General features: G+C 70.9%; 51 protein-coding genes and 3 rRNA genes (1 of these 54 cut by a window edge). 31 read left to right on the forward strand and 23 right to left on the reverse strand.

Features of this window, described 5'->3' with window-relative positions; all coding sequences use genetic code 11:
• Positions 1-25: 25 nt before the first annotated feature.
• The 5 genes from AB4Z14_RS20100 (at position 26) to AB4Z14_RS20120 (ending at position 6,830) form a co-directional block, all read left to right on the forward strand.
• Positions 26-1,550: ribosomal RNA gene (locus AB4Z14_RS20100) — 16S ribosomal RNA — on the forward strand.
• 423 nt (positions 1,551-1,973) lie between these two features.
• A 23S ribosomal RNA gene (locus tag AB4Z14_RS20105) occupies positions 1,974-5,103 on the forward strand.
• Positions 5,104-5,183: 80 nt separating this feature from the next.
• Positions 5,184-5,300, forward strand: a 5S ribosomal RNA gene (gene rrf / locus AB4Z14_RS20110).
• The 16S, 23S and 5S rRNA genes sit together here, the layout of an rRNA operon.
• A 103-nt stretch (positions 5,301-5,403) precedes the next feature.
• The gene (locus AB4Z14_RS20115) at positions 5,404-5,676 is read left to right on the forward strand and encodes a cupin domain-containing protein (protein WP_442276765.1); all 273 of its coding nucleotides are present in this window, start codon (positions 5,404-5,406) and stop codon (positions 5,674-5,676) included.
• Complete coding sequence (locus tag AB4Z14_RS20120) at positions 5,673-6,830, forward strand: adenosine deaminase (RefSeq protein WP_442276766.1); 1,158 nt, start codon at positions 5,673-5,675, stop codon at positions 6,828-6,830. Before AB4Z14_RS20115 ends, AB4Z14_RS20120 begins: the two co-directional genes overlap by 4 nt.
• A gap of 95 nt (positions 6,831-6,925) precedes the next feature.
• Here AB4Z14_RS20120 and AB4Z14_RS20125 read toward each other — a convergent pair whose 3' ends face one another.
• From AB4Z14_RS20125 to deoC, 5 genes are read right to left on the reverse strand one after another with little or no spacing between them, the layout of a single operon-like run.
• On the reverse strand, positions 6,926-7,621 hold the full coding sequence (locus tag AB4Z14_RS20125; protein ID WP_442276767.1) for an aspartate/glutamate racemase family protein: 696 nt from the start codon (positions 7,619-7,621) through the stop codon (positions 6,926-6,928).
• Positions 7,618-8,334, reverse strand: a complete 717-nt coding sequence (locus AB4Z14_RS20130; RefSeq protein ID WP_442276768.1) for a uridine kinase family protein — start codon at positions 8,332-8,334, stop codon at positions 7,618-7,620. The genes AB4Z14_RS20125 and AB4Z14_RS20130 overlap by 4 nt, the downstream gene beginning before the upstream one ends.
• 32 nt (positions 8,335-8,366) lie before the next feature.
• The gene (locus AB4Z14_RS20135; protein WP_442276769.1) at positions 8,367-9,254 is read right to left on the reverse strand and encodes an aldehyde dehydrogenase family protein; all 888 of its coding nucleotides are present in this window, start codon (positions 9,252-9,254) and stop codon (positions 8,367-8,369) included.
• Positions 9,251-10,723: an aldehyde dehydrogenase family protein gene (locus AB4Z14_RS20140; protein ID WP_442276770.1), complete on the reverse strand. Its 1,473-nt coding sequence runs from the start codon at positions 10,721-10,723 to the stop codon at positions 9,251-9,253. Before AB4Z14_RS20140 ends, AB4Z14_RS20135 begins: the two co-directional genes overlap by 4 nt.
• Positions 10,724-10,783: 60 nt before the next feature.
• Positions 10,784-11,770 (reverse strand): deoxyribose-phosphate aldolase, encoded by a 987-nt coding sequence (deoC, locus tag AB4Z14_RS20145; RefSeq protein ID WP_442276771.1) that lies wholly within the window; start codon positions 11,768-11,770, stop codon positions 10,784-10,786.
• Between the two features lie 55 nt (positions 11,771-11,825).
• On the opposite strand from deoC, the gene AB4Z14_RS20150 reads away from it, so the two are divergent.
• Complete coding sequence (locus tag AB4Z14_RS20150; protein ID WP_442276772.1) at positions 11,826-12,479, forward strand: PH domain-containing protein; 654 nt, start codon at positions 11,826-11,828, stop codon at positions 12,477-12,479.
• A 74-nt stretch (positions 12,480-12,553) separates the two neighbouring features.
• Here AB4Z14_RS20150 and AB4Z14_RS20155 read toward each other — a convergent pair whose 3' ends face one another.
• Complete coding sequence (locus tag AB4Z14_RS20155; protein WP_442276773.1) at positions 12,554-14,239, reverse strand: phospho-sugar mutase; 1,686 nt, start codon at positions 14,237-14,239, stop codon at positions 12,554-12,556.
• Complete coding sequence (locus AB4Z14_RS20160; RefSeq protein ID WP_442276774.1) at positions 14,239-15,072, reverse strand: purine-nucleoside phosphorylase; 834 nt, start codon at positions 15,070-15,072, stop codon at positions 14,239-14,241. Before AB4Z14_RS20160 ends, AB4Z14_RS20155 begins: the two co-directional genes overlap by 1 nt.
• Positions 15,073-15,173: 101 nt before the next feature.
• Here AB4Z14_RS20160 and AB4Z14_RS20165 point away from each other — a divergent pair, with 101 nt between their 5' ends.
• Positions 15,174-16,577 (forward strand): NAD(P)H-quinone dehydrogenase, encoded by a 1,404-nt coding sequence (locus AB4Z14_RS20165; protein WP_442276775.1) that lies wholly within the window; start codon positions 15,174-15,176, stop codon positions 16,575-16,577.
• A 92-nt stretch (positions 16,578-16,669) separates the two neighbouring features.
• Here AB4Z14_RS20165 and AB4Z14_RS20170 read toward each other — a convergent pair whose 3' ends face one another.
• On the reverse strand, positions 16,670-16,891 hold the full coding sequence (locus AB4Z14_RS20170) for a hypothetical protein (protein ID WP_442276776.1): 222 nt from the start codon (positions 16,889-16,891) through the stop codon (positions 16,670-16,672).
• A 120-nt stretch (positions 16,892-17,011) separates the two neighbouring features.
• Between AB4Z14_RS20170 and AB4Z14_RS20175 the strand changes: the two genes are divergently transcribed.
• A complete protein-coding gene (locus tag AB4Z14_RS20175) occupies positions 17,012-17,548 on the forward strand; it encodes an antitoxin (RefSeq protein ID WP_442276777.1) in 537 nt (178 codons plus the stop codon).
• Positions 17,549-17,598: 50 nt separating this feature from the next.
• Here AB4Z14_RS20175 and AB4Z14_RS20180 read toward each other — a convergent pair whose 3' ends face one another.
• The gene (locus AB4Z14_RS20180; RefSeq protein ID WP_056773106.1) at positions 17,599-19,383 is read right to left on the reverse strand and encodes an acetyl/propionyl/methylcrotonyl-CoA carboxylase subunit alpha; all 1,785 of its coding nucleotides are present in this window, start codon (positions 19,381-19,383) and stop codon (positions 17,599-17,601) included.
• Positions 19,384-19,501: 118 nt separating this feature from the next.
• Between AB4Z14_RS20180 and AB4Z14_RS20185 the strand changes: the two genes are divergently transcribed.
• From AB4Z14_RS20185 to kynA, 3 genes are read left to right on the forward strand one after another with little or no spacing between them, the layout of a single operon-like run.
• On the forward strand, positions 19,502-20,344 hold the full coding sequence (locus tag AB4Z14_RS20185; protein WP_442276778.1) for an aldo/keto reductase: 843 nt from the start codon (positions 19,502-19,504) through the stop codon (positions 20,342-20,344).
• Between the two features lie 39 nt (positions 20,345-20,383).
• A complete protein-coding gene (locus tag AB4Z14_RS20190) occupies positions 20,384-20,896 on the forward strand; it encodes a DUF3806 domain-containing protein (RefSeq protein ID WP_442276779.1) in 513 nt (170 codons plus the stop codon).
• Positions 20,897-20,918: 22 nt separating this feature from the next.
• Positions 20,919-21,794 carry a tryptophan 2,3-dioxygenase gene (kynA, locus tag AB4Z14_RS20195; protein ID WP_056773122.1) on the forward strand — a complete coding sequence of 292 codons (876 nt, stop codon included), beginning with the start codon at positions 20,919-20,921 and terminating at the stop codon, positions 21,792-21,794.
• A 97-nt stretch (positions 21,795-21,891) separates the two neighbouring features.
• On the opposite strand, the gene AB4Z14_RS20200 is transcribed toward kynA, so the two are convergent.
• The 4 genes from AB4Z14_RS20200 to AB4Z14_RS20215 form a co-directional block, all read right to left on the reverse strand.
• A complete protein-coding gene (locus tag AB4Z14_RS20200; protein ID WP_442276780.1) occupies positions 21,892-22,590 on the reverse strand; it encodes a helix-turn-helix domain-containing protein in 699 nt (232 codons plus the stop codon).
• A 307-nt stretch (positions 22,591-22,897) separates the two neighbouring features.
• Complete coding sequence (locus tag AB4Z14_RS20205; RefSeq protein ID WP_442276781.1) at positions 22,898-23,353, reverse strand: SufE family protein; 456 nt, start codon at positions 23,351-23,353, stop codon at positions 22,898-22,900.
• 25 nt (positions 23,354-23,378) lie between these two features.
• Positions 23,379-24,257: a sulfurtransferase gene (locus AB4Z14_RS20210; RefSeq protein WP_442276782.1), complete on the reverse strand. Its 879-nt coding sequence runs from the start codon at positions 24,255-24,257 to the stop codon at positions 23,379-23,381.
• 31 nt (positions 24,258-24,288) lie between these two features.
• Positions 24,289-24,711 (reverse strand): MerR family transcriptional regulator, encoded by a 423-nt coding sequence (locus tag AB4Z14_RS20215; protein ID WP_056773138.1) that lies wholly within the window; start codon positions 24,709-24,711, stop codon positions 24,289-24,291.
• Positions 24,712-24,796: 85 nt separating this feature from the next.
• On the opposite strand from AB4Z14_RS20215, the gene AB4Z14_RS20220 reads away from it, so the two are divergent.
• From AB4Z14_RS20220 to AB4Z14_RS20230, 3 genes are read left to right on the forward strand one after another with little or no spacing between them, the layout of a single operon-like run.
• Positions 24,797-25,975, forward strand: a complete 1,179-nt coding sequence (locus tag AB4Z14_RS20220) for an acyl-CoA dehydrogenase family protein (protein WP_056773141.1) — start codon at positions 24,797-24,799, stop codon at positions 25,973-25,975.
• On the forward strand, positions 25,972-27,567 hold the full coding sequence (locus AB4Z14_RS20225; RefSeq protein WP_442276783.1) for an acyl-CoA carboxylase subunit beta: 1,596 nt from the start codon (positions 25,972-25,974) through the stop codon (positions 27,565-27,567). Before AB4Z14_RS20220 ends, AB4Z14_RS20225 begins: the two co-directional genes overlap by 4 nt.
• Complete coding sequence (locus AB4Z14_RS20230) at positions 27,521-28,828, forward strand: hypothetical protein (RefSeq protein ID WP_442276784.1); 1,308 nt, start codon at positions 27,521-27,523, stop codon at positions 28,826-28,828. Before AB4Z14_RS20225 ends, AB4Z14_RS20230 begins: the two co-directional genes overlap by 47 nt.
• Here AB4Z14_RS20230 and AB4Z14_RS20235 read toward each other — a convergent pair.
• The 6 genes from AB4Z14_RS20235 to AB4Z14_RS20260 all read right to left on the reverse strand — a co-directional run bounded on the left by AB4Z14_RS20235 (position 28,819) and on the right by AB4Z14_RS20260 (position 37,594).
• Complete coding sequence (locus AB4Z14_RS20235; protein ID WP_056773222.1) at positions 28,819-29,496, reverse strand: Maf family protein; 678 nt, start codon at positions 29,494-29,496, stop codon at positions 28,819-28,821. The genes AB4Z14_RS20230 and AB4Z14_RS20235 overlap by 10 nt on opposite strands.
• A gap of 94 nt (positions 29,497-29,590) precedes the next feature.
• On the reverse strand, positions 29,591-32,047 hold the full coding sequence (locus AB4Z14_RS20240; RefSeq protein ID WP_442276785.1) for a hypothetical protein: 2,457 nt from the start codon (positions 32,045-32,047) through the stop codon (positions 29,591-29,593).
• A gap of 149 nt (positions 32,048-32,196) precedes the next feature.
• Positions 32,197-33,891 carry a DUF885 domain-containing protein gene (locus AB4Z14_RS20245; RefSeq protein ID WP_442276786.1) on the reverse strand — a complete coding sequence of 565 codons (1,695 nt, stop codon included), beginning with the start codon at positions 33,889-33,891 and terminating at the stop codon, positions 32,197-32,199.
• Between the two features lie 74 nt (positions 33,892-33,965).
• On the reverse strand, positions 33,966-35,651 hold the full coding sequence (gene pknB, locus AB4Z14_RS20250) for a Stk1 family PASTA domain-containing Ser/Thr kinase (RefSeq protein WP_442276787.1): 1,686 nt from the start codon (positions 35,649-35,651) through the stop codon (positions 33,966-33,968).
• A gap of 54 nt (positions 35,652-35,705) precedes the next feature.
• Positions 35,706-35,933, reverse strand: coding sequence for an acyl-CoA carboxylase subunit epsilon (locus tag AB4Z14_RS20255; protein WP_442276788.1), 228 nt, complete (start codon positions 35,931-35,933; stop codon positions 35,706-35,708).
• Positions 35,930-37,594: an acyl-CoA carboxylase subunit beta gene (locus AB4Z14_RS20260; protein ID WP_442276789.1), complete on the reverse strand. Its 1,665-nt coding sequence runs from the start codon at positions 37,592-37,594 to the stop codon at positions 35,930-35,932. Before AB4Z14_RS20260 ends, AB4Z14_RS20255 begins: the two co-directional genes overlap by 4 nt.
• Positions 37,595-37,618: 24 nt before the next feature.
• Between AB4Z14_RS20260 and AB4Z14_RS20265 the strand changes: the two genes are divergently transcribed.
• The 8 genes from AB4Z14_RS20265 (at position 37,619) to purE (ending at position 44,791) form a co-directional block, all read left to right on the forward strand.
• Positions 37,619-38,509, forward strand: coding sequence for a biotin--[acetyl-CoA-carboxylase] ligase (locus AB4Z14_RS20265; protein WP_442276790.1), 891 nt, complete (start codon positions 37,619-37,621; stop codon positions 38,507-38,509).
• Between the two features lie 7 nt (positions 38,510-38,516).
• The gene (locus tag AB4Z14_RS20270) at positions 38,517-39,665 is read left to right on the forward strand and encodes an adenylate/guanylate cyclase domain-containing protein (protein WP_442276791.1); all 1,149 of its coding nucleotides are present in this window, start codon (positions 38,517-38,519) and stop codon (positions 39,663-39,665) included.
• Positions 39,666-39,685: 20 nt separating this feature from the next.
• The gene (locus AB4Z14_RS20275; protein WP_442276792.1) at positions 39,686-40,531 is read left to right on the forward strand and encodes an enoyl-CoA hydratase/isomerase family protein; all 846 of its coding nucleotides are present in this window, start codon (positions 39,686-39,688) and stop codon (positions 40,529-40,531) included.
• 108 nt (positions 40,532-40,639) lie between these two features.
• Positions 40,640-41,317 carry a response regulator transcription factor gene (locus AB4Z14_RS20280; RefSeq protein WP_056773162.1) on the forward strand — a complete coding sequence of 226 codons (678 nt, stop codon included), beginning with the start codon at positions 40,640-40,642 and terminating at the stop codon, positions 41,315-41,317.
• 2 nt (positions 41,318-41,319) lie between these two features.
• Positions 41,320-42,348, forward strand: coding sequence for a sensor histidine kinase (locus AB4Z14_RS20285; protein ID WP_056827065.1), 1,029 nt, complete (start codon positions 41,320-41,322; stop codon positions 42,346-42,348).
• A gap of 41 nt (positions 42,349-42,389) precedes the next feature.
• Positions 42,390-43,043: a GtrA family protein gene (locus AB4Z14_RS20290; RefSeq protein ID WP_442276793.1), complete on the forward strand. Its 654-nt coding sequence runs from the start codon at positions 42,390-42,392 to the stop codon at positions 43,041-43,043.
• 21 nt (positions 43,044-43,064) lie between these two features.
• A complete protein-coding gene (locus tag AB4Z14_RS20295; protein ID WP_442276794.1) occupies positions 43,065-44,261 on the forward strand; it encodes a 5-(carboxyamino)imidazole ribonucleotide synthase in 1,197 nt (398 codons plus the stop codon).
• Complete coding sequence (gene purE / locus AB4Z14_RS20300) at positions 44,258-44,791, forward strand: 5-(carboxyamino)imidazole ribonucleotide mutase (protein ID WP_442276795.1); 534 nt, start codon at positions 44,258-44,260, stop codon at positions 44,789-44,791. Before AB4Z14_RS20295 ends, purE begins: the two co-directional genes overlap by 4 nt.
• 101 nt (positions 44,792-44,892) lie before the next feature.
• On the opposite strand, the gene AB4Z14_RS20305 is transcribed toward purE, so the two are convergent.
• The gene (locus tag AB4Z14_RS20305; RefSeq protein WP_442276796.1) at positions 44,893-45,357 is read right to left on the reverse strand and encodes a CoA-binding protein; all 465 of its coding nucleotides are present in this window, start codon (positions 45,355-45,357) and stop codon (positions 44,893-44,895) included.
• 74 nt (positions 45,358-45,431) lie between these two features.
• Here AB4Z14_RS20305 and AB4Z14_RS20310 point away from each other — a divergent pair, with 74 nt between their 5' ends.
• A complete protein-coding gene (locus AB4Z14_RS20310) occupies positions 45,432-46,451 on the forward strand; it encodes an LLM class F420-dependent oxidoreductase (RefSeq protein WP_442276797.1) in 1,020 nt (339 codons plus the stop codon).
• Between the two features lie 86 nt (positions 46,452-46,537).
• Here AB4Z14_RS20310 and AB4Z14_RS20315 read toward each other — a convergent pair whose 3' ends face one another.
• From AB4Z14_RS20315 to AB4Z14_RS20325, 3 genes are read right to left on the reverse strand one after another with little or no spacing between them, the layout of a single operon-like run.
• Positions 46,538-47,326, reverse strand: a complete 789-nt coding sequence (locus AB4Z14_RS20315) for an SDR family oxidoreductase (RefSeq protein WP_442276798.1) — start codon at positions 47,324-47,326, stop codon at positions 46,538-46,540.
• Positions 47,323-48,108, reverse strand: a complete 786-nt coding sequence (locus tag AB4Z14_RS20320) for an acylneuraminate cytidylyltransferase family protein (RefSeq protein ID WP_442276799.1) — start codon at positions 48,106-48,108, stop codon at positions 47,323-47,325. The genes AB4Z14_RS20315 and AB4Z14_RS20320 overlap by 4 nt, the downstream gene beginning before the upstream one ends.
• Positions 48,105-49,145, reverse strand: coding sequence for a Gfo/Idh/MocA family protein (locus AB4Z14_RS20325; protein WP_442276800.1), 1,041 nt, complete (start codon positions 49,143-49,145; stop codon positions 48,105-48,107). Before AB4Z14_RS20325 ends, AB4Z14_RS20320 begins: the two co-directional genes overlap by 4 nt.
• Positions 49,146-49,245: 100 nt before the next feature.
• On the opposite strand from AB4Z14_RS20325, the gene AB4Z14_RS20330 reads away from it, so the two are divergent.
• The 8 genes from AB4Z14_RS20330 to AB4Z14_RS20365 all read left to right on the forward strand — a co-directional run.
• Positions 49,246-50,682 (forward strand): lipopolysaccharide biosynthesis protein, encoded by a 1,437-nt coding sequence (locus tag AB4Z14_RS20330; protein ID WP_442276801.1) that lies wholly within the window; start codon positions 49,246-49,248, stop codon positions 50,680-50,682.
• Between the two features lie 66 nt (positions 50,683-50,748).
• The gene (locus tag AB4Z14_RS20335; protein WP_442276802.1) at positions 50,749-52,167 is read left to right on the forward strand and encodes a hypothetical protein; all 1,419 of its coding nucleotides are present in this window, start codon (positions 50,749-50,751) and stop codon (positions 52,165-52,167) included.
• Positions 52,164-52,808, forward strand: coding sequence for a NeuD/PglB/VioB family sugar acetyltransferase (locus AB4Z14_RS20340; protein ID WP_442276803.1), 645 nt, complete (start codon positions 52,164-52,166; stop codon positions 52,806-52,808). The genes AB4Z14_RS20335 and AB4Z14_RS20340 overlap by 4 nt, the downstream gene beginning before the upstream one ends.
• Positions 52,805-53,863 (forward strand): N-acetylneuraminate synthase family protein, encoded by a 1,059-nt coding sequence (locus tag AB4Z14_RS20345; RefSeq protein ID WP_442276804.1) that lies wholly within the window; start codon positions 52,805-52,807, stop codon positions 53,861-53,863. Before AB4Z14_RS20340 ends, AB4Z14_RS20345 begins: the two co-directional genes overlap by 4 nt.
• 3 nt (positions 53,864-53,866) lie before the next feature.
• On the forward strand, positions 53,867-55,087 hold the full coding sequence (gene neuC, locus AB4Z14_RS20350; protein WP_442276805.1) for a UDP-N-acetylglucosamine 2-epimerase: 1,221 nt from the start codon (positions 53,867-53,869) through the stop codon (positions 55,085-55,087).
• The gene (locus AB4Z14_RS20355) at positions 55,084-56,139 is read left to right on the forward strand and encodes a sugar phosphate nucleotidyltransferase (protein ID WP_442276806.1); all 1,056 of its coding nucleotides are present in this window, start codon (positions 55,084-55,086) and stop codon (positions 56,137-56,139) included. Before neuC ends, AB4Z14_RS20355 begins: the two co-directional genes overlap by 4 nt.
• 89 nt (positions 56,140-56,228) lie before the next feature.
• On the forward strand, positions 56,229-57,305 hold the full coding sequence (locus tag AB4Z14_RS20360) for an SDR family NAD(P)-dependent oxidoreductase (RefSeq protein WP_442276807.1): 1,077 nt from the start codon (positions 56,229-56,231) through the stop codon (positions 57,303-57,305).
• Positions 57,302-57,328: the start of a DegT/DnrJ/EryC1/StrS family aminotransferase gene (locus AB4Z14_RS20365; protein ID WP_442276808.1), read on the forward strand. It continues 1,155 nt past the right edge of the window; only the first 27 of its 1,182 coding nucleotides appear in the window; its start codon is at positions 57,302-57,304; its stop codon lies off the right edge, out of view. The genes AB4Z14_RS20360 and AB4Z14_RS20365 overlap by 4 nt, the downstream gene beginning before the upstream one ends.

A 57,328-nucleotide genomic window follows, 5' to 3' on the forward strand; every position in this document is an offset into this window, starting at 1 on the left:
GGGTTGGGGGGTGGGTGTTTGAACATCAACGGAGAGTTTGATCCTGGCTCAGGACGAACGCTGGCGGCGTGCTTAACACATGCAAGTCGAACGGTGATGACGAGAGCTTGCTCTTGTTTGATCAGTGGCGAACGGGTGAGTAACACGTGAGTAACCTGCCCCAGACTCTGGGATAACCCCGGGAAACCGGAGCTAATACCGGATATGACATCAACCTGCATGGGTATGGTGTGGAAAGTTTTTCGGTCTGGGATGGACTCGCGGCCTATCAGCTTGTTGGTGAGGTAGTGGCTCACCAAGGCGACGACGGGTAGCCGGCCTGAGAGGGCGACCGGCCACACTGGGACTGAGACACGGCCCAGACTCCTACGGGAGGCAGCAGTGGGGAATATTGCACAATGGGCGCAAGCCTGATGCAGCGACGCCGCGTGAGGGATGACGGCCTTCGGGTTGTAAACCTCTTTCAGCAGGGAAGAAGCGCAAGTGACGGTACCTGCAGAAGAAGCACCGGCTAACTACGTGCCAGCAGCCGCGGTAATACGTAGGGTGCGAGCGTTGTCCGGAATTATTGGGCGTAAAGAGCTTGTAGGTGGTTTGTCGCGTCTGCTGTGAAAATCCGAGGCTCAACCTCGGACTTGCAGTGGGTACGGGCAGACTAGAGTGTGGTAGGGGAGACTGGAATTCCTGGTGTAGCGGTGGAATGCGCAGATATCAGGAGGAACACCGATGGCGAAGGCAGGTCTCTGGGCCATTACTGACACTGAGAAGCGAAAGCATGGGGAGCGAACAGGATTAGATACCCTGGTAGTCCATGCCGTAAACGTTGGGAACTAGGTGTGGGTCTCATTCCACGAGATCCGTGCCGCAGCTAACGCATTAAGTTCCCCGCCTGGGGAGTACGGCCGCAAGGCTAAAACTCAAAGGAATTGACGGGGGCCCGCACAAGCGGCGGAGCATGCGGATTAATTCGATGCAACGCGAAGAACCTTACCAAGGCTTGACATACACCGGAATCACTCAGAGATGGGTGCGTCTTCGGACTGGTGTACAGGTGGTGCATGGTTGTCGTCAGCTCGTGTCGTGAGATGTTGGGTTAAGTCCCGCAACGAGCGCAACCCTCGTTCTATGTTGCCAGCACGTCATGGTGGGGACTCATAGGAGACTGCCGGGGTCAACTCGGAGGAAGGTGGGGATGACGTCAAATCATCATGCCCCTTATGTCTTGGGCTTCACGCATGCTACAATGGCCGGTACAAAGGGCTGCGAAACCGCGAGGTGGAGCGAATCCCAAAAAACCGGTCTCAGTTCGGATTGGGGTCTGCAACTCGACCCCATGAAGTCGGAGTCGCTAGTAATCGCAGATCAGCAACGCTGCGGTGAATACGTTCCCGGGCCTTGTACACACCGCCCGTCAAGTCACGAAAGTCGGTAACACCCGAAGCCGGTGGCCCAACTGTTTACAGAGGGAGCCGTCGAAGGTGGGACTGGCGATTGGGACTAAGTCGTAACAAGGTAGCCGTACCGGAAGGTGCGGCTGGATCACCTCCTTTCTAAGGAGCAACTCGCCCAGGCCGTCATGGTCTGTGGCGCAGTGGCCTCGCCACCGACGCATGCTCGGTGGGGGGTGCTCAAGGGTGGAACATCGATTACTTGACACCGTCCTGGTGTCTCTCACAAGTACARGCCGGCAGCTCCCTTCGTGGGGGTTGCGTCCCCTTCCGGGGGGTRCGGCAGTGGAACGTGGGGGATGGTGGGTGCGGTGTCTGACACGTTGTTGGGTCCTGAAGGATCGGACGACACGTGCCGGCTCGAGCTGGCCTGGCCCTCTTTGGGGGTCTGGTTGGCTCGGGTGGTGTGTGTGGGCTGGTTTTTCTGGTTGTGGGCCCTGCCGAGATCGCGAGCTGTGCTTGTGGTGGGTGTGGGGTGCCGGTTGTATTTTGAGAACTTCACAGTGGACGCGAGCATCTTTGTAGTGTCAAGTTTTTAAGGGCACACGGTGGATGCCTTGGCACCAGGAACCGAAGAAGGACGTAGGAATCTGCGATAAGCCTCGGGTAGTCGATAACCAGACTGTGATCCGAGGATTTCCGAATGGGGAAACCCGGCTGGAGGCAAGTCCAGTCACCCGCACCTGAATATATAGGGTGTGTGGAGGGAACGTGGGGAAGTGAAACATCTCAGTACCCACAGGAAGAGAAAACAACATGTGATTCCGTGAGTAGTGGCGAGCGAAAGCGGATGAGGCTAAACCGGGCGTGTGTGATAGCTGTCAGGCGTTGCACGTTCGGGGTCGTGGGACCCACCAGCTGGCTCTGACAGGTCGGCGGGGAGTAAGAAATCTGCGTCATAGTCGAAGAGCATTGAATGGCTCGGCATAGAGGGTGCGACCCCCGTAGACGAAATGGTGTGGACTCCCGGTGGATTTCCCAAGTAGCACGGGGCCCGAGAAATCCCGTGTGAATCTGGCAGGACCACCTGCTAAGCCTAAATATTCCCTGGTGACCGATAGCGGACAAGTACCGTGAGGGAAAGGTGAAAAGTACCCCGGGAGGGGAGTGAAATAGATCCTGAAACCGTGTGCCTACAATCCGTTGGAGCCTCCCGCCGTTGGGCGTGTGGGGTGACAGCGTGCCTTTTGAAGAATGAGCCTGCGAGTTAGTGCTCAGTGGCGAGGTTAACCCGTGTGGGGAAGCCGTAGCGAAAGCGAGTCCGAAYAGGGCGTTTGAGTCGCTGGGTCTAGACCCGAAGCGGAGTGATCTACCCATGGCCAGGTTGAAGCGCAGGTAAGACTGCGTGGAGGACCGAACCCACTTAGGTTGAAAACTGAGGGGATGAGCTGTGGGTAGGGGTGAAAGGCCAATCAAACTCCGTGATAGCTGGTTCTCCCCGAAATGCATTTAGGTGCAGCGTCACGTGTTTCTTGCCGGAGGTAGAGCTACTGGATAGCTAATGGGCCTCACCAGGTTACTGACGTTAGCCAAACTCCGAATGCCGGTAAGTGAGAGCGTGGCAGTGAGACTGCGGGGGATAAGCTCCGTAGTCGAGAGGGAAACAGCCCAGATCACCAGCTAAGGTCCCTAAGCGTGTGCTAAGTGGGAAAGGATGTGGAGTTGCTGTGACAACCAGGAGGTTGGCTTAGAAGCAGCCACCCTTTAAAGAGTGCGTAATAGCTCACTGGTCAAGTGATTCCGCGCCGACAATGTAGCGGGGCTCAAGCACACCACCGAAGCTGTGGCATTGACATACTGCTCGGCACCGACACCTGCGGGTTCGGTGTCCAGGCGTGTTGATGGGTAGGGGAGCGTCGTGTGGCCAGGGAAGCGGCGGTGTGAACCAGCCGTGGAGGCCACACGAGTGAGAATGCAGGCATGAGTAGCGAATGACGGGCGAGAAACCCGTCCGCCGAATAACCAAGGGTTCCAGGGTCAAGCTAATCTGCCCTGGGTAAGTCGGGACCTAAGGCGAGGCCGACAGGCGTAGTCGATGGACATCCGGTTGATATTCCGGAACCGGCGAAGGACCGCCCATGACGAACCTTGTGATGCTAAGTGCCTGAAGCACGCCCACCGGACCTTCGGGTCCATCGGGTGTGTGGAGCGCACGGCCCGATCTGGTAGTAGTCAAGCGATGGAGTGACGCAGGAAGGTAGCCTCCGCGTGGCGATGGTTGTCCACGTCCAAGGGTGTAGGGCGCGATCCAGGCAAATCCGGGTCGCATGAAGCCTGAGACCTGATAGTGACCGCGAATGCGGGAAGAGGGTGATCCTATGCTGCCGAGAAAAACTTCTAGCGAGGTTCGAGCCGCCCGTACCCCAAACCGACTCAGGTGGTTAGGTAGAGAATACCAAGGCGATCGAGTGAATCGTGGTTAAGGAATTCGGCAAAATACCCCCGTAACTTCGGGAGAAGGGGGGCCCTGATCGTGACGCCACTAGCTGGCTGAGCGTGATCGGCCGCAGAGACCAGGGAGAAGCGACTGTTTACTAAAAACACAGGTCCGTGCCAAGTCGCAAGACGATGTATACGGACTGACGCCTGCCCGGTGCTGGAACGTTAAGGGGACCGGTTAGCCTCACGGCGAAGCTGAGAACTTAAGCGCCAGTAAACGGCGGTGGTAACTATAACCATCCTAAGGTAGCGAAATTCCTTGTCGGGTAAGTTCCGACCTGCACGAATGGCGTAACGACTTCTCCACTGTCTCAACCACGAACTCGGCGAAATTGCACTACGAGTAAAGATGCTCGTTACGCGCAGCAGGACGGAAAGACCCCGGGACCTTTACTACAGCTTGGTATTGGTGTTCGGTACGGCTTGTGTAGGATAGGTGGGAGACTGTGAAGCCGTCACGTCAGTGATGGTGGAGTCAACGTTGAAATACCACTCTGGTCGTTCTGGATATCTAACCTCGGTCCGTGATCCGGATCAGGGACAGTGCCTGGTGGGTAGTTTAACTGGGGCGGTTGCCTCCTAAAAGGTAACGGAGGCGCCCAAAGGTTCCCTCAGCCTGGTTGGTAATCAGGTTTCGAGTGTAAGTGCACAAGGGAGCTTGACTGTGAGACAGACATGTCGAGCAGGGACGAAAGTCGGGACTAGTGATCCGGCGGTGGCTTGTGGAAGCGCCGTCGCTCAACGGATAAAAGGTACCCCGGGGATAACAGGCTGATCTTGCCCAAGAGTCCATATCGACGGCATGGTTTGGCACCTCGATGTCGGCTCGTCGCATCCTGGGGCTGGAGTAGGTCCCAAGGGTTGGGCTGTTCGCCCATTAAAGCGGTACGCGAGCTGGGTTTAGAACGTCGTGAGACAGTTCGGTCCCTATCCGCTGTGCGCGTAGGAAACTTGAGAAAGGCTGTCCCTAGTACGAGAGGACCGGGATGGACGAACCTCTGGTGTGTCAGTTGTTCTGCCAAGAGCACCGCTGATTAGCTACGTTCGGAAGTGATAACCGCTGAAAGCATCTAAGCGGGAAGCACGTTTCAAGATGAGGTTTCCAGGCCCGCGAGGGCGAGAGGCTCCCAGCTAGACTACTGGGTTGATAGGCCGGATGTGGAAGCACAGCAATGTGTGGAGCTGACCGGTACTAATAAGCCGATAACTTGACTTACAAAGATGCTACGCGTCCACTGTGCGGTTCCCGAGATACAAACGGGAACACCACCCACTGAATTGATATCTCCATAGAGTTTCGGCTGTCATAGCGAAGGGGAAACGCCCGGCTCCATTCCGAACCCGGAAGCTAAGCCCTTCAGCGCCGATGGTACTGCACTGGTGACGGTGTGGGAGAGTAGGACGCAGCCGGACACCGACCCGCATCCCCGTTCCCGGTGGCAAGGTCATCGACGAGCACATCGGTGCCGTCAACACTCCTGACGCCCGTCTGCAGGGCTCGGTCTCGGTCGCTCGCATGGTGGCGCCGGCCGGATGGTCCGAGCCCTTCCAGGCCCCCGAGTTCGACGAGATCACGCTCGTCCTCGCCGGCACGGTGCTCATCGACCACGACAGCGGCACCCTCGAGGTGGGCGCCGGCCAGTCGGTGATCACGCGCGGCGGTGAGCGCATCCGCTACTCGTGCGGTCCCGAGGGCGCGGAGTACGTCGCCGTCTGCCTGCCGGCCTTCAGCCCGGACTCGGTCCATCGCGAGGAGGACGCCGATACGGCGGCCGGGGATGCGTCGTGAGTTCGGACGATGTGCTGCGCGCTCCCAAGGTCCTGCTCCACGATCATCTCGACGGCGGCATGCGCCCCCAGTCGATCATCGAGCTGGCCGCGGACGTCGGCTACGACGCCCTACCCGAGACCGAGGCGGCCGCCCTCGGCACGTGGTTCCGTGAGAGCGCCGACTCCGGGTCGCTCCCGCGCTACCTGGAGACGTTCGACCACACCCTGGCCGTCATGCAGACGCGCGAGGGCCTGTTCCGGGTCGCGAGCGAGTGCGCCCAGGACCTGGCCTCCGACGGCGTGGTCTACGCCGAGAGCCGCTATGCGCCGGAGCAGCACCTGACCCGGGGTCTGACGCTCGAGGGAGTCGTCGAGGCCGTCAACGCCGGTCTGCGCGACGGAGAGGCCAAGGCCGCGGCCGCCGGTCACCCGATCCGGGTCACCTCGCTGCTCACGGCGATGCGCCACGCGGCGAAGTCGACGGAGATCGCGGAGCTCGCGATCCGCTACCGCGACGAGGGCGTGTCCGGCTTCGACATCGCCGGCGCAGAGGCCGGCTATCCGCCCACCCGTCACCTCGACGCGTTCGAGTACCTCCGCCGCGAGAACTTCCACTTCACGATCCACGCCGGGGAGGCCTTCGGTCTGCCGTCGATCTGGGAGGCGATCCAGTGGTGCGGCGCGGACCGTCTCGGTCACGGTGTCCGCATCGTCGACGACATCACCATCGACGGCGCACCCTTCGCGCAGTGGGTCGAGGGGAACAAGGACGAGGCCGACGCACTGACGTCGCTCGAGCTGGACCGGGTGCGTCTGGGGCGCCTGTCGGCCTACGTGCGCGACAAGCGCATCCCCCTCGAGATGTGCCCGAGCAGCAACCTGCAGACCTCCGCGGCGCCGTCGATCGCGCTGCACCCGATCACGCTGCTGCGTCGCCTGCGCTTCCGCGTCACGCTCAACACCGACAACCGGCTCATGAGCGACACGTCGATGAGCAAGGAGGCGGCCCTGCTGCGCGACGAGGCCGGCTGGACCCTCGAGGACCTGCGTTGGGTGACGATCAACGCCATGAAGTCGGCCTTCATCCCCTTCGACGAGCGTCTGGCACTCATCGACGACGTGATCAAGCCCGGCTACGCAACCCTCGGCTACCAGGCCCCGCCCATCGCCTGACAGCGTCCGTACCTCGCCCGGTTCGAGGTGATCGTGACGCCCCCTGGGGGCGCGCGATCACCTCGAACCGGCTGTTGGCGTCAGGGACAGAGGGGTCAGTCGTCCGCGAGCGCGGCGTCGACGGCGGCCTCGACGTGCAGGCGCGTCGTCGGGAAGACCGGCACGTCCGCGTCGGACTGGTCGACGAGCAGCTCGATCTCGGTGCAGCCGAGGATTACACCCTCGGCGCCGGCGGCGACGAGCCGCGCGATGACGTCGCGGTAGGCCTGCCGGGACTCCTCGGTCACCACGCCGAGGCACAGCTCCTCGTAGATGATGTGGTGGACCACCGCGCGGTCGCCGCCGTCGGGCACGAGCACGGTGAGCCCGTGACCAGCGAGACGCTCGCGCAGGAAGTCCTGCTCCATCGTGTAGGACGTGGCGAGCAGACCGACTCGTGCGAGGCCCGCAGCGCGCACCGCCCGCGCCGTCACGTCGCCGATGTGCAGCAGGGGGATCGAGACTGCAGCCTCGATGGCGGGAGCCACCTTGTGCATGGTGTTGGTGCACAGCACGAGCAGCTCGGCCCCGCCGGCCTCCAGTCCCGCGGCCGCCGCCGCGAGCAGCGCGCCGGCCTCGTCCCAGCGGTCCTCCGCCTGGAGTCGCTCGACCTCGGCGAAGTCGACGGAGTGCAGGAGCAGTCGCGCCGAGGCCAGACCGCCGACCCGCTCACGGACCAGCTCGTTGGCGAGGCGGTAGTACTCCGCGCTCGACTCCCAGCTCATGCCTCCGAGCAGACCGACGAGCCTCACGTCGAGGCACCGACCCCGAGGAGGGTGCCGAGCTCGGACTCCGCCTGTCGGGGATGCAGGCAGCGGGCGCCGTCTGCGCGTGCCTGTGCGACGACCCGGGGCTCGTCGCGCCACAGGGCGAGCCCACGCCGCACGAGGATGTGCGGCGGCTTGCGACGCTCTGACAGGTCACGCACGAAGCGGCGCAGGGCCGTCAGGCTGCGGTTCTGGCGCACGCACAGGGCATCGGCGAGCAGTCCCTCCCGGCGCAGCGGCTCGACGAGACGTCCCGCGAAGAGCCCCTCGGCGAGGACGAAGTCGGTGGGGCGGGCCTCCACGACGTGCCGACCCGTCACCGCAGAGGCGCCGATGTCGTAGACGGGCACCTCGACGCGGCCGTCGTCGACCAGCGTCCGCAGCGCCTCGACCGCGGCCTGGGCGTCCCACGAGTCGGCGTGGTCCCAGTCGGGGATGCCCAGGGGGGAGCGGGGCAGCTGCGGGTCGCTCGCCTCGCGGTAGAAGTCGTCGAGCCGCACGACCGGCCACCCGTGGGTGGCGCTGAGCCGTGCCGAGAGCCGGCTCTTGCCGGCGCCGCTCGGTCCGGTCAGGAGGATGACGCGGCGGCGGTCACGGCCGGTCCCGCCGGTCGCCGGCGCACCAGCGGGGTCCGCGCCGGGCCGACCCGCGGGCTGCTCGCCCGCGGTGTCGCCCGAACGGTGGTCGACCGACGCCACCTCGCCCTCCTCCACCAGGTCCAGGGACCGGGTCAGAGACCCTTGGGGTGCCAGACGGTCTTCGTCTCGACGAAGGCCCGGATGCGACCGAGACCGGGGTCGGCGTTCCAGTCGGGCTCGACGGGAACGCCGTCGGCCAGAGCCGGTCGGTAGACGCGCTTGAGGTTGCCGGCGGCCTCCGCCTCGAGCGCGGCCCAGTCGACGCCCTCGGCGCCGGCGACGCCGGTGAGGTCGATGGCGTTGACGTCGCGGTGCGCAGCGAGCCACGTGGCGACCTCGGCGGTCTGGGCCGTGACGATGTTGACGACGCCACCGGGCACGTCGGACGTCGCGAGCACCTCGCTGAAGGTCACCGCCGGCAGCGGACGAGCGGCCGATGACACGACGACGGCCGTGTTGCCCGACGCGATGACCGGGGCCACGACGGACACGAGCCCGAGCAGCGAGGAGGCTTGCGGCGCAAGCACGCCCACGACACCCGTCGGCTCGGGAGCCGACACGTTGAAGAAGGGTCCAGCGACCGGGTTGAGGTTGCCGAGCACCTGGGCGATCTTGTCGGTCCACCCGGAGTACCAGACGACCCGGTCGATCGCCGCGTCGACGACGGCACCCGCGGCGCGAGCCGTCAGGCCCTCGGTCGCGGCGACCTCGTCGACGAACTGGGCGCGGCGGCCCTCGAGCACCTCGGCGACGCGGTAGAGCACCTGGCCGCGGTTGTACGCCGTGGTACCCGACCAGCCGGGCAGGGCAGCGCGTGCAGCCACGACGGCGTCGCGAACGTCCTTGCGCGACCCCATCGCGGCGTTGGCGAGGAACTCGCCCGCGGCCGAGACGACCTCGTAGGAGCGACCGGACTCGCTGCGCGGGAACTTGCCCCCGATGTAGAGCTTGTAGGTCTTGCGCACGTCGAGGCGGCTCATCGGGCGGCTCCCGTCAGGGTCGAAGGGGCGGTGGTGACGTAGGCCTCGAGGCCGTGGCGGCCGCCTTCGCGGCCGTAGCCCGACTCCTTGTAGCCACCGAAGGGCGAGGTCGGGTCGAAGCGGTTGAAGGTGTTGGCCCAGACGACGCCGGCCTTGAGCTGGTCGGCCATCCAGAGGATGCGCGAGCCCTTCTCGGTCCAGACACCCGCGGACAGGCCGTACGCCGAGTTGTTGGCCTTGGCGACCGCCTCCTGCGGCGTGCGGAAGGTCAACACCGACAGGACCGGCCCGAAGATCTCCTCGGTGGCGACGCGGTGCGTCTGCGAGACACCGGTGAGCACCGTCGGCGGGAACCAGTAGCCCTTGGCGGGCAGCGTGCACTCGGGGCTCCAGCGCTCGGCGCCCTCGGCGACGCCGGCCTCGACGAGCGAGGTGATGCGGTCGAGCTGCGCCTTGGAGTTGATCGCGCCGAGGTCGCTGTTCTTGTCCATCGGGTCACCGACGCGCAGCGTGCCGAGGCGGCGCTTGAGCTTGGCGACGACCTGGTCGTGGACGTTCTCCTGGACCAGCAGGCGCGAGCCGGCGCAGCAGACCTGACCCTGGTTGAAGAAGATGCCGTTGACGATGCCCTCGACGGCCTGGTCGAGGGGCGCGTCGTCGAAGACGATGTTGGCGGCCTTGCCGCCGAGCTCGAGCGTCGCCTTCTTCGACGTGCCGGCGATGGACCGCGCGATCGCCTTGCCGACGTCGGTCGAGCCGGTGAACGCGATCTTGTCGACGTCGGGGTGCTCGACGAGCGCCTGACCGGTGCGGCCGTCACCGGTGATGATGTTGACGACACCGGCGGGCAGGTCGGCCTGCTGGCACACCTCGGCGAAGAGCAGCGCGCTCAGCGGGGTCGTCTCGGCGGGCTTGAGCAGGACGGTGTTGCCCGTCGCGAGGGCCGGCGCGATCTTCCACGCGAGCATGAGCAGCGGGAAGTTCCACGGGATGACCTGCCCGACCACGCCGTGCGGGCGCGGCACGTCGGCGCCCGAGGCGGACAGGCCGGCATACTCCAGCTTGTCGGCCCAGCCCGCGTGGTAGAAGAAGTGCGCCGCGGCGACCGGCACGTCTACATCCCGCGTCTCCTTGATCGGCTTGCCGTTGTCGAGCGTCTCGAGCACGGCGAACTCGCGGGCCCGCTCCTGCAGGATGCGGGCGATGCGGAAGAGGTACTTGCCGCGCTCGGCGCCGCTCATCCGGCCCCAGACGCCCTCGTAGGCTCGCCTGGCCGCGGCGACGGCCTGGTCGACGTCCTTGGGGCCGGCCTGGCTCACCTCGGCCAGGACCGTCTCGTCGGCGGGGTTGACGGTGGGGAAGGTCGCCTTGGGACGCGTGAACGCACCGTCGATGAAGAGACCGTAGGACTTCTCGATCGTGACGATGGCGCGCGACTCCGGCGCTGGGGCGTACTCGAACTTCGGCATCAGGGTGTCTTTCGTGGGCGCTGTCGTGTGAGGCGCGGTCGGTCAGTCAGGCAGTCGCGATCAGTCGATCGTCACGTAGTCGGCGCCGGAGTAGGCACCCGTGGCGAGCTTCTGACGCTGGAGGATGAGGTCGTTGAGCAGGCTCGAGGCGCCGAAGCGGAACCACTCGGGCGAGAGCCAGTCGTCGCCGGCGATCTCGCTGACCATGACGAGGTACTTGATGGCGTCCTTGGTCGTCTTGATGCCACCGGCCGGCTTGACGCCGACCTGACTGCCGGTGAGGTCGCGCCAGTCGCGCACGGCCTCGAGCATGATGAGCGTGACGGGCAGGGTGGCGGCGGGCTGCACCTTGCCGGTGGAGGTCTTGATGAAGTCACCGCCCGCGAGCATCGAGAGGTACGAGGCGCGGCGGACGTTGTCGTAGGTGACGAGCTCGCCGGTCTCCATGATGACCTTGAGGTGCGCCGTGCCGCAGGCCTGCTTGACCTCGGCGATCTGGTTGAAGACGGTGAGGTAGTCACCCGAGAGGAACGCACCGCGGTCGATGACCATGTCGATCTCGTCGGCGCCGGCCTCGACGGCGTCGCGGGTGTCGGCCAGCTTGACCGGCATGCTCGCGCGCCCGGACGGGAAGGCCGTCGCCACGGCGGCGACGTGGATGCCGCTGTCGCCGAGCGCGGCCTTCGCGGTCGCGACCATGTCGCCGTAGACGCAGATGGCGGCGGGGCGTGGCGTCGTGGGGTCGAGCGGGTCGGGCACGAGGGCCTTGGCGCAGAGGGACCGGACCTTGCCGACCGTGTCGGAGCCCTCGAGGGTGGTCAGGTCGATCATCCCGATGGCGGTGTCGATCGCCCAGGCCTTGCTCGTCGTCTTGATCGAGCGGGTGCCGAGGGACGCCGCCCGTGCCTCGCAGCCGACCTGGTCGACCCCGGGGAGGCCGTGCAGCCAGGAGGTGAGGGCATGGTTCGTCAGGCGCGACACCCCGAGGACGTCCCGCGCCTGCGCGGTGAGGTCCTGCGCGGTGCGCGTCGTGGTGCTAACTGTCACCACGGGAGTCTATCCACCTATCGAGACGGCCCGTGACGCGTGAGAGAGTCTGTCCGTGAGCCCCGACGTGTCCCCGCTGCCCTCCGACTCACCCGCCGAGGAGCATCCCCAGCGCGTCGCCCTGCGCGATGCCCGCACGCTCCGGCCCGGCTCGTCGGTCACCGTCGGCGTCATCGGCGCGGCGGCCGGCGTCGCCCTGCTCGTCCCCGGTGTGCTGACCGAACCGCGCAGCTGGACGCTCATCTCGACCGTGGTGCTCGCACTCGTGCTGCTGTGGCTCTTCGTCGTGCGCCCCTGCGTCGTCATCCACGCCGAGGGGATCCGACTCGTCAACCCGTTGCGGGTCGTCGACGTCACGTGGCCGGCCATCAGCGAGGTCAGGTCACGCTGGGCGCTCGAGGTCGTCGCGGACGGCCGCCGCTACACCGCGTGGGGGGTGCCGGCCGACCCCGGTCGTCCGAGGTACGGCCGCGGCATGCTGACCGTGGGCGCCAACAAGGTGCGGGGCAAGGGGACCACCGAGGAGCCGGCGAAGTCGAAGGTCGAGGCGCAGGCCGTCGCGGCCGAGGTCGAGGCCCGGATGAGCGCCGACCGCAAGCGCAAGGACGGCCGGACGCCACGCATCGCGCACCAGGTCTGGGACCCGGCGTCCGTCGGCCTGCTCCTCGTCGGCCTCGCCTTCTTCGTCATCGGCACGTTCGTCGTCTGACCTGGCCCGCTCTGACGGGTCAGGGTGGCCCGGCCCCACGCGTACGCCGTCGATGGCGTACGCGTGGAGCGGCGTCACAGGGACGTGAGGCGTTCGAGGTCGGCCCGGACCCGGGCGAGGCGCGTCTCGGCGACCGCACGGGACTCCCCGAGCGACGCCGGACCGGCCACGGGCTCGATGACCTCGAGGTAGACCTTCACCTTGGGCTCGGTGCCGCTCGGGCGGACGATGACCCGCGAGCGGTCGGCGAGGTGGTAGCGCAGTCCCTCGGTCGGTGGCAGCCCGCCGTCGCCCTCCGCGAGGTCGTCGACGCGGGCGACGTCGACGCCGGCCACCGTGGTGGGTGGCTCGGCACGCAGGCGGCTCATGAGGGTGTCGGTCTGGGCGAGGTCCGAGACGCGCACCGCGAACGAGTCGGTCGCGTGGACGCCGTGCTCGATCGCGAGGTCGTCGAGCAGGTCGATGAGGGAGCGCCCCTGCGCCTTGAGGCCGGCCGCGAGCTCGGCGAGCAGGAGGGCGGCGCTGACGCCGTCCTTGTCGCGGACGAGCTGCGGGGCGACGCAGTAGCCGAGCGCCTCCTCGTAGCCGTAGCGCAGCCGGTCGACGCGGGAGATCCACTTGAAGCCGGTCAGCGTCTCCTCGTGGGCGAGTCCGGCCGCCTTGGCGATCGACGCGAGCAGGCGCGAGGACACGATGGAGTTGGCGAAGACGTCGCGGCGCGAGACACCTCGCTGCACGATGTGCGCGCCGAGCAGTGCCCCCACCTCGTCGCCGCGCAGCATCCGCCAGTCGCCGAGCGCCGGGTCGAGCACGGCGGCGGCGCAGCGGTCGGCATCGGGGTCGTTGGCGATGACGAGGTCGCAGCCGACGGCGCGCGCACGGGCGAGCGCGAGGTCGATCGCACCCTTCTCCTCGGGGTTCGGGAAGGCGACGGTCGGGAAGTCCGGGTCGGGCACGGCCTGCTCGTCGACGACGACCGGGGCCGCGAAGCCCGCCTGGACGAAGGCCGTGTGCACCGTGCCGTGGCCGACGCCGTGCAGGCTCGTGTGGACGATGCGCAGGTCGCGCGGTGAGTGCGGGTCGACGACGCTGACGACGGCGTCGACGTAGTCCTCGAGGAGGTTGTCGCCCAGCGTCTCCCAGCCCTCGGACACGCGCGGCACGTCGGCCACCCGCTCGACGCGACCGATGTGGGCGGCGATCTGGGCGTCGGCCGGCGGCACGATCTGGCTGCCGTCGCCGAGGTAGACCTTGTAGCCGTTGTCCTGAGGCGGGTTGTGGCTCGCCGTCACCATGACGCCGGCATCGGCGCCGAGGTGGCGGATCGCGAACGCGAGGACGGGCGTCGGAAGGGGCTGGGGCAGCAGCAGCGCCCGACCGCCGGCAGCGACGACGACCGCGGCCGTGTCGCGGGCGAAGACGTCGGAGTTGTAGCGTGCGTCGAAGCCGACGACGACCGTCGGCGCCTCGCCGGCGCGCCCCTCGTCCTTGAGGTATGCCGTGAGGCCGGCCGCCGCGCGGATGACGACGCTGCGGTTCATCCGGTTGGGGCCGGCGCCGAGGGCCCCGCGCAGGCCCGCGGTCCCGAACTCGAGCAGGCCCGCCATGCGGTCGGCGAGGTCGGCGGCGGCCTCCGCGTCTCCCGCGGCGGCCCGCCCGAGGACGGCATCGAGCTCGTCACGGGTCGTCGGGTCGGGGTCGTCGTCGCGCCAGGCGCGCGCCGCGGCATACAACGTCTCGGTCGTGTCGACGGTCGTCATCAGAGACGCCCCACGACCGCTGCGAGCAGGCGGCCGCACCGTTCGGCGGCGGCCTGGCCGGCCTCGAGCACCTCCGCGTGGCTCAGCGGCAGGTCCGAGATGCCCGCGGCGAGGTTGGTGACGAGCGAGATGCCGAGGACGTCGAGCCCGGCCTGACGCGCGGCGATCGCCTCGAGGCTCGTCGACATGCCGACGAGGTCCCCGCCGATGACCTTGGCCATCTGCACCTCGGCCGGGGTCTCGTAGTGGGGGCCGCGGAACTGGACGTAGACGCCCTCGTCGAGGTCGGGGTCGACCTCGCGGGCGAGGTCGCGCAGTCGCGGGGTGTAGAGGTCGGTGAGGTCGACGAAGTTCGCACCCTCGATGGGGGAGTGCGCGGTGAGGTTGATGTGGTCGCGGATGAGGACCGGGGTGCCGGGCGCCCAGGCCGGGTTGAGGCCGCCGCACCCGTTGGTCAGGACGACCGTCGAGCAGCCCGCGGCCTTCGCGGTGCGCACGCCGTGGACGACGGCCCGCACGCCGCGTCCCTCGTAGAAGTGGGTGCGGGTGCCGAAGACGAGGGCCCGACGGCCGGTGTCGCCGATGGCGACCGAGCGCATGCTGCCGGAGTGGCCGGCGACGGCGGCCTTGTGGAAGCCGGGGACGTCGGCGTTGTCGACGGTCGCGAGCGTCTCACCGATGAGGTCGGCGGTCTGGCCCCAGCCCGAGCCGAGCACGAGCGCGACGTCGTGGTGGTCGACGCCGGTGCGCTCGGCGATGACGGCGGCGGCGTCGGCGGCGACGTCGAAGGGGTCGGTGGAGGGGTCGCTGAGATCGCGGTGGGAACTGGTCACGCTCAGGACTCTAGCGAGGTCGTCGCGGCGCAGGAACCGCTCCCCGGGCGGCGGCTCGGGGGCCGGCCGGGCCTCGGCGCGGGGGATGGTTGGATGGTCCCGTGATCACGCGCGAGACATCCGTTGTCATCATCGGCGGCGGCCCCGGCGGCTACGAGGCGGCCCTCGTCGCGGCCCAGCTCGGGGCGCAGGTCACCATCGTCGAGAAGGACGGTCTCGGCGGCGCGGCGGTCCTCACGGACTGCGTGCCGAGCAAGGCCCTCATCGCGACCGCCGACTACATGTCCGACTTCGAGACGGCCTCGCGCCTCGGCGTGCGTCTGCAGGACGACGACGGTGACGAGGTGTCCGACGCCGTCGCCCAGGCGCACACCGTCAACGACCGGATCCTCGAGCTCGCGGCCGCCCAGAGCGCCGACATCCAGGGCAGCCTCGAGCAGGTCGGCGTCACGGTCCTGCGCGGCACCGCCCGGATCGCCGGTCGCGAGCGCGTCGTCGCCGAGCTCGCCGACGGCACGACGCGGGAGCTCACGGCCCACGTCGTCCTCGTCGCCACGGGCGCGGCGCCCCGCGTCATGGACACGATGCGGCCCGACGGCGAGCGCATCCTCACCTGGCAGCAGATCTACTCCCTCGAGGAGCTGCCCGAGCGCATCATCGTCATCGGCTCCGGTGTCACCGGCGCCGAGCTCGCCCAGGCCTACCTCGGCCTCGGCTCCCAGGTCGTCCTCGTCTCCTCCCGTGACCGGGTGCTGCCCGGCGAGGACGCCGACGCCGCCACCGTCATCGAGGACGTCTTCCGCAAGCGCGGCATGGAGGTCCTCAACAAGTCGCGTGCAGCCTCGGTCGAGCGCACCGCCGACGGCGTCGTCGTGACCCTCGTTGACGGCCGCACGGTCGAGGGCTCGCACGCGCTGCTCGCCGTCGGGTCCGTGCCCAACACCGCGGGTCTCGGCCTCGAGGAGGCCGGCGTCGAGCTCAGCCCCTCCGGACACGTCCAGGTCGACCGCGTCTCGCGCACCAGTGTCGGCGGCGTCTACGCGGCGGGCGACTGCACCGGGGTGCTGCCCCTCGCGTCGGTCGCCGCCATGCAGGGCCGCATCGCCATGTGGCACGCGCTCGGCGACGCCGTGTCGCCGCTCAACGTCCGGGGCGTCGCCGCCAACATCTTCACCGAGCCCGAGATCGCGACGGTCGGCATCAGCCAGAACACCGCCGACGAGTCACCCGAGGTCGAGTCGGTCACCCTGCCGCTCGCCCGCAACCCGCGCGCCAAGATGCAGGGCATCAGCGACGGCTTCGTCAAGCTCTTCTGCCGCAAGGGCTACGGCACGGTGCTCGGCGGCGTCGTCGTCGCGCCGAAGGCCTCAGAGCTGATCTACCCCGTCGCGCTGGCCGTGCAGAACCGGCTCAGCGTCGACCAGGTGTCGAGCACCATCACGGTCTATCCCTCGCTCTCCGGCTCGATCGCCGAGGCGGCGCGCCAGCTGCACCAGTCCGACTGACACCCGCCCGGGACGACACCGGACGAGGCGGGACGGCGCGCCGGCCACGCGTCGCCGCGGGACCCGGGCGGACGGCATACGCCGTCGGTGGCTCAGTGCTGCTCGTCGCCCGGCGCCGGCCGGTCTGCCGACCCGCGCTCGAGGTTTGCGCGCCGGTCCTCCTCGGCCCACCGCTCGCGTCGGCGGCGCGAGACCACCTGGCGCAGCTTCTTCTGGAGCGGGTAGAGGATCGCCGCCACGACGATGAGGATGACGAGGTTCGCCACGGAGAAGACGGGCTGCTCGGCCGTGGCAGTGGTGAGGGTCGCAAACACACGTGCAGTGTGCCAGAGGCGTAGCGTCGGGACGGTGGCGGCGTCGTCGCCACGCCAGGGAGGTCGCCCGGGCCGCGGGTCGGACGTTCCTGGGCAGGTCGGACCGTGGAGGCACACGCAGTGAGCGACTGGATCCAGAAGGCCAAGGACTTCGTCAAGGGTCACCCCGAGCAGGCCGAGCAGGGTCTCGACAAGGCCGAGGAGCTCATCAACGAGCGCACCGGCGGCAAGTACGCAGACCAGGTCGACCAGGGCACCGACACGCTCAAGGTGAGCCTCGGGCTGCCAGCCGACGCGGAGGGCACTCAGCCGCCCGGCGCCCCTGAGCCGCCGGCCCCGCCCGCGCCGGCGCCGAGCCCGGCTCCGACGCCCGAGCCGGCTCCGACCCCGGTGCCTGCGCCCACACCGGAACCCGTGCCCACCCCGACCCCGACCCCGGCGCCCGCTCCGGGACCCACCGAGCCGAGGCCCCCGGTCGACCCGACCGACCCGGCCCCCGTCGACCCCCACCTGCCCGGTGGACCGGGACCGTCGGAGATCCCGCCAGCCGGCGAGCCCGCGGGTGAGCACGACCTGCCCGGCGTCCCCGACCCCAACCTGCCCGGATCGGGCGAGGGTGACATCACCCTCGGCGACCCGCCCGCCAGGCAGGGCTGACGCGAGCGCCGCTCACCCGGGGGCCCTCGTCGTTGTCCGTTCTGCGTCGTTCAGGCCTCGACGACGTCCGCGATCTCGGCGAGCACGGCGCCCGACGTGACGGTCTCGCCGACCTTCGCGGTCAGGCCGGAGACGACACCGGCCTTGTGGGCGGTGATCGGCTGCTCCATCTTCATCGCCTCGAGGACGATGATGAGGTCACCCGCTGCGACGGTCGCACCCTCCTCGACGGCGATCTTGACGATGGTGCCCTGCATCGGGGCCGTGAGGGAGTCGCCGGAGGCGGCGCCACCGGACTTGCCACCGCCGGACCGCTTGGGCGCCTTCTTCTTCGCCGCGGAGGCGCCCCCGCCACCACCGAGCGAGAGGCCGCCCGGGAGCGAGACCTCGAGGCGCTTGCCGCCGACCTCGACGACGACGGTCTGGCGCTCCTCCGCCTCGGCCGTGTCGGCCGCCGGGCCGGCATACGCCTCGATGGTGTTGTCGAACTCCGTCTCGATCCAGCGGGTGTGGATCGTGAACGGCGCGCCGTCGGCCGGTGCGAAGGCCGGGTCGGCGACGACCGCGCGGTGGAAGGGGACGACCGTCGGCATGCCCTCGATGGTCAGCTCGGCCAGCGCCCGACGGGAGCGCTCGATGGCCTGCTCGCGGGTGCGGCCGGTGATGACGAGCTTGGCGATCATGGAGTCGAACGCGCCGGCGACCGTGTCGCCCTCGACGATGCCGGCATCCCAGCGCACGCCGGGGCCCTGCGGCACGACCATGCGGCTCACGGTGCCCGGGGCCGGGAGGAAGCCCCGGCCGGCGTCCTCGCCGTTGATCCGGAACTCGATCGAGTGGGCGTGGGGCTCGGGGTCGCCGTAGTCGAGGGACTCGCCGTTCGCGATGCGGAACTGCTCGCGCACGAGGTCGATGCCGGTGACCTCCTCGGTCACGGGGTGCTCGACCTGCAGGCGCGTGTTGACCTCGAGGAAGCTGATGTCGCCGGCCGGCCCGACGAGGAACTCGCACGTCCCGGCGCCGACGTAGCCGGCCTCCTTGAGGATCGCCTTGCTCGCGCGGAGCAGCTCGGTGTGCTGCTCCTCGGTGAGGAAGGGTGCGGGGGCCTCCTCGACGAGCTTCTGGTTGCGGCGCTGGAGCGAGCAGTCGCGGGTCGAGACGACGACGACGTTGCCGTGCTGGTCGGCGAGGCACTGGGTCTCGACGTGGCGTGGGTGGTCGAGGAAGCGCTCGACGAAGCACTCGCCACGGCCGAACGCCGTCACGGCCTCGCGGACGGCCGAGTCGTAGAGGTCGGGGATCTCCTCCATCGCGCGGGCGACCTTGAGGCCGCGTCCGCCGCCGCCGTAGGCCGCCTTGATCGCCACGGGCAGGCCGTGCTCCTTGGCGAACTCGACGACCTCGTCGGCCCCGGAGACGGGATCCTTCGTGCCGGGCACGAGCGGTGCGCCGGCCTTCGTGGCGATGTGGCGCGCCTTGACCTTGTCGCCCAGCGAGTCGATGGCCTGCGGTCCGGGGCCGATCCAGACCAGCCCGGCGTCGATGACGGCCTGGGCGAACGACGCGTTCTCGGCGAGGAAGCCGTAGCCGGGGTGGACCGCGTCCGCCCCGGCCTGACGGGCGACGTCGAGCAGCTTCTCCTGGACGAGGTAGCTCTCACCGGGGGTCGAGCCCCCGAGGGCGTACGCCTCGTCGGCGACCTTGACGTGCAGGGCATCCCGGTCCGGGTCGGCGTAGACCGCGACCGAGGCGATCCCACTGTCCGCGCACGCCCGCGCGATGCGGACGGCGATCTCACCACGGTTTGCGATCAGTACCTTGCTGATGGGTGCCATGGATCGGACTCTATCGGGCTGACGTCACGTCAATTCGGCGTCCTCCGGCCTATTCCCGGTCGTCTCGGAGTGAGGTCGCGCACACCGCCGCGGTCCGCCTCGACCTAGCGTGGACGGCATGACGACACACGAGTCAGCCCCGACCCTCGACCTCGGCCACGCCTCCACCCCCGGCCTGGCCATCCCGCAGATCGGCTTCGGCGTCTGGGAGGTCCCGGACCGTGCCGTCGACGCCGCCTTCGGGCAGGCCCTCGACGACGGCTACCGCCACATCGACACCGCCCGGATCTACGGCAACGAGGAGGGCGTCGGCCGGGTCCTCGCCCGCGAGGACGTCGACCGCGACGGCGTCTTCGTCACGACGAAGGTCTGGAACGACGACCACACGAACGTCCCCGCCGCCTTCGACGCGTCGATGCAGCGCCTCGGCATCGAGGTCCTCGACCTCTACCTCATCCACTGGCCGGCGCCGCCGCAGGACGCCTACGTCGACGCCTGGCGAGCGATGCTCGAGCTCCAGCGCGAGGGCCGGGTCCGCTCGGTCGGCGTCTGCAACTTCCAGGTGCCCCACCTCCAGCGCCTGCTCGGCGAGACCGGAGTCCTGCCGTCGGTCAACCAGGTCGAGCTGAGCCCCTACCTCCAGCAGCGTGAGCTGCGCGCCTTCCATGCCGAGCACGGCATCGTCACCGAGGCCTGGAGCCCGCTCGCCGTGCGCGCCGGCCTGCTCGACGACCCGGTCGTCCGCGACCTCGCCGCCAAGCACTCGGTCACGCCGGCCCAGCTCGTGCTGCGCTGGCACGTCGAGCTCGGCAACGTCGTGCTGACGCGGTCGGTCACCCCGGTCCGCATCGCGGAGAACATCGAGATCTTCGGTTTCCGCCTCGGCGACGACGACCTCGGGGCCCTCGCGGGCCTCGACCGGGGCACGCGCACCGGCCCCGACCCGGACACCTTCGGCTGACCTGACCCGGGGTGGGCCAGAGCCGCTAGATTGGCGGGCATGGGCCTGTTCTCGCGCAAGGGCAAGGACGACACCGACGAGCCCGCGGACGTGGAGTCCGGCGTCGGCGAGGACTTGGACGACGCGCTCGGCCCCGACGTCACCGGGCGCCCGGTCGCGGTGCCGCTCGGTGACGAGGAGCGGGACCGCATCGCCTCGGCGCTCGAGCACGCCGCCGCTGAAGGGGTGGACGTCGACGACCTCGCGTCGATCGGCGCCCACTACGACACGGCCTACCGCCGCTGGGCCGACGAGGGTGGCTCGGGGGAGGGGCCGGACGTCGTCGTCGAGACGTATGCCGTGGCCATCGGCGAGCACCTCGCTCGCCACAGCGCGCGGGACTGGGCCGTCGTCACCGACGTCTTCGGCACCGACCTCGGCCTCGTGGCGGCGCGCGCCGACACGGTGGTCGTGCCGCACAACCTCGTCGGTGCGCGCTGGATGCGCGGCGAGACCGGCTGGGTGCCGGGCGTCGTGTCCCACCTCGTCCGCATCCGTCCGCGGTCGCGCTGACCCCACCCCTAAGATCGCCGGCATGGACAGTGCCGCCCCGGGAGGGCCCGACCGACGCAGCAAGCGCGACCTGGAGGAGGGGATCCAGCGCGACTTCACGCGCAAGATGTCCTACGGCGACTACCTGCGGCTGGACACCCTCCTCAGCGCGCAGCAGCCGCTGAGCGAGCCGCCCCAGCACGACGAGCTGCTCTTCATCATCCAGCACCAGACGTCGGAGCTGTGGCTCAAGCTCCTCATCCACGAGCTCCGTTCTGCCAGAAGCCTGCTCAGGGACGACGAGCTGGCGCCGGCGCTCAAGAGGCTCGCCCGCGTCAAGCACATCCAGCACACCCTGACGGACCAGTGGTCGGTGCTCGCGACGCTGACGCCGAGCGAGTACGCGCAGATCCGGCCCTTCCTCGCCGCGAGCTCGGGCTTCCAGTCGGCGCAGTATCGCGAGGTCGAGTTCCTCCTCGGCAACAAGAACGCCGACATGGTGGCCGTGTTCTCGCACGACGAGGGCGCCCGCTCGGCGCTCGACGCGCTGCTGCACGAGCCCAGCCTCTACGACGAGTTCCTCGCCTACCTCGGTCGACGTGGGTATGCCGTCCCGGCAGGCCTGCTCGACCGTGACTGGACCCAGCCCTACCGCCACGACGAGGGGCTCGTCGACGTCTTCGCGGCCGTCTACGCCGAGCCGAACGAGCACTGGGGCGTCTATGAGACGTGCGAGGAGCTCGTCGACCTCGAGGACAACTTCCAGCAGTGGCGCTTCCGGCACCTGCAGGTCGTGCAGCGCACGATCGGGCAGAAGACCGGCACCGGCGGCTCGACGGGCGTCGACTTCCTGCGGCGCGCCCTCGACCTGACCTTCTTCCCCGAGCTCTACGAGGTGCGCACCCGCATCGGAGGTTGACCCACGCGTCGTCCGTTGCTCCCGCGCTCTGGTGTTGCGTGAGGGGGTCGGCGGGCCCGAGCGCCGCCAGCCGCCGTGGGCGACGATCATCCGAGCACTACACGATGGGCGGCGGAGTGCCGAGGCGCCCCGCCGGGCCACCGCGCTCGTCGTCGCCTTCGTCTTCGCCGGGGAGCGCGAGGCGTCTGCGGACCCTGAGGCCGCGCGGCTCGCACTGGCAGGGACATGCAGCGGTGCACAGCTCCTCGAAGCAGACGTCGAGGCACGCGCACTCGACGTCGGCCATCGGTGGTGCGTCGATACGAGGCTGCCGCCCTCGCATGAGGCGATGGCGCAGCGTGAGCGCCGCCTCAGTCGGATGGTCGGTCGGGCGTCCTCTGCGGGGTGCGGCCTCGGCCAGCTCGTCCCGGGCGGCCCGGTGGCGGAACCAGCCCCGGGCCTCGGGCCGGTCGTAGCGCGGGAAGGCCCAGCGTTCGAAGGGCACCTCGTCCGGAGGGGCGACGTCGAGGTGGGCAGGGAACCGTCGCCCCTGGTTGTCCCGCACGGTGTCGACCGGCACGGGCATCACCTCGTTTCCGTCACCGTCGACGACGGCGAGGTGGAGCCCCGCCAGCGCGAGGATCTCCGCGAAGATGCCGAAGCCAGGTGCCACGGAGCCGGTCTCGTAGCGACCCACGGTGCTCGACGACACTCCCACCCGTGCTGCGAGCTCGCGCTGGCTGAGGTCGGCGAGTCGGCGTGCCCGCACGACGTAACGCGCAACCACGTCCTCTGCCTGCATCCGTTCCGGGCTCATGGTCGTGATCATCGGCGTCGGTGCCGACACTGCAGCGAGGTCGTACGTTCACGATCCACAGGCGAGCGACACGTCCCGGGGGTGTGGACAGATCGCCACGTCACTGCCCCGCCCCGTGGGGCAGTGACGTAGCGAGCGCGGGTGGGTGCCCAGCAGGTGGCCGGGCTCGGCGGCTACGTCAGTGCCCCGCTGGGTGGGGCACTGACGTAGCGCGTGCGGGTGGGTGCCCGGCGGGCGGTGGGGGTTGGCGGCTATGTCAGTGCCCCGCTGGGTGGGGCACTGACGTAGGGTGCGGTGAGTGGCGGGGTCAGACGGCGGTCTTGGCGCGGACCTGGCGCTTGATGCGACCGAGCATGGCCACCATCCCGCGCATGCGCAGGGGTGACACGGCCTCGGCGAGACCGAAGCGCATCGGGGCGTCGTCGGGGACGCCCAGCACCTCGGTGGCCGAGAGGCCGTCGAGACCCTCGTGCAGGATGCCGGCGAAGCCGCGGGTCGTCGGGGCCTCGGCGGGTGCGTCGAAGAAGAGGCTGACGACCCGGTCCTCGAGGGAGGGGCCGTCGGCGACCTCGACCGTGAGGAAGAGCGGCGACTGGCACTCGTCGACACGTTCGAGCTGGTCGAGGTGGCCGGCATACCGCTCGGGCAGTCCCGGCAGCTCGTCGCTGAACTCCAGCAGCAGCTGCAGCTTGAGGTCGTTGCTCGCCGAGCGGAAGTCCTCGGCGATCTCGGCCAGGGAGGCCGGCAGCGGGGTGTCGCTCACGAGAGGCTCCTGTCTCGCGTCGGGGTCACTTCTCGATGGGAACGCGCACGGCGTTGCCCCACTCGGTCCACGAGCCGTCGTAGTTGCGCACGGCCTCGAAGCCGAGCAGGTGGGTCAGGACGAACCACGTGTGCGACGAGCGCTCGCCGATGCGGCAGTACGCGACGACGTCGTCGGACGGCGTCAGGCCCTGCTCCTCGAGGTAGATCGCCTCGAGGTCTTCGCGCGACTTGAACGAGCCGTCCTCGTCGGCAGCGCGCGCCCACGGCACCGACTTCGCGCCGGGGATGTGTCCGCCGCGCATCGCCCCCTCCTGGGGGTAGTCGGGCATGTGGAGCAGCTCGCCGGAGTACTCGCCGGGGGAGCGGACGTCGACGAGGGGCTTGCCGAGGTGCGCGAGGACGTCGTCCTTGAAGGCGCGGATCGGGGCGTCGTCACGCTCGGCGACGGGGTAGTCCACGGCCGTCGGGGACGCCACCTCGCGAGTCAGCTCGCGGCCCTCCGCGACCCACTTCGCCCGGCCACCGTCGAGCAGCCGGACGTCCTCGTGGCCGAAGAGGCTGAAGACCCAGAGGGCGTAGGCCGCCCACCAGTTGCTCTTGTCGCCGTAGATGACGACGGTCGTGTCGCGGCTGATGCCGCGCTGACCCATCACCTCGGCGAACCGGGCGCCGTCGACGTAGTCGCGCGTCACGGGGTCGTTGAGGTCGACGTGCCAGTCGATCTTGAGCGCGCCGGGGATGTGACCGGTCTCGTAGAGCAGGACGTCCTCGTCGGACTCGAGCAGCACGATCCCGTCCGGGCCGCCAATGCCGCCGGCCGAGACCTGCTCCGCGAGCCAGTCGGTCGTGACGAGCCGCTCGGGGTGGGCGTAGGCGGAGATCTTCGTGTCTTCAGCGCTCATGTCCCCATCGTGTCACGCGGGGCCCGGCCCCTCACACGTGGTCGAGGCGCCCGAGGTCGTCGCGACAGCGGCGCTCGAACTCGCCGAGCTCGGCGATGGCGTCCTGCACGTCCCGCAGCCGCTGCTCGAGGTCGGTGCGGCGCTCGTCGATCTGGTCCAGGACGTACTCGAGCTGGGTGCGACGACCGCGCGGGGCGTCGAAGAGGTCGATGATCGTGCGGATCTCCTCGAGCGGGAAACCGAGCCGCTTGCCGCGCAGGATCAGGCCGAGGCGCGTGCGGTCGCGGCGGTGGTAGACGCGCTGCGTGCCGCGACGCTCGGGGGAGATGAGCCCGAGGTCCTCGTAGTGGCGCACCGTCCGATGGGTGACGTCGAACGCCTCGGCCACCTGGGCGATGGTCCACGTCTCGCCGGTCCGCGAGGACCGGTGCGTGGTCGAGGTGTCACTTGTCATGGGGTCGATAGTGCTTTACGTTTACGTCAACGTCAAGCACGCGTCACGAGCGCGTGATGGCCGCCACCCCTTCAGGAGAACAGCGATGTTCGAGCTCAGCCAGGACCACGAGGACTTCCGGATGGTCGTCCGCGACTTCGCCGAGAAGGAGGTCGCGCCCCACATCGCCAAGTGGGACGCCGCCGCCTACTTCCCGGCCGACCTCGTGCCGAAGATGGGTGACCTCGGGCTGTTCGGCCTCGTCGTGCCGGAGGAGTACGGCGGCGCAGGGGAGTCCGGCGACTTCACCAGCCTCTGCGTCGCCATCGAGGAGCTGGGCCGCGTCGACCAGTCGATCGGCATCACACTGTCCGCGGGCGTGGGGCTCGGCATCAACCCGATCCTCACCTACGGGACCGAGGAGCAGAAGCAGCGCTTCCTGCCCGACCTCGTCGCCGGCCGCGCCCTCGCCGGCTTCGGCCTCACCGAGCCCGAGGCCGGCTCCGATGCCGGTGCGACCCGCACGCGAGCCGTCCGCGACGGCGACGAGTGGGTCGTCAACGGCGCCAAGGCCTTCATCACGAACTCCGGCACCGACATCACGTCCGTCGTCACCGTGACCGCGCGCACCGGCACGAACGAGGACGGCTCGCCGCAGATCTCGGCGATCATGGTGCCCGCCGGCACCCGGGGCTTCGTCGTCGAGCCGGCGTACCACAAGCTCGGCTGGCACGTCTCCGACACCCACGGCCTCACGTTCGAGGACTGCCGCGTCCCCGCCGACCACCTCCTCGGCGCGGAGGGGGAGGGCTTCAAGCAGTTCCTCAAGACCCTCGACGACGGCCGCATCGCCATCTCGGCACTCGCCGTCGGCTGCGCCCAGGCGTGCCTCGAGCTCGCCACCGACTACGCGAAGACCCGCGTCGCCTTCGGCCGCCCGATCGGCGTCAACCAGGGCGTCTCGTTCCAGCTCGCCGACCTCGCGGTCATGGTCGAGGGCGCCCGGCTGCTGACCTACAAGGCGGCCTGGCTCAAGGACGAGCTCCACGCCGGCAAGCGCTCCGTCAAGGAGGTCAAGCAGGCTGCCGCCATCGCCAAGCTCTACTCGACCGAGGCCGCCGTCACGGCCACCCGGATCGCGACGCAGGTCTTCGGCGGCAACGGCTTCATGGAGGAGTACCCCGTGGCCCGCTTCTACCGCGACGCCAAGATCCTCGAGATCGGCGAGGGCACGTCCGAGGTCCAGCGCATGCTCATCGCCCGCGGGATGGGGCTGCCGGCATGACCGGGACCGCACCGAGCACCACCCCCGGCACCACGCCGAGCCCTGACCCGCACGGCGACCCGCGCGTCGCCGACGTCCGGACCCGTCTCGCGGCCGCCCACACGGCGTCGGCCAGCGCACCGGAGAAAGCCCAGGCCAAGCTCGACGCGCAGGGCAAGATCTACGTCCGCGACCGCATCGCGCTGCTCTTCGACGAGGGCTCGTTCGTCGAGGACGGCCGCTACGCCAACGCGCTGGCGCCGGGTCTCCCGGCCGACGGCGTCGTCACGGGACGCGGCACCGTCGACGGACGAGCGGCGATCGTCATCGCCAACGACCCCACCGTCAAGGCCGGATCCTGGGGCGCCCGGACCGTCGAGAAGATCGTCCGCGCCACCGAGATGGCACTGCGCGAGGAGCTGCCGGTCTTCTGGTTCGTCGACTCGGCAGGCGCCCGCATCACCGACCAGGTCGAGATGTTCCCCGGCCGCCGCGGCGCCGGGCGCATCTTCCACAACCAGGTGGCGCTCTCGGGCAAGGTGCCGCAGATCTGCTGCCTCTTCGGTCCGAGTGCCGCGGGCGGCGCCTACATCCCCAGCTTCTGCGACCTCATCATCATGGTCGAGGGCAATGCGTCGATGTACCTCGGCAGCCCGCGCATGGCCGAGATGGTCGTCGGCGAGAAGGTCTCCCTCGAGGAGATGGGCGGCGCCCGGATGCACTGCACGGTCTCCGGTGTCGGTGACCTGCTCGCCCACGACGACGCCGAGGCCATCGAGCTGGCCAAGCTCTACTTCTCCTACGTCCCCGGCAGCTGGCGCGACCACCCGCCCACGTATGCCGCCGAGGAGCCCGCGACGCCGCTGACCCGTGCGACCGTGCCCGAGCGGGAGTCGGTGCCCTTCGACGTCCACGAGGTCATCGACGGGCTCGTCGACGACGACTCCTTCTTCGAGCTCAAGCCCCTCTGGGCCGGTGAGCTCGTCATCGGCTTCGGCCGTCTCGAGGGCCAGACCGTCGGCATCGTCGCCAACAACTCGATGGTCAAGGGCGGCGTGCTCTTCACCGACAGCGCCGACAAGGCCGCGCGCTTCATCTGGCTGTGCGACGCCTTCAACATCCCGCTCGTCTACCTCGCCGACGTGCCCGGCTTCATGATCGGCTCCGAGGTCGAGCGCGGCGGCATCATCCGTCACGGCGCCAAGATGGTCAGCGCCGTCTCGTCCGCGACCGTGCCGCAGTTCTGCGTCGTCGTCCGCAAGGCCTACGGGGCGGGGCTCTACGCCATGGGCGGACCCGGTTTCGGACCCGACGCGACGATCGCGCTCCCGACCGCGCGCATCGCGGTGATGGGGCCGGAGGCTGCCGTCAACGCCGTCTACGCCAACAAGATCGCCGAGATCGCCGATCCGGACGAACAGGCACGATTCGTGGCAGACCGGCGCCGGGAGTACGAGGAGGACGTCGACATCGAGCGTCTCGCGGCCGATCTGGTCCTCGACTCCATCATCGAGGCGGATGAGCTGCGCTCGGACCTGGTGCGCCGGCTGGCTTATGCTTCCCGGCGTGACCGTCACTTCAGCGAGCGCCGACGCTCCGTCCCGCCGGTCTGAGCCGCGCCTCGGTCACAGGCTCGAGCACCCCGACCGGGACGTCGAGCGGAAGCAGCCGTTCTGGCGCCGCTTCCCGGTCTGGTTTCCGTTCGCGGTCTTCGGCGTCTCGCGTCTCTTCGTCTGGGTCGCCGCGACCTACCTCTCGCGCTACCAGATCCCGCTGCCCATCGGCACGGCCAACATCCGCATCTTCTACCCCTCGCCCGCGGACCCCGGCTACGCCGCGGTCATGACGGGCTGGGACGGCCAGTGGTACCGCGTCATCGCCGAGCAGGGCTATCCCGCGGTGCTGCCCCGGGTCGGCTGGGGCGGCATCGACATGAACCCGTGGGCCTTCTTCCCGGTGTTCCCGATGACCGCCGGACTCATCATGAAGGTCACCGGCCTGCCCTTCGCCGTCGTCGCGCCGACGCTGTCGATCGTCATCGGCTTCGCCGCGATGCACGTCCTCTTCAAGCTCGTCGACCAGGCCGTCGGTCGCTGGGAGGCGATCGTCGCCGTCGTCGCCACGTGCTTCTTCATCGCGTCGCCGGCCTTCTCGGCCTCCTACACCGAGTCGACGGCCCTGCTGGGCGTCGTCACCGTCCTGTGGCTGCTCCGCAAGCGGCAGTACTGGTGGGTGGCTCTGGCGCTCCTCGTCCTGTCCCTGAGCCGCAACGTCGTCATCGCGATGGTGCCGGTCATCATCGCCCACGCGGTCGTCCGGTGGCGGCAGGGTGACGAGGGCGAGCACCCGGTGCGTCTGCGCGTCGGGTTGGCGGCGCTCGCCGCCTACGCGGGGGCCCTGACCTTCCTCTGGCCGACGATCGTCACGATCGCGACCGACACGCCCAACGCGTACAACGACACGATGCTCGCCTGGAACATCGAGACGAAGATCAAGCTCTACCTGTGGTGGAACCTCCTCTACGACTACTGGGGCGTCGTCGGGCAGGTCGCGGGCGTGTTGGGCATCGCCGCGTTCACGTGGTTCATGCTGACGAAGAACTCGTGGCGCTGGGGCCCGGAGATCTGGGGCTGGGCGGGCGCCTACCCCGCATACATCATCCTCGTGACGAGCACGACACCGAGCCGCGTGCGCTACGCCCTGCTCGCCTTCCCGATGACGCTCGTCATTGCGTGGTTCCTCAAGCTGCGCTGGTGGCGGCGCTACCGCTACTGGCTGCTCGGGCTCATCGTCGTCATCGGCGCGGCCCAGATGTGGTGGTGGACCGAGCACTACCTCGTCATCGAGAACCTCACCGACGACCTCTACCCCTGACCGTCGCCCCTCGCGACCCCGCCGACGACGTCGAACCACTCGACCCCGGCGTCGGCCAGGAGGTCGCGCAGCAACGGCAGGGACAGGCCGACGACGTTGTGGTGGTCGCCCTCGACAGCCGTGACGAACGCGCCGCCGAGCCCGTCGATGGTGAAGGCCCCGGCCACGGTGAGCGGCTCGCCCGTGGCGACGTAGGCCTCGATCTCCTCCTCGGAGAGCTTCGCGAAGTGGACGGTCGTGGACGCCGTCGCGCCCAGCGTGGCGCCGCCGCTGCCGCGCTCGTCGACGAGCCAGTGGCCCGTGTGCAGCACCCCTGACCGGCCTCGCATCCGGCGCCACCGGGACACGGCCTCCGCGGCGTCGCCCGGCTTGCCGTGGACCTCCCCGTCGAGCTCGAGCACCGAGTCGCAGCCGAGCACGACGACGCCCGCGTCGACGCGGGCCGCGACGTCCTCGGCCTTGGCGCGGGCCAGCAGCAGCGAGATGTCGGCCGGCTCGAGCGGGCCGTAGCGATCCGTCGCCTCGGCGACGGTCAGGTCCTCGTCGACCTCGCTGACGACGACGACCGGCTCGACACCGGCGGAGCGAAGGGTCGCCCGTCGAGCCGGGGAGGCGGAGGCGAGGACGAGCTGGACGGCGGGCACGTCGGGGAGGGGACTCGGCGGCATGACGCCATGGTAGGCGGCGCGCTCGCTGTCGGGAACGCCGACGGCGCCGCCCCCGGGGAGGCAGCGCCGTCGATCGCCCACGTGGGACCGAGCGTCAGCCTATGGCTGCCGTCTGCGGCGAGTAGACGGACCTCGTGAGGTAGCCGGACTTCGCGCCGGTGACGCGGACCTTGACGTACGTGCCCCTGTCGGTGCTCGTGAGCTTGTACGTCTTCGCGGTGGCCCCCGAGATCGCCGCGCCGGACCGGTACCACTGGTAGGTCATGGTCGTCGGGGCCGGGCTCCACGTGCCGGGGTTGGCCGTCAGCGTGTATCCGACCCGCTGCGTGCCCGACAGGGTCGGGGTGGGCGCCGTGAACGAGCCGAGCACCGCGGTCGTCGCCGCAGACGTGTGGGCGACCGTCGTGTAGCCGGACTTCGTGCCCGTCACCCTGACGGTCATCGTCTTGGTCTGGTCGGTCGTCGTCAACTTGTACGTGCTCGCCGTGGCGCCGGAGATCGCGACGCCCGAGCGGTACCACTGGTAGGCCAGCGTGACCGGCGCCGGGCCCCACGTCCCGGGGACGGCGGTGAGGGTGTAGCCGACGGCCTTGGTGCCGCTGATCGTCGACGTCGGGGCGGTGAGCGTGCCCGCGGCGACGGCCGTCGTGGCCGCAGACGTCTTCGCCGTCGAGGCGTAGCTCACCTTGGAGCCGGTGACCTTGACGGTCATCGCCTTCCCCAGGTCGCTGGCCGTCAACGCATACGTGGTCGCCGTGGCACCCGAGATCGCGACGCCCGAGCGGTACCACTGGTAGGCGAGGGTGACCGGAGTCGGGCCCCACGTGCCCGTGGCCGCGGTGAGGGTGCTTCCAACCTTCGCCGTGCCCGTGACCGTGGGTGTCGTGCCGGAGACGGTGCCGGCCAGCACGACCGGGCCGGTGGCGTTCACCTGCAGCGTGGCGCCGTCGAGGTAGGCGCTCATCCGCAGCGTGATGCGCTGGCCCACCATGGCGCTCGTCAGGGCCAACGGGGACAGGCCGCCCCACATGGTGTCCTGCGGCACGCCCCCCACGACCCAGGTGTAGCTCGGCGACCAGTCGCCGGCAGGCGAGATGGCGCCGTGCGAGGCGTTGAGCGAGGTGCCCGCAACGCCCGATCCGGTGATCGTCAACGGACTCGCCAGCGTCGGCGCCGTCGACCGGATCTCGACGCCGTTGGCGTAGTACTGGGCGCTGCGGTAGCCGCTCAGCGTCCCGGTGACCCGGGCGAAGACGTACGTCCCCAACAGGTCGCTCGTCACGGTGAACGTGCGACCGGTCGCGCCGGGGATCGCGACGAAGCCGGTGCCCGCGCCGTTCGGCTTCATCCACTCGTAGGTGAGAGCGACGCCGGAGGGGGCCCACGTGCCCGGGTCGACCGTGAGGGTGCTGCCGACCGTGGGGGTGCCGCTGACGAACGGCTCACGGGCCGTGAGGCCCTTGCCGGCGACGGGGAGGACGATCGTGAGGTCGCGTCGTCGTGTCTCGGTCGTCACGGTGAACGGGGTGGCCGTGGCCTCCGTCGTCGCCCCGTCCCAGCAACGGTCCTGGTACCGGGTCGCGGGTGCCCAGTTGTCGTACCACGTGTCCGAGACGCAGAACTTGTACGTCGTGCCGACCTCGGTGCCCACGGCGACGGTGCCGTCGGCGGAGGTGAGCTTGGGGCCGTACTGCTGGCCCAACCAGTCGCCCTCGGCGGGACGGTACTCGAGCAGGTCCCAGTTGATGTTCTGCAGGGGGTTGCCCGCGGAGTCGGTGACCTTGACGACGACGCCGGTCCACGGGTCGAGCACGAAGTTCACGCCGGTGACCGTCACGCCCGCGGGCACCGACCAGTCGACGTAGTCGGGCGTGCTCGCGGTGCCGTTCCAGGACTCGTTCTCGTAGAGGTTCTGGCCCGAGGTGTCCTCGGCCATGAGGTTGCTCGGACCGGCCTCGACGCCGGTCAGGGTGAAGGTGCCGTCGGCTGCGGGCCTGGCCGTGACGACGTCGCCCCCCGTCGACTTCGAGATGCTGATCTCGGAGGCCGTGATGGGCTGGCCTGCGGTGTTCTTCACCGTGCCCTTGATCGTCGAGCGGCGGTCGAGCCGGATGTCGGCGACCGTTGCGGTGGTGCCGGCCGTGACGGGTGTGGCGCTGTCGAAGGCGCCCTCGTTCGCGTACCACTCGATGCCCCACTGGGAGGCGCACGTCATCGTGCCCCAGCAGCCGGCCTGGATGCGGTACGGCCCCGGCGTCGAGAAGGTCGCGGTGTAGGTGCCGTCCGACGCGTAGGCGATGGTGCCGGCGTCGTCGTAGTTGGCGTCGAAGATCCAGACGCCTGCGTCAGGCACCCCGACGACGGTGCCGGTCGAGCTGAGTCCGGTGACTCGACCCTTGATGGTGTAGGTGGCGGCGCTGGCGGACGGGGCTGCCAGTGGCAGCACCCCGAGCGCGACGGTGGCGGCGGTCAGCACGGTCAGGAGGCGGCGCGCAGCACGGCGCGCGATCGTCCCCCGGGCCCGGCCGACCGCAAGGCGGTGGCTGAACACTGTTGTCTCCCCTGTATGAGCTGTGTCGGCGCCCGCGCTGTCGGCAGGCGCGACGTCAGCATAGGTGCGTGCCGACGCGGTGACCATGGGAGCGGTGCCCGGGACGGAGGAGGCCCCCGACAGCTGGGGTCGGGGGCCTCCTGAGTCCGTCAGATCTCCTGCAGCACAGCGCCGCGCAGGGTGTCGAGGCCGACGCCGCCGATGTCGAGGGCGCGGCGGTGGAAGGCCTTGAGGTCGAACGCGTCCCCCTCGCGCTGCTTGACCTCGTCGCGCAGCTGCAGCCACAGGCGCTCGCCGATCTTGTAGCTGGGCGCCTGGCCCGGCCAGCCGAGGTAGCGGTTGAGCTCGAAGCGCAGGATCTTCTCGTCCATGAAGCCGTAGCGGGTCAGGTAGGTCCAGGCCTTGTCGTAGTCCCACGCGCCGCCACCGACCTCCTCGGGGGCGTCGAACCCGCAGTGCACGCCGATGTCGATGACGACGCGTGCGGCCCGAAGCGACTGTCCCGCAAGCCAGCCCATTCGGTTGCCCGGGTCGTCCATGTAGCCGAGCTCGGCCATGAGCCGCTCGGCGTAGAGGGCCCAGCCCTCACCGTGACCGGACGTCCACGCCTCGAGGCGACGCCACTTGTTGAGCAGCTCGGAGCGGTAGACCGTCTGCGCGACCTGGAGGTGGTGGCCCGGGACGCCCTCGTGGTAGACGGTCGTCAGCTCGTTCCACGTCCGGAACTCGGTGTTGCCCTTGGGCACCGACCACCACATGCGGCCGGGCCGGCTGAAGTCGTCGGACGGGCCGGTGTAGTAGATGCCACCGGTCTGCGTCGGCGCGATCATGCACTCGATGCGCTGGACCGGCTCGGGGATGTCGAAGTGGACGTCCGTGAGGTCGGCGATGACCTCGTCAGCCCGCTCCTGCATCCAGGCCTTGAGCGCGTCGGTGCCGTGCAGGGCGTAGCGGTCGTCGGCGTCGAGGATCTCGACACCTCGCTGCACGTTCGCCCCGGCCTCGAGGCCCTCGGCGATCTCGCTCATCTGGGCGTGCAGGCTCGCCACCTCCTGCTGGCCCCAGCGGTAGGTCTCCTCGAGGTCGACCGTGGCGCCGAGGAAGTAACGCGACTCGAGCCGGTAGCGCTCGATGCCGCAGGCGTCGGCCTCGGGGGCGTGCGGCAGCAGCTCGCGCTCCAGCCAGTCGGCGATGTCGGCGTAGGCCGCGGCGGCCACCTTCGCGCCCTCGGCGAGCTGGTCCTTGACCTCGCCCGCGAGCGGCGTGTCACCCACGGTCGCGTCGGCCACGACCTTGGCGAAGTAGCCGTCGTCCGCCACGAGGTCGCGCGACTGCTCGGCGCAGGCCTCGACCTGGCGGCGCGGAGACACCTGTCCGCGCTCGCGGGCGAGGAGCAGCGACTCCTTGTACCCCTCGAGCGCGGCCGGGATCTTCGTGAGGCGGACGGCGAACGTGCGCCAGTTGTCCTCGGTCTCCTGCGGCATGAGGTCGAAGACGTCGCGGACGGCCTGCAGCGGGGACGCGAGGACGTTGAGGGCCATCTCGTCGAGCCCGGCGGCATACCGGTCCTCGGAGAGCCGGAGGCGCTCGGTCATGGCGTCGACGGTGACCCCGTCGACGTCGTCGGTCGGGCTCACGGCGGCGAGCTGGGCCAGGGTCGTCCGGCGCAGCTCCGAGGCGGCGGCGTTGCCGGCGGGGGAGAGGTCGTCGAGCTCCTCCTCGGCGCCCGGGACGCCGAGGAAGGTCGCGTTGATGGGGCTGAGGGCGACGGACGCGTCGAAGTAGGTCTCCGCGATGCGGTCGACGTCGGTCTGGGGTCGCGCGGTCTGGGTGTTGGCGGTCACCCGGCGAACGTAATCCAGCCCGCGGTCACGTGCCAGTGCATTGTGGGCACCTGTTCGCGACCCCGGCCGGTGGCTCAGCCGTCGCCGTCGGACGAGCCGCCCTTGGCATCGCCCGACACGACGAGCACGACGATCCCGTCGGCGGTCTGGGTGCCCGCCGACGGCCAGGTCGCGAGGACCTGACCGCTGTCGCCGTCGGACGGGACGGTGACCCGCGTGACGCGGACGTCCTCGCCGCCGAGGGACTTCTCCGCGTCCTTGGCGCTCGTGCCGACGAGGCCGTCGGGCACGACGAAGGAGGAGTTGACCCGGTCAGGGGCGTGTCCGCGGCTGACGACGAGCGCGACGGTCTGCCCCTTCGCCATGGGCTGCCCCTCGGCGGGGTAGCTCCCCATGACCGCGCCGTCCGGCTGGGTCGAGCGCACGAGCACCCAGCGCACGTTGACACCGAGCCCGATCAGCTCGTTGACCGCGGCGTCGCGCTGCTGGCCGACGAGGCCGCCGGGGACGGTGCTGCCGTCGGACGGCGGGGCGGTCGTGGACGGTGCAGGCGTCGGCTTCTGGGAGGTCGCCGACGGGCGCGTGCCGGGAGCGGCGGTCGTCGGCGCACCCGAACCCGACAGCAGGACGTAGCCGAGGATCCCGACGAGTGCCGCGACGGCGACGAGGAGCACCCAGACGACGGGGCTCGGGCCGGACCGGCGGCGGCTCGCCGCGTTCGAGCGCCGGGTGACGGTCGGCCCACGCTGGACGGGCGGGGCCGAGGCCGGGGCCTCGGCGTACGCCGTGGGCGCCGGGTGGACGGCGGTGCGCTGGCCGCCCGGGAGGACACCGACGGTCGGCATCATCGCCGTGCTGGCGCCGCCGGCGCCGAGGTCGAGCACCGAGGTCGCCTCGCCGGCCGGCAGGGCCCGGGTGGCGGCGTCGGCGCGCATCTCGTGACCGACCAGCGCGGCAGCCATGGCGTCGGCATCGGCGTAGCGGTCGGCCGGTGACTTGGCCGTGGCGCGGACGACGACCTCGTCGAGGTTCGCGGGCAGGTCGGCGACGCGCGAGCTGGGCAGCGGCACCGGCTCGTCGAGGTGGCGCATCGCGATCGCGACCGGGGTGTCGCCGTCGAAGGGCACCGAGCCGGTCAGCATCTGGAAGAGCAGGATGCCGAGCGAGTAGAGGTCGGACGACGGCGTCGTGGCCTCGCCCCGGGCCTGCTCGGGAGCGACGTAGGCGGCCGTCCCCATCACGGTGCCGGTGTCGGTGAGCGACGCCTGCCCGAGGGCCCGGGCGATACCGAAGTCGGTCACCTTGACCGTGCCGTCTGGACGGATGATGACGTTGCCGGGCTTGACGTCACGGTGGACGACACCGGCGCGGTGGGCGGCGCCGAGCGCTGCGCAGACCTGCTCGGCGACGCGGACCGCGTCGCCGGGGGTGAGCCGGCCGTGCTGCCGGATCACCTGGGCGAGGTCCTGGCCCTCGGCATACTCCATGACGATGAAGTGGGAGTCGCCGTCGACGCCGTAGTCGTAGACCTGGGCGATGTTCGGGTGGGAGAGCGCGGCGGCCGTCAGGGCCTCCCGGCGGAAGCGCTCGACGAAGTCGGGGGAGTCGGCAAACCCGGCAGCGAGCACCTTGACGGCGACGAGCCGGCCCAGGCGGTCGTCGGTCGCGAGGTGCACCTCACCCATGCCGCCGACGGCGATGCGCTCACGCAGGGAGTAGCGCTCGGCGATCCGGACGGTGGGGCTCGACTCGACAGACATGGGCAACGAGCGTAGGGCAGCAGGCCGGGTGACGGCCAACCGACGGGTCTTGCGTCAGCGCGGCAGACCGGTGCGGCGCCACCCGCCGTGGCGCGCGGACGGACCGACGAGCCGCCACGACGGGTCGGACCACGCCGAGCGGGCGTGCTCGGGTGCGGGCTCGTCCCCGTCGAGGGCGGACAGCACGGCGACGAGCGCCGCGACCTCCTCGGGGGTCGGGTGACCCGAGATGCGGATCGTGGGCGCGACGTCGGCGGCCTCTGGGGTCGTGGGATCGGTCACAGCGGGATGTTCCCGTGCTTCTTGGGCGGGAGCGTCTCGCGCTTGTTCTGCAGGGCCCGCAGGGCGCGCGTGACGTTCATCCGCGTGTTGGAGGGGCTGATGACGGTGTCGATGTAGCCGCGCTCGGCCGCGACGTACGGGTTGGCGAGCGTCTCCTCGTAGTGGGTGATGAGCTCCTGGCGCTGGGCGTCGACGTCGCCGCCCCGCTCCGCGGTGTGCTTGAGCTCCTTGCGGTAGAGGATGTTGACGGCGCCCTGGGCGCCCATCACGGCGATCTGCCCGGTCGGCCACGCGAGGTTGATGTCGGCGCCGAGGTGCTTGGAGCCCATGACGTCGTAGGCGCCGCCGTAGGCCTTGCGCGTGATGACCGTGATCTTGGGGACCGTGGCCTCGGCGTAGGCGTAGATGAGCTTCGCGCCGCGACGGATGATGCCGTCCCACTCCTGGCTCGTCCCCGGCAGGAAGCCCGGCACGTCGACGAGCGTCAGCACCGGGACGTTGAAGCAGTCGCAGGTGCGCACGAAGCGCGCGGCCTTCTCGGACGCGTGGATGTCGAGGCACCCGGCGAACTGCAGCGGCTGGTTGGCCACGATGCCCACCGACATGCCGTCGATGCGGGCGAAGCCGGTGAGGATGTTGGGCGCGAAGAGGGGCTGGACCTCGAGGAACTCGCCGTCGTCGACGAGGTGCTCGATGACCTGCTTCATGTCGTAGGGGACGTTCGGCGAGTCCGGGATGCACGTGTCGAGCCAGCGGTCGTCGTCGGTGACCGACAGGTCGGCCTCTCCCTCGCCGTAGGAGGGCGGGGTCTCGAGGTTGTTGCTCGGCAGGTAGGACAGGAGGGCCTTGACGTAGTCGATGGCGTCCTGCTCGTCGGTGCCCATGTAGTGCGCGACGCCCGACTTGCTGTTGTGCGTCAGCGCGCCGCCGAGCTCCTCGAAGCCGACGTCCTCGCCGGTCACGGTCTTGATGACGTCGGGGCCGGTGATGAACATGTGCGAGGTCTGGTCGACCATGACGGTGAAGTCGGTGATGGCCGGGGAGTAGACCGCCCCGCCCGCGCACGGGCCCATGACGAGGGAGATCTGGGGGATGACGCCGGAGGCGCGGACGTTGCGGAAGAAGATCTCGCCGTAGAGGCCGAGCGAGACGACGCCCTCCTGGATGCGGGCGCCGCCGGAGTCGTTGAGGCCGACGACGGGGCAGCCGATCTTCATGGCGAAGTCCATGACCTTGACGATCTTCTCGCCGAAGACCTCGCCGAGGGATCCGCCGAAGACGGTGAAGTCCTGGGCGAAGACCGCCACCTGGCGGCCGTCGACCATGCCGTAGCCGGTGACGACGCCGTCGCCGTAGGGGCGGTTCTTGTCCTGGCCGAAGTTGTTGCTGCGGTGCCGGGCGTACTTGTCGAGCTCGATGAAGGTCCCCTCGTCGAGGAGCATCTCGATGCGCTCGCGGGCGGTCTTCTTGCCGCGGGCGTGCTGCTTCTCGACCGCGCGCTCCGAGCCGGCGTTGGCGACCTCGGCGACGCGCCGCTTGAGATCGGCGAGCTTGCCGGCGGTCGTCGTGAGGTCGGGCCCGGGGGCCGCCTCCGCCGGTGGTGTGGCGCTCTCCGGCGACGTGCTGGTCGGCTGTTCTGCGACGGCGTGATCGGTGGCCATGCTCGGCACTCTAGCCTTGTGGACGTGCGCGATTCGCTCGACATCGAGACTGTGAGTGCGGCCTTGGTCACGTCCGGACGGCCGTGGCGCGAGGTGGAGTTCCACCCGGCCCTGGGCTCGACGAACACCCGGCTGCGGGAGCTGCTGACCGGGACGGCGAAGCAGACGGGGGCGTATGCCGCCGGGCGGGCTCCCGAGGACCGCGGACTGTGGTGGGTCGTCCTCACCGACCACCAGACCGGAGGACGCGGCCGCCTCGGCCGGGCCTGGACGGTGCCCGACCGGGCCTCGCTCGCCGTCAGCGTGGCGGTACCGGTCGCCGACCCTGCCCAGGCGGGTTGGATGCCGCTGCTCGCCGGGCTCGCGCTGTCGCGAGCGGTGCGCCGGGTGAGCGAGGCGACCGGCGCCGCGCTGACGGCCCGGCTCAAGTGGCCCAACGACGTGCTCCTCGCCGAGGACGGCGACCGCAAGCTGAGCGGCATCCTCTGCGAGCTCGTCACCGTCGGCTCCGGTCAGGCGGTCGTCGTCGGGACCGGCGTCAACATCGACCAGACCCGGGAGGAGCTGCCCGTGGACACGGCCACGTCCCTGGCGCTCGCCGGTGCCCGCGTGAGCCGGGAGGACCTCCTCGTCGCCTACCTCGACGAGCTCACCGCCGTGTTGGCCGGAGCGGGAGTCGGCACCGACGCGTCGGGTGCGTCCGGTGCAGCGCAGGTGCGAACGGCATACCGCGAGGCCTGCTCGACCATCGGGCTGGCGGTGCGGGTGCACGTGCCGACGGGTGACGCGGTCGAGGGAACCGCTGTCGGCGTCGACGACGACGGCGCCCTCGTCGTGCGCACCGACCACGGCGTGCGGACCTTCGCGGCCGGTGACGTCGTCCACGTCCGGCCCGCGGCCGGTGGACTGGCATGATCGGGCCATGACCGAGCCGGGCACCCGAGGCACCCAGGGCGCCGAAAGCCCCGAGCCCGTCGGGCGGGTGAGCGAGGACTACACGGAGCGGCTGCTGGGGCGTCCGCTCGAGCTGCGCCGCCGCGAGGTGAGCCGCGGCGCCGAGGTCTCCCTGCTGTCCGCACGCAAGTTCTGGCACGCGCTGGGCTTCCCCGTCGTCGACACCGACGACGAGCTGTTCACCGAGGCCGACCAGAAGGCGCTCGCCGCCGTCGCGGGCATCGTCCGGGACGGGCTGCTCGACGAGCCGACGGCGCTCGCGATGACCCGCGCCTTCGCCCGGTCGGCCGACCGTCTCGCAGGCTGGCAGTCGCAGCTCATCGCCGAGGCCGTCGAGAACCACATGAGCGCGGTCCTCGCCGACGAGGCCGACGACGACGAGCACGAGTCCCGCTCGGTGCCGAGCCTCGAGACCGCCACCGAGACGGCGAAGCGGCTCGCTGTCCTCACCGACCGCCTCGAGCCACTCCTCGTCTACGCCTGGCGCCGGCACCTGTCGGCCACCGTCGCGCGCATGCTGGCCGACGCCGACCCCGAGTCCTACGGCATGACGAAGATGCGCTCGGTGGGCTTCGCCGACCTCGTCAACTTCACGGCCCTCGTCCGGCGGATGTCCGAGCGCGACCTCGCCCGGCTCGTGTCCCGCTTCGAGGCGCTCTCGGCCGACGTCATCACCGCGCACGGCGGACGGCTCATCAAGACCGTCGGTGACGAGGTGCTCTTCACGACGATGGGCGCCGCGCCCGCAGCGGCCATCGCGCTCGACCTCGTCGAGACGATGACCGACGACGACGTGCTGCCCGACGTACGGTGCGGGATGGCGCGCGGACCGATCATCTCCCGCCTCGGCGACGTCTTCGGCACCACGGTCAACCGCGCCTCGCGGCTGACCGCCGTGGCCCAGGCCGGGAGCGTCCTCGTCGACGCGACGATGGCGCGCGAGCTTGCGAGCCTCTCCGGCTTCGAGCTGACCGGCCAGCGCCGCCGCATCCTGCGCGGTGTCGGCCCCGTGACCCCCTCGCTGCTGCGCCGGGCGACGTCCGCCGGCCGCCGCTCAGTCTCGGGCGAGCCGCTCCCCGACACCACCCACCGAGCCACGTCGCGCACGGACGCGTGACCCCCGAAGGAGACCTTCGTATGCCGTCAACGCCGACCGCAGCCGACGCCACCGCGAGCGCGGGGCCGGGTGGGCCCACCCTCGTGCGCGTCGAGCGCTTCGAGGACCCGGAGCTCGCCCACGTCGCCGAGATCGTCCTCGACCGGCCCGAGGCGATGAACGCCGTGTCGACGGCGATGGCCCGCGCCATCGCTGTGGCCACGGCACGGGTCGCGGCAGACGAGTCGGTGCGCTGCGTCGTGCTGACCTCGAGCCACGCGAAGGCGTTCTGCGTCGGCGCCGACCTCAAGGAGCGCAACGGCTTCTCGGACGCGGACCTCATGGAGCAGCGCCCGGTCGCCCGGGCGGCCTACACCGGCGTCCTCGACCTGCCGGTGCCGGCCATCGCCGCCGTCGACGGCTTCGCGCTGGGGGGCGGCTTCGAGCTGGCCCTGTCGTGCGACCTCGTCGTCGCGGGGGAGGGCGCCGTCGTCGGCCTGCCGGAGGTGAGCGTCGGGGTCATCCCGGGTGGCGGCGGCACCCAGCTGCTCGTGCGCCGGGTCGGGTGGTCGCGGGCGGCCAGGGCCATCTTCACGGCCGCGCGTCTCCCGGCCCGCGAGGCCCTCGAGCTCGGCGCCGTCGACGAGGTCGTCGCTGCCGGGACGGCACGTGACCGGGCCCTGGAGCTGGCCCGGACGATCGCGGCCAACTCGCCCGTCGGGCTGCGGAACGCCAAGCGCGCCATGCGTCTCGGCGCCGACGTGGGTCTCGACGCGGGCCTGGAGATCGAGGACGGCTGCTGGCGCGCGACGGCCTTCTCGGGTGACCGCCGCGAGGGTGTGGCTGCCTTCGCGGAGAAGCGGCGCCCGGTCTGGCCCGGTCGCTGAGGCCCCATCTACCGTGTCCCCGGGGCGTCAGGGTGCAAAACGGGTGGTTGTCGATAGGCTCACGACGGTCGGTGCGCCCCCGGGCCGGCAGATCCTGAGGACGGTGACATGACCCGAGTGCTCCTGGCGGAGGACGACCCAGCCATCTCCGAACCGTTGGCGCGTGCGCTGCGGCGAGAAGGCTACGACGTCGACGTGCGCGAGGACGGTGTCGCTGCGCTCGACGGTGCCAAGGAGAACCCCGACCTCGTGCTCCTCGACCTCGGCCTGCCGAAGATCGACGGGCTCGAGGTGTGTCGCCGCATCCGGGCCGAGGGCCGCGCCATCCCCGTCCTCATCCTCACGGCGCGCGCCGACGAGGTCGACACGGTCGTGGGGCTCGACGCCGGCGCCGACGACTACGTCACCAAGCCCTTCCGCCTCGCCGAGCTGCTCGCGCGGGTGCGGGCCCTGCTGCGGCGCACCCCCACCGAGGCCGTCCCGTCCGGTGAGCTGGTGCGCATCGACTCCGACGGCCGTCGCGCCTGGTTCAAGGGCGAGGAGCTGCAGCTGACGGCCAAGGAGTTCGACCTGCTGCGGGTGCTCGTGCGCGAGCAGGGCAAGGTCGTCTCGCGCGAGCAGCTGATGCGCGAGATCTGGGACACCGCGTGGTTCGGGTCGACGAAGACCCTCGACATGCACATCTCGGTGCTGCGCCGGAAGCTCGGCGACGACGCGACGTCCCCGCAGTACATCGCCACCGTCCGTGGCGTCGGCTTCCGCTTCGAGCGCCCCCAGGTCGACTGACCGTGCGCCGAGTGCTCGACCGGATGGCGCTCGTCGTGGCCGTCGTGTGCGCCGGGCTCGTCGTGCTGCTGTCGACGGCGGTCGTCGCCTGGGCCGTGACGCAGCAACCCGGCACCGTCACCGCCTGGATCGCCTCCGACCCGTCCGTGGGGATCGCCCGGTTCGGGGCTGTCATGCTCGGGATCGGCGCGCTGAGCGGTGGCGCGGCCTACGTCGCCACCCTGGGCACCCGGGCGCACGTCGAGCAGTCCTCCCAGGAGCTCGTCCACCTCGCCACCCGCTTCGCGGCGGGGGAGGCGCGCCTGACGCCGGTGCACTCGGACATCGACGAGATCGACCACGTGTCGGGAGTCATGACCCGTCGGGCCCACGACATGACGAAGTCGCTCGCGGCCGAGCGCGACTTCGCCGCGGACGCCTCGCACCAGCTGCGCACCCCGCTCACGGCCCTGCTCATGCGGCTCGAGGAGATCTCGGAGACCGACGACGCCGAGGTCGTCAAGGAGGAGGCGACGATCGCGATCGCCCAGGTCGAGCGCCTGACCCGCGTCGTCGACGACCTGCTCGGTCGCACCCGCGGCTCTGGTGGGCCGTCGCCGGCCGTGTCGCTGGACTCCGTCATCGCCGCCCTCCAGCGCGAGTGGCAGCCCGCCTTCGAGCAGGCCCGCCGCTCGGTGCGGGTCCGTGGCGAGCGCGGCCTCTTCGTCCGGTCGACGCCGGTCGCGCTCTCGCAGGTGCTCTCGACGCTCCTCGAGAACTCCCTCGTCCACGGACGGGGCACCGTCGACGTGCACGCACGTCGTTCGGGCCCGTCGGTCATCGTCGAGGTCAGCGACCAGGGCGACGGCGTGCCCGCCGCCATGGCCCCGCACATCTTCGAGCGCTCGGTCAGCAGCGGAGCCGGGGGCAGCACCGGCCTGGGGCTGGCCCTCGCCCGCGACCTCGCGGAGTCCAACGGTGGTCGCCTCGACCTCGTCCAGGCCCAGCCGGCGCGCTTCGCCCTCTTCCTCTCCGAGGCCGAGACCGACTGAACGCCGACGGGACCCCCTGCCTGCCGGGGTAGGGTGCCCCGGTGAGGCGCCTGCATGAGTTCCTGTTCGTGCGCCACCGGCACAACTGGCTGCTGCTGCTCCGGTTCGCGGCCGTGGGCGTCTCGGGCGTGCTCGTCAACCTCCTCACCCTCGTCGTCGTCAAGAAGCTCGGGCCGAGCTTCGACCAGGCGATCGTCGGCGTCCCGGGCACGGAGTTCAACGTCCGCTGGTACCACGTCTACTCGACCATCGCCTTCCTCGTCGCGAACCTCTGGAACTTCCAGCTCAACCGCACGTGGACCTTCCGCACGACCAAGCACGCCCGCTGGTGGGACGAGTACTGGCCGTTCCTCGCCGTGGGCCTGCTCGGTCAGGTCATCGGCCTCGTGCTGCTGACGCTCCTCATGCACCTCGACTCACCGATCCACCTCTCGCCGACGGTCTTCGACGACTCCACGGGCTTCCGCACCCGGCTCTACTGGGCGCAGCTCATCGTCATCGCCGTCGTCACGCCCGTGTCGTTCGTGCTCAACAAGCTGTGGACCTTCGCGGCCGTGCGTGCTCACCACCCCGACCTCGCCGACCCCAGCCACGTCGAGGCGGTGCTCTCCGACGAGGGGGACGAGGCCGCCGGCTCGAGCGACGCGGACCGGCGCGCCGGAGCAGTCCCGGGGCGCCACGACCCACTCCGCTGACGGCGACTACGCTTGGGCGTCGTGACCCAGCCGAAGCGCGCCCCCGGAGGATTCCCCGTCGTCGGCGTCGTCGGCGGCGGACAGCTCGCCCGCATGATGCAGGGCCCCGCCGTCGAGCTGGGCGTCCAGCTGTCGGTGCTCGCCGAGAGCGACACTGCGGCAGCGGCCCTCGTCGTGCCGAGCTCACCGGTCGGTGAGCACACCGACCTCGAGACGGTCCGCGCCTTCGCGCAGCACTGCGACGTCGTCACCTTCGACCACGAGCACGTGCCGCCGGCCGTCCTCGAGGCGCTCGAGGCCGACGGGGTGGCCATCCACCCCACGCGCGCTGCCCTCAACTTCGCCCAGGACAAGCTCGCGATGCGCGAGCGCCTCACCGCCCTCGGGATCGCGTGCCCCCGGTGGGTGCGTGCCACCTCCGCCGAGGAGGTCACCGCCTTCGGTGACGACGTCGGCTGGCCGATCGTCGCGAAGACCCCGCGCGGCGGCTACGACGGCAAGGGCGTGGCGGTCGCCTCCTCGGCCGACGACCTCGTGGACTGGATCTCGCGGATCGGCGAGCCCGGCCCGCTCGAGCACGGCCTGCTCCTCGAGGAGAAGGTCGACTTCGTGCGGGAGCTGGCCGTCCTCATCGCCCGCAGCCCGTCCGGCCAGGCGGCGGCGTGGCCCGTCGTCGAGACGGTCCAGACCGACGGCGTCTGCACCGAGGTGCTCGCCCCCGCCCCGGAGATCGACCCGGACCTCGCGTCGGTGGCCACCGAGGCCGCACTGCGCATCGCCGGCGAGCTCGGCGTCACGGGCGTGCTCGCCGTCGAGATGTTCGAGGTGCGCCCCGGCACGGGAGGCACGTCGGCCTATGTCGTCAACGAGCTGGCGATGCGTCCGCACAACAGCGGTCACTGGTCGATGGACGGAGCCGTCACCGGACAGTTCGAGCAGCACCTGCGTGCCGTGCTCGACCTGCCGCTCGGCGACCCGCGCCCCCGGGCGCCGTGGACCGTCATGGCCAACGTCCTCGGCGGCGACTACGAGCACCTCTACCCCGCGTACCGCCACATCATGGCCCGCGACCCCGGCGCCAAGGTGCACGTCTACGGCAAGGGCGTGCGGCCCGGCCGCAAGATCGGGCACGTCAACGTCAGTGGAGCCGACCTGGAGGACGCCCGCGAGCGCGCCGGGCACGCGGCCGACTACCTCAGAGGAGTGATCACCGAATGACCGAGAGCACCGAGCCCGTCGTCGGCATCGTCATGGGCAGCGACAGCGACTGGCCCGTCATGCGCGAGGCAGCCCGTGCGCTCGAGGAGTTCGCGATCCCCTACGAGGCCGACGTCGTGTCGGCCCACCGGATGCCCGACGAGATGATCGCCTACGGCCAGAACGCCGCCCGGCGCGGCCTGCGCGTCGTCGTCGCCGGCGCCGGGGGAGCCGCGCACCTGCCCGGGATGCTCGCGTCGGTGACGCCGCTCCCGGTCGTCGGGGTGCCGGTGCCCCTGAAGTACCTCGACGGCATGGACTCGCTGCTCTCGATCGTCCAGATGCCGGCCGGCGTGCCGGTCGCGACCGTCTCGATCGGCGGGGCCCGCAACGCGGGCCTGCTGGCGGCGCGCATCGTCGGCACCGGCTCCGACGAGCTCGCCGCCGACGTCCGCGAGCGCATGGTCGCCTTCCAGGCCGACCTGCGCGACCAGGCGCACGCCAAGGGAGCGTCGCTGCGCGAGCAGGTCGCCCGCGGCCTCACCGACTGAACCGGCTCCGACCCCACGCGCGACCAGGGACCGGGCACACGGCATACGCCCTCGGCCGGCCCCAGCGCGGCTCGTGGAGGACGACCGACGCCCTCGTGGCGTCAGTCGGTGACGGCCGAGGCGCCGTCACCCGGCTGGATGCGGGGGTATTCGATCTTGGGGCACGTGTCCATGACGACGGCGAGTCCGGCCGCCTCCGCGCGATCGGCGGCCTCCTCGTCGATGACCCCGAGCTGCAGCCACAGTGCCTCGATGCCGAGCCGCTCCCGCTCGGCGATCGCCTCGTCGACGACCTGCCCGACGCGGGCGCTGTTGACGAAGCAGTCGACGACCTTGACGACGGTGCCGTCCGGGATGTCGGCCAGCGTCGCGTAACCCGTCGCGCCGTGCACCGTCGCCGCGCTCGGGTGCACCGGCACGAGGCGGATGCCGAGCTCGCGCTGGAGCCACAGGGACACGCGGTAGGCCGTGCGGTCGGGATTGTCTCCGAGACCGACGACGGCCCACGTGGCCGGGGTGTGGAGCAGGTCCCGGATGACGTCGGGGTCGTTGTGGTGCGGACTCATCCCGTCATCTTCACACGTCGGCGTGCCGGGATCGCGCCCCGACGGCGTCCAGCCGACCGTGGTTGGATGGCCGGATGCGATTCGGAATGTTCGTTCCCCAGGGCTGGCGTATGGACCTCGTCGGCATCGAGCCGGCCCAGCAGTGGGAAGCCATGGTCAACCTCGCCAAGCACGCCGACGACGGAGACGTCTTCGAGTCCATCTGGGTCTACGACCACTTCCACACCGTGCCGCAGCCCTCGGGCGAGGCCACGCACGAGGCGTGGTCGCTCATGGCGGGCTTCGGCGCCGCCACGAGCCGGGTGCGGCTCGGGCAGATGTGCACGTGCATGGCCTACCGCAACCCCGCCTTCCTCGCCAAGGTCGCCGCGACCGTCGACGTCATCTCCGGCGGCCGCACCGAGATGGGCATCGGCGCCGGCTGGTACGAGCACGAGTGGCGCGCCTACGGCTACGGCTTCCCCAAGGCGGGCGACCGCCTCGGCGCGCTCCGCGAAGGCGTCCAGGTCTTCCGCGACATGTGGACGAAGGGGTCGGCGACCCTCGACGGGAAGTACTACCAGGTCGACGGCGCCCTCTGCGCGCCCCGGCCCCTGCAGGGCACGAGCCACCCGGGCAGCGCGCTCAACGGCATCCCGATGTGGATCGCCGGCGGCGGCGAGAAGGTGACGCTGAAGATCGCGGCGGAGTACGCCGACTACACGAACTTCGACGGCAGCCCCGAGGGCTTCGACCACAAGAGCGCGATCCTCAAGGGCCACTGCGACGACCGCGGTCGCGACTTCGGCGAGATCGTCCGCTCGGCCAACTACAACGTCGTCATCGGCGAGACCGACGCCGACGTCGAGGACCGCCTCCAGTTCTACGGCGAGCTGCTCCGCAAGGGCGGCGTGGCCGACGACAAGGCCGCCGCTGCCGTCGAGGACCTCCGCAAGCAGCCCGCCGTGGGGACGCCCGACAAGATCGTCACGATGCTCAAGGACATGGAGGCCCGCGGGATGACGTATGCCATCACGTACTTCGCGGAGGCCGCCTACGACCGCTCGGGCATCGAGCTCTTCGAGCAGACCGTCGCTCCCGAGCTCACGGCCTGACGCTCCCGCTCCGATCCCGCCGTTCGAGGTGATGCCGGCACCCACGTGGGTGCCGGCATCACCTCGAACCGGGACGGTCCGGTGGCCTACCAGGCGGTCCAGCCGCCGTCGACGGCGACGACCTGGCCGGTGACGTAGGCGGACGCGTCCGAGGCGAGCCACGTGACGACGCCGCGGAAGTCGTCCTCGGTGCCCATCCGGCCCAGCGGGGTGAGCCGCTCGTAGCGCTCGACGAACGACTCGTCCTGACCGCGCGCGATCCCCCCGGGGGCGAAGGCGTTGACCCGCACGTCGGGCGCGAGCACCGTCGAGAGGTAGCGCGTCAGCTGGGCGATGCCGCCCTTGCTCGCCGCGTAGGCCGCGGGGTTGCCCATCCGGGTGCCCTCGTAGAGACCCATGTTGGGCCCGACGAGACCGTAGATGCTCGACACGTTGACGACGCTCCCGTGACCCGAGGCGCGCAGGAGGGGCGCGAGCTGCCGGGTCAGCGAGAAGGGGGCCGTGACGTTGAGGGCCAGCGCCATCGCGAAGGCGTCGTCGGTCTGCTCCTCGAAGGGGACGGCATACCCGGGGACGCCGGAGGTGCCGGTGAACGCGGCGTTGTTGACGAGGACATCGCAGGCGCCGAGGCCACGGACGACGTCGACGACGCGCGAGATCCCCTGCGGTTCAAGAAGGTCGGCGGCAACGGGGACATGGTCGCTGCCGGGGAGCGCAGCGGCGGCTGCCGCGCAGCTCTCCTCGTCGAGGTCGACGACGACGATGCGGGCACCCGCCCTCGCCAGGGCGTCGGCGAGCACGCGGCCGAGCGGTCCGGCGCCCCCGGTCACGACGGCCGTGCGTCCGGTGAGCGACGTCGTGGGCGTGGGCGTCATCGTGGGTCCTCCGTCTGGGCGATCGGGGCGGCGACGTCGAGCCACGGCAGCGTGATGAGCCCGGCGCCGATGAGGGCCTCGATGAGGCGGAACTCGTACTCGTCGTCGATGGAGAAGGCCTGGGCCTCGGGGATCTCGAGCCCTTCGTGGGTGCCCTCGTCGAACCACGAGCTCTCGAGGCGGCGCACGAAGTCGGCCCGCCAGAGGTAGAAGTTGCCGTTGATCCGGAGGAACCGGCCGACGTCCTGCCGTCGGGTGACACCCGTGCCCGCCTCGAAGTAGCGGGAGAGCGCGCCGTCGCGGGACCCGTCGGGGCGCACGCCGACCCACACCGGGTTGAAGGTGGGTTCGGAGACGCTGATGACGCCGTCGAGGGCGGGCGTCGTGGCGAGGCGTCGGACGGCCTCGGCCAGCTGGGACGGCACCCGGGCGGGACTCGTCGGGTCGAGGAGTAGCACCGCGTCGTAGGAACCTCCCTCGTCGCTCTCGACCCACTCGAGGGCATGACGCACGACCGGGGCCATGGGGGTGTCGTCGGCCGCGAGCTCGGCCGGGCGCAGGAACGGGGCTTCTCCACCGTGGGCGCGCACGACGTCGGCGATCTCGGCCGAGTCGGTCGTCACGACGCAGCGGGTGACCTCCGGCGTCATCGCCGCAGCACGGACGCTGTGGGCGATGAGGGGCAGGCCCCACATCGGACGGATGTTCTTGCCGGGTAGGCCTTTCGAGCCGCCACGTGCCGGGATGACCGCGAGGACGCGGGGCGGGGTGTGGTCGGTCACGAGCCGTCCTCGGTGTCGGAGTCGGGGTTGGGGCCCTGCGAGGCCAGGGCCCTGGCCTCGTCGCAGAGACGGACGGCGTCGATGCCGTCGGCCAGGGTCGCCGGCGCTCCCCGGGCGATCCGCTGAGCCGCGGGGGACCACGGCTTGAGCTCGAGGGCCGCCCGCGCCTGGGTGCCCATGACGATGTCGCGGTCCAGGTCGTGCTCGAAGACCTGCTCGCTCACCTCGCCGTCGGAGGTCGCGTGCCGAACCATCGCGCGCGTGACGTCCCACTCGAGGATGCCGTCCGAGGTGTGGATGACGACCCCGCGCGACGTCGGGCGGGTGACGTAGTCGAGCCGCGCGGTCACGGTGAAGCGGTCGCGGGTGGTCCAGAGCAGCGTGGCGGCCTGCTCGGCCTCGATGTCGAGCGGACCGCTCGTCTCGAGGAACGAGCCGACGAGGTCGGGGCGGCCGAAGAGCACGCCGGCGTAGTCGATCTCGTGGACCATGTCGCGGAGCACACCGCCCTCGTCGCGCCGGGCGGAGTAGGACTCGCGGTAGTCGCGGTCGGGCCGCCAGTCCGGCAGCCACGACTGCGAGCGCACGTGGGCCGAGGCCGGTCCGTCGATGCGGCCGACGAGCCGGCGCAGGTGGCGGAAGGCCTCGTGCGCCCGGAGCGGCGCGGCGACCCAGATGTCCTGGGCTCGCGGGTGGGCGCGGAGCACGGCCGCGTCATCGGCCGACCCGGCGACGGGCTTCTCGACGAGGACCGACGCCGCACCGGCGTCGAGCGCCAGGACGGTGTCGCTGACGTGCCGGGCGGTGTCGGTCGCGACGACGACGAGCACGCCCGGCAGGGCGCCCGGGCCCGTCGCGTCGTCGAGCAGGCGAGCGCGGGTGACGTCGTCGACGGCGCCCGGCCCGAGCCCGCGGTCGCGGACCGGCCAGAGCGCGACGTCGGCGCCCTCCTGCCGGAAGACCCGCGCGTGCCGCTGCCCGATGGAGCCGGAGCCGCGCACGACCACGGGCATCGACGACGGAGACGGGCTGGGCACACCTGCAGGCTAGAGGACGGCGCCGCGCACCGCTCAGGTCGCCGGGCACGACGCGGGTGGCTGAGCGGTGGGCCGGCCCCGCACCGGTACCTTCGAGCCTGTGACGAGCACGCCCGAAGGCACCGCGCCCACCGCCGCACCCGCGAGCGGCTCGCTCGGAGCGCACTCGGTGGTCTACCTCGTCGGCACGGCGCTGCAGGGCCTCGGCGTGCTCCTCGTCCTGCCCTTCGCCACCCGGGTGCTCGGCGCCGTCGAGTTCGGTCGCGTCGCAACAGGTCTCGTCGTCGTGCAGATGGTCGGCACCATCGCCGCCGCCGGACTGCCGCAGGTCGTGCTCCGCGAGCACCACCGCGGTGCCGAGGGCCCACGGGTCGCGCGGGCCCTCGCCGGGACGATGGTGCTGCTGGCCCTCGGGCTCGGCGTCGTCGGCCTCGCGCTGGCCCTGCTCCTCTCGGCCACCGGGCACGCGGACCTCCGACAGTGGGTGCCGCTCGTCCTCGCCGCGGTGGCCCTGACGACGGTCGTGGCCGGCCAGACGCTGATGCGGGCGCGACTCCAGCCCTGGGGCTTCCTCGCCCTCGCCGTGCTCGCCACCGTCGGGGCACAGCTCGCGGGACTCCTGGCGGCGCGGGCCGAGCCGACCGCGGGGACGTACCTCACGGCATACGCCGTCGTCGTCGTGCTGGCTGCCGTCCTCGCCCTCGTCCTCGGCCGTCCGCTGCCGCCCACGGTCGAGCGCGCGCGGGTCCGGGCGGGCATCCGCCTGGCCACGCCCCTGCTGCCGCAGGCGGCCGCGATGCTCGGCCTGCTCTCCGGGGACGTGCTGCTGGCCAGGGTCCTCGTCGGCGAGGCCGGGGCGGGCAGCTACCAGGTGGCGCTGCAGCTCGGCAACATGCCGTTCGTGCTCGCCGTCGCCCTCTTCAACGCGTGGGGGCCGCTCGTGCTCTCGCACCCCATCGACCGCCGCTGGGCATGGACGGCCCGCACGGGCACCGCCCTGACGACCGTCGTCGCGGCGGGCGCGGCGGGGGTGGCGCTGCTCGGGCCGTGGCTCGTCGCCGTCATGGCCGACCCCGGCTTCGACCACGTCGCCATGGTCGGCGCGCTCGGGGTCATCTGCACGGTGTCGGTGTCGTACATGCTCTACCAGGGCTCGTCGCTCGCCGTGCTCGACGCCGAGCGCACCGGCCGGCTCGCCTGGGCCGCGCTCATCGCGCTCGCGGTCGTCGTCCTCGTCGCGCTCTGGCTCGCGCCGCGGTCGGGCGCGACGGGTGGGGTCGTCGGCGTCGCGATCGCCAAGGCCGTGGGCTACGTCGTGCTCATGGCCCTGACGACGTGGTTCGCGCGGACCCACTCGCCGCTGCGCTGGCCGCCGCGGGTGGCCGTCGTGGCGCTCGCCGGTGTCGCGCTCGCCCTCGTGGGTGCCGTGCTGCCGCTGGAGGGGCCGGCTGCGTGGGTGCGCGTCGCACTCGCCGCCCTCGTCGGGGCGGCCGCCGTGGCCGTCGCGCCGCGGATCCTGCGCGTGCTGCGCGGATAGGATGAGGCGCTCGCCCGGCTCGCCTCGATCCGGCACGCACCGACACGCAGGAGAGACGCTTTCGTGGTGACACCGCTCGTCCACATGGGGTTGGGCTACGACGACCTCCTCGTCCCGGCCCTCGTGCACGCGGGTTTCGAGACGAAGGACCTCATCCTCGTCGTCCGCACGGACGCCAACCTCGCGTGGGTGCGCCGGCACGCGCCGCGCGCCACGACCGTCCGGCTGCCGTATGCCGCCGCGCGCAAGGCCAACGTCGTCAGTGGCCTCGCGCCCCACGCCGCTCTCAAACGGGCCTGCGCCGGGGTGGGTCTCGACCCCCTCGACCTGCTCGTGTCCGAGCGGGCGCTGCGCCGCAACCGGGTCGACACCGCGATGAATTTCCTCAACCTCGCCGCCGAGGAGCTCGAGGCGGCCATCGAGGGTCGCGGCCCCGTCCTGGCCCTCGTCGAGTTCACCGTGACGTCCGAGCTGCTCACGGCCGGCCTCGTGACCCACCACGGTGGCCTCGCGACCTGGCCCCGCGGCATACGCCTCCCGTCCGACCGCTTCGGCCTCATCGGCGCGCCCAAGGGGATCACCCTGTGGGAGCGGCAGGTCGAGGACCCGTCGGCCCTCGCCGCGGGTCAGGCCTTCATCGACACGTGGCGGGCCGAGCACGGTCGGCCGATGGGCTTCGCGCGCAACCTCAAGGTCGAGACCGGCCAAGAGATCTGGCGGCTCGCGAGCGACCGCATCAAGGAGTTCGCCGTCGACCGGGGCGCGAACCTCCAGCTTCCCCGGCCCTCGGACTACGCCAGGCTCCCCTGGCTCAACCCCGTCAAGGCGCGGCTCAACCTGCGCGAGTACCAGGACCGTCGCTGGGACCCGGTGCCCGAGAAGTTCGTCTTCCTGCCGCTACAGGTGCAGCCCGAGTCGAGCGCCGACGTCATGGGTCAGGAGTGGCGCGACCAGGCCTACACCGCAAGGGTGCTCGCCGAGGCGCTCGCGCCGCTCGACATCGGCGTCGCCGTCAAGGAGCACGCGCACTTCATGTGGCGCCGCGACCCCGACTACTGGCCGCAGTTCGACGCTCACCCCAACATCGCCACGATCGACCCCTTCGCCGACTCGCGCGAGCTGATGAAGCAGGCGGTCTTCACCGTCACCGCGACCGGCACGGTCGGCCTCGAGGCCGGCCTCCTCGGACTGCCGGTCGTCACCGGCGCCGAGATGCCGTGGAGCGGCCTGGGCAACGTCGCGCAGCTCGACTCGCCCGACGACCTGACCCGGTTCGTCGCCGACCGCGGCTGGGAGTCGCTGCGCGCCGACCAGGCCACGATCGACGAGTGGTTCGTCCACGACTACGTGCGCAACTCGTGGGAGGGTCTCGTGCTCGACCCGCCGCGGGTGCCCGCGGTGCTCGAGCCCGACAACATCCGCAAGGTCGGCGGCGCGCTCGGCGAGGCCGCGGCCTCGCTCGGCCACCGGGGCGGACCCGCATGACGGGCGACGGCACCGGCTGGGTCGTCTTCGGCGCCGGCGGCCACGCGCGCTCGGTCGTCGACGTCCTCGAGCGCGCCGGTCACGCCGTCGTCGCGGTCTCGGGCGCCGTCCCGGCAGGCGAGTCCTGGCACGTCGACGTGCTCGTCGACGACCGGGAGGCCTTCGAGCTCCTCGCGGCGGAGGGACTCCACGCGGTCGTCGCCATCGGTGCCAACGCGGCTCGCGCGCGGCTCGTGCGCGAGCTCGTGGCACGCGGGATCTCGGTCCCGCCCGTCGTCGCCGCGACCGCGACGGTCTCTCCCCGAAGCGTGCTCGGGGCCGGGTCGGTCGTGCTCGAGCACGCGCACGTCGGACCGGCCAGCACCCTCGGTGAGGCCGTCGTCGTCAACACCGCGGCCGTCGTCGAGCACGACTGCACCGTCGGCGTCGGCACCCACGTCGCGCCCGGCGCCGTGCTCCTCGGTGCCGCGTCCGTGGGCGAGCTGACCCTCGTCGGCAGCGGAGCACGCGTCCTTCCCGGCGTCTCGGTCGGGTCGAGCGTCACCGTCGGGGCCGGCGCCGTCGTCACCACACCCGTCGCCGACGGCGCGACCGTCGTCGGCGTCCCCGCAGCCACGCGCCCCACCGGAGGCACCGCATGAGCGACCACCTGAACGCCGTCCACCCGGTCGCGATCGGCGATGTCGAGGTCCCGACCCCCGGTGACGTCTACGTCATCGCCGAGGCCGGGGTGAACCACAACGGCGACATCGAGCTGGCCCACCGCCTCGTCGACATCGCGGTCGCGTCCGGCGCGGATGCGGTGAAGTTCCAGACGTTCTCGCCCGACAAGCTCGTCTCGTCGGCGGCCGCGACGACGCCCTACCAGCGTGACCGCGGCGGAAGTGCCGACCAGCGCAGCCTGCTCGAGGCCCTGACCCTGCCCAAGGAGGCCTGGGTCGAGCTGCGCGACCACGCGACCGAGGCGGGGACGACCTTCCTCTCGACGCCCTTCGACCTCGACAGCGCCGAGATGCTCGTCGAGCTCGGGCTGCCCGCGCTCAAGGTCAGCTCTGGAGAGCTGACGAACCTGCCCTACCTGCGTGAGATGTCGCGACTCGGGGTCGTCCTGCTCGTCTCGACGGGGATGGGCACCCAGGACGAGGTCGAGGCGGCCGTCGAGGCCTGCGCCGACGCGCCGGGCCTCGTGCTCTTCCACTGCGTCTCGGCCTACCCGGCGCCCGTCGAGGAGTGCAACCTGCGGGTCATCCCGCGCCTGACCGAGCTGCACGGCATACCCGTGGGGTGGTCGGACCACACGCCCGGGCTCACGACGGCGCTCGGCGCCGTGGCGCTCGGTGCGCCGATCCTCGAGAAGCACTTCACGAGCGACCGCACCCTCCCCGGCCCCGACCACCTCGCCAGCCTCGAGCCGGACGCGCTCACCGACTACGTCGCGACGACGAAGCAGCTCGCGCTGGCTCTCGGCGACGGCGTCAAGGTGCGCATGCCGTCGGAGGAGGAGAACGCCGTCCTCGTCCGGCGGTCGTGGCACGCGGCGCACGCGATGCCGGCCGGCTCGGAGCTCGCGGGCACCGACCTGCAGCTGCTGCGCCCCGAGGGCGGCGTCAGCCCCGCCGTCGACATCCGCGGACGCGTCCTGGCCCGCGCGGTCGAGGCCGGAGCCCCCGTGACCGACGCCGACCTCGTCGGCTGACCCGTGGCCTCCACGCACACGGTCGCCGTCTTCGTCGGGACCCGCGCCGACCTCGGACCGCTGTCGCCGGTGCTCGAGGCCCTGCAGTCGGCGAGCGACGTGACCCTGCGCGTCCTGACCGGGGTGATGTATGCCGCCGACGACCTCGTCGCGGCCCTGCCCTCGAGCGTCACGGCGGACAAGTGGCGCGGGGCCGTCGTGCCGCTCGCCGAGCCGATGACGGCCGTGACGGTCGACGCCCAGCTCGAGCAGGGTGCGCTGCTCGCGCGCGCCTGCGGACGGGCGCTCCGGGACGAGCACGTCGACGTCCTCGTCGTGCTCGGCGACCGCTGGGAGCTGCTCTACGTCGTGCCGCCCGCCGTCCTGCTCGGGGTGCCGGTCGTGCACCTGCACGGGGGAGAGGTGACCGAGGGGGCGCTCGACGAACGGGTCCGCCACGCCGTCACCAAGCTCGCCGACCAGCACTGCGTCGCGTCCGAGGACGCCGCGGAGCGGGTGCGCCAGCTCGGCGAGCCGGCCGACCGCGTCCACGTGACCGGGGCGCCCGGCCTCGACCGGCTCGCGACCGCGTCGCCGATCCCCGACGCCGACCTCGGCGACCTGCTCGGCACGACCGTCGAGCGACCGCTCGGCCTCTTCACCTACCACCCGCCGACCGCCCAGCCCGGTGCCCCGGTGGGGCAGTGGGCGCGCGAGGCCGCCGAGGCCGCGCTCGCCGCGTGTGGCACCGTCGTCGCCACCCACCCGGGCATGGACGAGGGGCGCGACGAGATCCTCTCGGCACTGACCGGCCTCGCGGCACGCGAACCCCGCCTCCGGCTCGTCGCCGCCCTCGGCCGTGACTACCCCCGCGTCCTCGCGGCCGCCGACGTCGTCGTCGGCAACTCGAGCTCGGGCGTCATCGAGGCCGCGACCCTGCACGTGCCGGCCGTCGACATCGGCGAGCGTCAGCGCGGTCGGCTCCGGGGCGACAACGTGGTCCACGCGGCCGAGGGGCGGGAGACCGTCGAGGCCGCGCTGCGCACCGCGCTCAGCCCCCGCTGGCGGGAGCACGCGGCGCACGTCGCCAACCCCTACGGCACGGGTACGGCGAGCGCCGCCATCCTCGATATCGTTCGGACAGCGGCGCTCGCCCCACGGGCCAAGCACTTCGTGGACCTGCACCCGGCACGCGTGGTGGGCAGGCAACGGGCCCGCCGCACGAACGAGGAGGAAGAGGAGTGACAGCGCGAGACCTGCGCGCGGCGTGCGCGCCGACCACCGCGACGATCCGCGACGCCCTCGAGGTCGTGGACCGCAGCGGCAACCTCGTGTGCCTGCTCGTCGACGACGAGAACCGCCTCGCCGGGCTGCTCACCGACGGCGACCTGCGCAGAGCCTTCCTCAAGGGCACGAGCCTCGACGACGCCGCCCTCGACCACGCCACCCGGACGCCGCACTTCGTCGCCGCCGGGTCACCGCGGGCGCTCGTCCTCGACCTCATGCAGGCCCTGCGCATCTCTGCCGTGCCCGAGCTCGCCGACGACCGCACCCTCGTCGGCCTGCACACCCTGTCGGACGTCGTCGGGTCGGCACCGCTGCCCAACGTCGCCGTCGTCATGGCCGGTGGTCGCGGCACGCGCCTCGGCGACCTGACGAAGGACACCCCGAAGCCGCTCATGACCGTCGCGGGCCGCTCGATCCTCGAGTGGATCGTCCTCGGTCTCGTCGGTGACGGCATCCGCGAGATCTACGTCAGCGTCAACTACCTCGCCGAGCAGATCGAGGAGCACCTCGGGGACGGCTCCCGCCTCGGGTGCACGGTCCGCTACCTCCGGGAGGACCCGGAGCGACCGCTGGGCACGGCAGGCTCCCTGACGCTCCTGCGCGACGAGCGGCCCGACCTCGAGCACGCCGTGCTCGTCATGAACGGCGACCTCATGGTCGAGTTCGACGCGAGCGACCTGCTCGACGCGCACCGGCGGACGGGCGCCGCCGTCACCGTCGCGACCCGCACCTACCAGCACGAGGTGCCGTTCGGCGTCGTCGAGAGCACCGACGGGCGCGTCATCGGCGTCTCGGAGAAGCCGACCCTGAGCTTCGACATCAACGCCGCTGTGTACGCCGTCGAGCCGCGGGCGCTCGCCTGGCTGCCCACCGGGCGCGCCAGCACGATGCCGGGCCTCGTCGAGACGTGTCTCGCGCGCGACGAGCCGGTGACGGCGTGGCCGATCCAGAGCGACTGGATCGACGTCGGCACCCCGAAGGACCTGGCCCGCGCGAAGGGCGAGACGTGAGCGCCCGCGCGAGCGACGACGTGACCGCCACGGTCACTGCTGATGTGGCAAACGGCATACGAGCACACATGGACGACGAAAAGGCAGCTGTGACAACACCTTCCGCTCCAAGCAACACCGTTGAGATCCCCGACATCGAGCTGACCGCGCGACCCGTCGAGGGCTCCGTCGCCGGCAAGACCGTCCTCGTCACGGGCTCCGACGGCTTCATCGGGTCCCACGTCGTCGAGCGGCTGCTCGCCGACGGCGCACACGTGCGCGCCTTCTGCCTCTACAACTCCAACGGCTCGACGGGGTGGCTCGACGAGTCCGACACCTTCCGCGCCGCCGTCCGCGACGGCCAGGCCGAGGTCGTCCTCGGCGACATCCGCGACCCCGAGCACGTCATGGCGACGACCGAGGGCGTCGACGTCGTGCTCCACCTCGCGGCGCTCATCGCGATCCCCTTCTCCTACGTGGCTCCCCGCTCCTACGTCGAGACCAACGTCATCGGCACGCTCAACGTGCTCGAGGCCGTCCGTCGCCACGGCACGCCGCGGATGGTCAACACGTCGACCTCCGAGGTCTACGGCACGCCCGAGTCGGTGCCGATCACCGAGGCGCACCCACTGCGCGGCCAGTCGCCCTACTCGGCGACGAAGATCTCGGCCGACAAGATGTGCGAGTCGTACGCGCTGTCGTTCGAGACGCCGGTGACGACGCTGCGCCCGTTCAACACGTTCGGGCCCCGCCAGTCGACGCGCGCCGTCATCCCGACCGTCCTGTCGCAGCTGCTCGCCGGCGCGAGCCAGCTCAAGCTCGGCGACGTCACGCCGAAGCGCGACTTCACCTTCGTCGCCGACACGGCCGACGGCTTCGTCCGCGCGGCTCTGGCCGACGTCGCGCCCGGCACGACGATCCAGCTCGGCACCGGGCGCACCGTCTCCGTCGGCGACGTCGTCGAGCTGTGCCGCAAGGTCACCGGCAGCGACGCCGAGATCGCCACCGAGAGCGATCGCATCCGGCCCGGGGGGTCCGAGGTGCAGATCCTGCTGTCCGACCCGTCGCTCGCCAACGAGGTGCTCGGCTGGGCGCCCACCGTGTCGCTCGAGGAAGGTCTCGCCGCCACCGCCGAGTGGCTGCGGCCGCGCGTCGACCCCGAGACGGCCGGCCGGTACCACCGGTGACCACGACCGGCGAGGCGCACGCG

This window comes from Terrabacter sp. 2TAF16 (assembly GCF_052115065.1).
GTDB lineage: Bacteria > Actinomycetota > Actinomycetes > Actinomycetales > Dermatophilaceae > Terrabacter.

Bases quoted from the DNA above. Each gene is read 5' to 3' on its own strand.
- AB4Z14_RS20215 (WP_056773138.1), bottom strand. From the start codon at position 24,711: ATGACAAGTGACACCTCGACCACGCACCGGTCCTCGCGGACCGGCGAG.
- AB4Z14_RS20210 (WP_442276782.1), bottom strand. From the start codon at position 24,257: ATGAGCGCTGAAGACACGAAGATCTCCGCCTACGCCCACCCCGAGCGG.
- AB4Z14_RS20305 (WP_442276796.1), bottom strand. From the start codon at position 45,357: ATGAGTCCGCACCACAACGACCCCGACGTCATCCGGGACCTGCTCCAC.
- AB4Z14_RS20340 (WP_442276803.1), top strand. From the start codon at position 52,164: ATGACGGGCGACGGCACCGGCTGGGTCGTCTTCGGCGCCGGCGGCCAC.
- purE (WP_442276795.1), top strand. From the start codon at position 44,258: ATGACCGAGAGCACCGAGCCCGTCGTCGGCATCGTCATGGGCAGCGAC.
- AB4Z14_RS20185 (WP_442276778.1), top strand. From the start codon at position 19,502: ATGACGACACACGAGTCAGCCCCGACCCTCGACCTCGGCCACGCCTCC.
- AB4Z14_RS20180 (WP_056773106.1), bottom strand. From the start codon at position 19,383: ATGGCACCCATCAGCAAGGTACTGATCGCAAACCGTGGTGAGATCGCC.
- pknB (WP_442276787.1), bottom strand. From the start codon at position 35,651: ATGTCTGTCGAGTCGAGCCCCACCGTCCGGATCGCCGAGCGCTACTCC.
- AB4Z14_RS20345 (WP_442276804.1), top strand. From the start codon at position 52,805: ATGAGCGACCACCTGAACGCCGTCCACCCGGTCGCGATCGGCGATGTC.
- AB4Z14_RS20200 (WP_442276780.1), bottom strand. From the start codon at position 22,590: ATGAGCCCGGAACGGATGCAGGCAGAGGACGTGGTTGCGCGTTACGTC.
- kynA (WP_056773122.1), top strand. From the start codon at position 20,919: ATGGACAGTGCCGCCCCGGGAGGGCCCGACCGACGCAGCAAGCGCGAC.
- AB4Z14_RS20135 (WP_442276769.1), bottom strand. From the start codon at position 9,254: ATGAGCCGCCTCGACGTGCGCAAGACCTACAAGCTCTACATCGGGGGC.
- AB4Z14_RS20115 (WP_442276765.1), top strand. From the start codon at position 5,404: ATGGTGGCGCCGGCCGGATGGTCCGAGCCCTTCCAGGCCCCCGAGTTC.
- AB4Z14_RS20260 (WP_442276789.1), bottom strand. From the start codon at position 37,594: ATGGCCACCGATCACGCCGTCGCAGAACAGCCGACCAGCACGTCGCCG.
- AB4Z14_RS20275 (WP_442276792.1), top strand. From the start codon at position 39,686: ATGCCGTCAACGCCGACCGCAGCCGACGCCACCGCGAGCGCGGGGCCG.
- AB4Z14_RS20220 (WP_056773141.1), top strand. From the start codon at position 24,797: ATGTTCGAGCTCAGCCAGGACCACGAGGACTTCCGGATGGTCGTCCGC.
- AB4Z14_RS20270 (WP_442276791.1), top strand. From the start codon at position 38,517: ATGACCGAGCCGGGCACCCGAGGCACCCAGGGCGCCGAAAGCCCCGAG.
- AB4Z14_RS20140 (WP_442276770.1), bottom strand. From the start codon at position 10,723: ATGCCGAAGTTCGAGTACGCCCCAGCGCCGGAGTCGCGCGCCATCGTC.
- AB4Z14_RS20190 (WP_442276779.1), top strand. From the start codon at position 20,384: ATGGGCCTGTTCTCGCGCAAGGGCAAGGACGACACCGACGAGCCCGCG.
- AB4Z14_RS20315 (WP_442276798.1), bottom strand. From the start codon at position 47,326: ATGACGCCCACGCCCACGACGTCGCTCACCGGACGCACGGCCGTCGTG.
- AB4Z14_RS20310 (WP_442276797.1), top strand. From the start codon at position 45,432: ATGCGATTCGGAATGTTCGTTCCCCAGGGCTGGCGTATGGACCTCGTC.
- AB4Z14_RS20280 (WP_056773162.1), top strand. From the start codon at position 40,640: ATGACCCGAGTGCTCCTGGCGGAGGACGACCCAGCCATCTCCGAACCG.
- AB4Z14_RS20235 (WP_056773222.1), bottom strand. From the start codon at position 29,496: ATGCCGCCGAGTCCCCTCCCCGACGTGCCCGCCGTCCAGCTCGTCCTC.
- AB4Z14_RS20225 (WP_442276783.1), top strand. From the start codon at position 25,972: ATGACCGGGACCGCACCGAGCACCACCCCCGGCACCACGCCGAGCCCT.
- AB4Z14_RS20155 (WP_442276773.1), bottom strand. From the start codon at position 14,239: ATGACGACCGTCGACACGACCGAGACGTTGTATGCCGCGGCGCGCGCC.